Here is a 57671-nt window from a genome sequence, read left to right as displayed (position 1 = left end):
ATGGAAGCGATTATTAAATCCGAAAACGGGTTCTATGAATGCGACAGAAATGTATTTTATTAAAGGGGCAGAGGCGTATAATACTGGAAAAGGTGAAGAGGGACAAGTTGGTATTCAAGTTGTTGATCCTCAAACATTAAAGGTAACCCTTGAACACCCAGTTGCTTCTATTAAACAAAAACTAGCAAGCTCACTATTTATTCCATTAGCTAAAAAGTCGATTGATGATAATAATAAATTAAAAACAGATCCAAAAGAGTTAATTACGAATGGGCCATTCACGTTAAAAGAGTGGAAGCATAACCAAGCTATTACAGTACAAAAAAATAAAGAATTCTATGATAAAAAGGTAACTCTAAAAGAAATTGAGTTTCGTATTATTCCAGACTCTAAAACAGCGTATCAATTATTTAAATCCAAAGAATTAGATTTACTAAGTGGTTTACCACAAGAGATGATCGAAAAAGAAAAAGGAAATAAAGAATATAAGCGTGTTGCAGGGTTCTCTTCTTATATTTATTCGTTTAACGTAGAAAAAGAGCCGTTTACAAATGCGAAGGTACGTAAAGCATTTTCATTAGCGGTTGATCGTAAATTTATCGTTGAAAAATTGTATAAAAATAATGCGCAAGAAGCATATGCATTCGTTCCAGAAGGAGCAAAAACACAAAGTGGCCGTGATTTCCGTAAAGAAAAAGGTGATTACGTTAAATTTGATCCAGCGGAAGCGAAAAAGTTATTAGAAGAAGGCATGAAAGAACAAGGCTGGTCTACATTACCTGAAGTAACATTAAAATTCACTACAGATACACAACATAAAAAAGTGGCAGAAGCAATGCAAGAAATGTTTAAGAAAAATCTTGGCGTAGATATTAAATTAGAAAATAAAGAGTGGAAGAGTTACATCGACACATACAAGCAAAGTGATTTCCAATTAGCTTATATGGGATGGGGCGGCTCTTTATTAGATCCAATTACTAAACTAGATTTATATGCGGGTGATGGTCCAAATAACTATGCAAAATGGCATAATAAAGAATTTGACGCTTTAATAAAAGAAGCAAAAGTTGAACAAAACGAGGATAAGCGTTTTGAATTATTGCATAAAGCGGAAGATATTATGTTTACAGATTCACCATTAATCCCAATTATTTTCCCAAGTGCTTCCTATTTACAAAAATCATCAGTATCCGGTGTCCAATTCATTATTGGTTCTAGTCCAGAATTAAGATACGCAAAAATTAAAAAATAAAGAAGTAGGCAACCGCCTACTTCTTTATTTTATTTCTCTTTTATATTCTTTTTTCGTTCCATCAGAGAAGACAACTTCTAAATCAAATTTTTGATAGTCTTTATCAAGTTTGAATACGTTCACTACTTGATCGATTACTTCTTGGTCAGCAGTATCTTTATCAAATTTTAATTCTTGTAGAAGTGGGCTTAATTTTGTGATAGCCTCGTCTCCTGTTAATTTTACATCTGCTTTATGATCTTCAATTTTTGCTTCCATTTTCTTGTCAGCTGCTACATTTTTATAGTCTGCTTCGTAGTCCTTCTTTGTATCTTGATAGTCTGCCTTTAAATCGAATTCATTGAAGTTTAGTTTTAAATCTGCAGGAGCCTCATTTTTTGCTTCTTCAGTCGTCTTTTTATTAGAAGTTGTGTCTTCTTTGGCAGGAGCTTTACATCCTGTTAATGCAGGTACTAGCATAAGAGCTAATAAAACTGATAGTAGAATTCTCATTATAAATTCCTCCTTATGTAAATTCGTTCTATACAAGTTTTTCCCAAAAACATGTAATTATGTATGTGTTGAAAATAAATTATTATCCTGCAGTCACGAGGGCTAATCCGCAATTTAAATCAAAAACGATTTGTATGTATATGGTAAATTGAAATTGTGAGGGAGGGGCTAAAATGCATGAAGAATATAAAGAGATAATAAAAAAATCAATTGAATATATAGAGAATCACTTACATGAGGAGCTTACAACAGAAAGAGTGGCATCTCACAGTGCCGTATCGATGTACCATTTTCATCGCATCTTTCAAAGATATGTTGGGATGAGTGTAACGGATTATATTCGAAAGAGAAGGTTAACTCATGCTGCGCAAGTTTTAGTGTCAACGGAGAGAGCTGTTATTGATATTGCACTGCAATACGGTTTTTCCTCACAAGAGGCATTTACGAGAGCTTTTAAAAGAATGTTTCAATTGCCACCAAAGAAATATCGAAAGTACTTTCAGTCATTTTATATAGAAAGAGAGGGTGTTTCAATGCAAAAAGGTATACCGAAAGGATGGATCTTAAGTGGGAGTCATCCTGCTGAATATGAGATGGGTTTAGATTATGAAGTTGTCCATCAAGGAAAAGTATCTGCATACATAAAAGCAAAAGAGAATGTTACGCACGGAGGATTTTCAACATTAATGCAAATGTTCAGAGCGGATAAATATGTAGGGAAGAGATTACGTTTTACAGCATTTGTTAAGAGTGAAAATGTAAGAGATTGGGCAGGATTGTGGATGCGAGTAGATGGAAAAGATACAGAACCGCTCGCTATGGATAATATGCAAAATCGCCCCATTAAAAATACGAATAACTGGCAATCGTACTCGGTTGTATTAGATATAAAAGAAGAAGCACTTGGTATTGCATTTGGTGTTTTATTATCAGGAGAAGGTTGTGTGTGGCTAGATAGTATTCGATTTGATGAAGTAGATGAAAAAATTCCTTCAACAGATTTGGCAGAGAACTTTTATGAAACACTTTTAGAAGAGCCGGTGAATCTGCAATTTGAAGAAGTAGAAAAATAAAAAACAAGGAGAAAAGATATGCTCAAATATGTAAAACTAATAAGTATTAGTTTAGTAATATCGTCTTGTATTATGGGAATTAATTATTTAGTTAGCTATCTTTGGTCAGGGCATATACCTTCTTTGACGTGGAGAACATATTTGATGTTTGTGTTTATATTTATGATGAGTTTTGGTTCAATGCAAAAAGAAGGAAAAGAGGATTATTGACAATAGTCTTTTTCGCATTTCTTTCATTAACACAAATGGTTGTAACTGTGCCACATGAAATGCTTTCTAAAACATATCAAACAATCAGTGAATTATTTCCTGCAACATATGCAGCGAATGGCTATTATACAATAATATTTGGAGGAGTTAGTTTAGAGAGAAATATTATTTCATTATTAGTTATTGTATTGGTTACACAATCAGTAGCAGTGATGACTTTAGCTATAAAAGGAATGGTAAAGGGAAGAAGAAGCTCTGTAGTTAAAGAAGTATAAAATAAAAAGGTATCCTCAATGGATACCTTTTTATTAGCACTTATTATTTTGTAACTTCTGTCCACTTGTAGTTAAACTCACCACCGAAGTCAGTTGTTACAAGTCCTTTAATGAAAGAGCGTTGTAAGTAAGAACGGCCTTGTTGGTATAAAGGAGCGACAGCGCCGTCTTGTAATAGAATTTTTTCAGCTTGCTTCATTGCTTCAAAGCGTGCTTTTTCATCGCCAGCTAAATCTGTTTTCACTTTATGAATTAGCTCATCGTACTCTTTGTTAGAGTATTTATCGAAGTTATAAGCACTATCTGTTGTAAATAAATCTAAGAATGTAATTGGATCAGCGAAGTCAGGGCCCCAGCCGTCAATACCAATTTCATAGTCACCACTTAATAGTAGTTTTAGCTGTTGTTTACGTGGTTGTGGTTTTAAATTCACTGTTAATCCATCTAGGTTCTTTTCTAATTCACCTTTTAAATATTCACCAGTCTTTTTAGCTAAAGCATTGTCACTTGTTAATAGTTCGATTGTTACTTTGTCAGTACCAAGTTCTTGTTTTGCTTTTTTCCAGTTTTCTTTCGCTGTTTTCACATCATCCTTGACTAGATTTCCATTTTCTTTACGGAAGTCATTGCCTTCTGGGCTCTTTGCAAATTTCGCAGGAACCATTCCTTCAGCTGGAACAGCGCCGTTATTTAAGATTGTTTCTACGTAAGCTTTTTTATTCATTGCGCCGTTAATAGCAAGGCGTGCATGTTGATTTTTTAATGTTTCATTTTTCTGATTTAATCGTAAGAATTGAATGCCGACTTCAGCGCGTTCTTTGAAGTTTGGATCGCTCTTATATTTATCAACAAACTCTGCAGTTAAAGCAACACGATCAATTTGTCCTGAATCATATAAGTTCACTTCTGTAGACTTATCTTTAACGACATTGAAGTTGATTTCTTCTAATTTTACAGTTTTAGCATCCCAATAGTTAGGATTTTTCTTCAATTGGAAGCTTTGTTCATGTTTCCAGTTATCTAATGTGAAAGCACCGTTATAAATTAAATGATTTGTTTCTAAACCATATTTATCGCCTTGAGACTTTAAGTACTCTTCATTAATTGGTAAGAATGTTGAGAATGTAGTTAAGCTTAAGAAGTAGGGAACAGGACGGTCTAGTTGTACTTCTAAAGTTTTGTCATCGACAGCTTTAATACCTAATTGATCAACCGGTAATTGTTTTTGGTTTATTTGTTTCGCATTCTTTATATCGAAGAATAAGAATGCATATTCAGCTGCTATATCAGGATTTACGGCACGTTGCCAAGCGAAGACGAAGTCCTTTGCTGTAACAGGAGTACCGTTTGACCATTTTGAATCACGGAGATGGAATGTATATTTTGTTTTATCGGGACTAATGTCAACCGACTCAGCGACACCAGGAACCGGTTTATTATCTTCTCCCATTGCATATAGCCCTTCAAAAACATTACGCATTACGTTCATGGATTCCCCATCCGTTGCTTTTGCAACATCCATTGTTGGAATTTCTGAAGCGAATGATAAGTTAATTGCCTGTTTATCAGGTGCTTTATCGTTTGCTTTCGCTCCGCTTGCATTATCTTTATTTCCCCCGCAAGCAGTTAGTAATAGACTTGCCCCTAAAACAGATGCAACAACAGGTACAACTTTTTTCTTCATTGTTCGTTCCTCCCTAAATGTGTTGTTCGTAACGTCATAATGTCCGTGTCTTGAAGTAGCTATAGAAGGAGATAAAACCTATTATAAATATTTGTTTATAGGTAATCAGGTGTTCTATATGTATATACATGTTGAACTATAATCTATCGTTATATGTTTCAACGTAGTAGACATTATATTTTGATGGTTAAATATTTTGTTTCTTTGATTATTTAGAATATTAACACTGAAAAGAACTATATGTCAATAATAAAAATAGATTGTTAATTTCTTAGAATAATATATTAAAAAAGCAGATTCTCATGTGTGAGAGAACCTATTTTTAATATATTTTGCTAAAAAAACAATTAGTGTGGGCTAATAATAAGTGGGGATGAAGAAACCCCCACTTATTAAAGTTTCACTTTATTTTTCAATTTTTGCCCACTTGAAGTTTAATTGAACTGCAAAGTCTACTTGCACAATTCCTTTCACATAAGAACGTTCTAAATAAGATTCGCCTTTTTGGTAAAGAGGAGCGATAACAGAGTCTTTAAATAATATTTTCTCGGATGCTAGTAATGCTTCCCAGCGAGCTTTTTCATCACCAGCTAAAGTTGTTTTCACTTTTGCTATTGTTTCATCGAATTCCTTATTAGAGTAATGATCTAAGTTATAAGGGTTATTCGTTGTAAATAGCTCAAGGAATGTAATTGGATCCGCAAAGTCAGGGCTCCAGCCATCAATTCCGATTTCGTAGTCACCTTTTAATAAAAGCGAAACTTGTTGCTTACGCGGCTGAGGTTTTATATTTACTGTTAATCCATCTAGATTCTTTTCTAGTTGTCCTTTTAAGAATTCACCAGTTTTCTTATCAAGGTCAGCATCACTCGTTAATAATTCTAATGTTATCTTTTCAGAACCAAGCTCTTGTTTAGCTTTTTTCCATAACTCTTGTGCAGATTTTGTATCAACTTTTGTTAAATCGCCGTTTGCAGTACGGAAGTCTTTTCCTTCAGGTCCTTTTGCAAAGTTTTTTGGAACGAGACCAAATGTTGGTGTAGAGCCATCATTTAATAACGTATTTACAAAGGATTTTCTATCAATTGTTTGATCAATTGCTTGGCGTGCAGAAACGTTTTGAAGTACTTTGTTTTGTTGATTCATACGTAAAAATTGTACGCCTACGTTTGGACGTTCTTTAAAGTTAGCATCCTTTTTATATTTATCGACGAAGTCAGATGTTAGTTTTATACGATCTAATTGTTTTGACTCGAATAAATTTACTTCTGTTGATTTTTCTTTTACGACATTAAAATTGATTTCTTCTAGTTTGACAGTATCTTTATCCCAATAGGTAGGGTTCTTCTTAAATTTAAAGCTTTGTTCGTGCTTCCAATCGCTTAGTGTAAAAGCTCCATTGTACAAGATTGTATTATCTTCTAAAGCGTACTTATCACCTTGTACTTTAAAGAATTCCTCATTAATTGGTAGAAATGTTGGGAACGCTGTTAAGCTAATAAAATAAGGAACAGGACGCTCTAATTCTACCTCAAACGTATGGTCATCAACTGCTTTTACACCAAGTTGGTCGGCTGGAAGTTCTTTGTTGTTAATTTTTGTTGCGTTTTTAATATCAAAGAATAAAAATGCATATTCAGAGGCTGTTGCTGGATCTACGGCACGTTGCCAAGCGAACACAAAATCTTTAGCTGTAACAGGAGTGCCGTTTGACCATTTTGAATCTCGCAAATGGAATGTGTATTTCGTTTTATCGCCACTTACTTCATGAGATTTTGCAACACCAGGAACAGGTTTGTTACCTTCACCAAGATTATACAAACCTTCAAATACGTTTCTCATTACTTGACCAGAATCAGTATCTGTAGCACGAGCCGTATCCATTGTTCGTATTTCAGTAGGTGAAGATAAATTTAAAACCTGTTTACTAGGTGCCTCGTCTTTTGCATTTGCTCCACTTGCTTCGTTTTTATAACTACCGCAACCAGTTAATAAAATACTTACTCCTACAACTGATGCAATACCGGGTACAAACTTCTTTTTCATTTGATTTTCCTCCTAAATAATTAAGTTTGGATGATGATGAGGGAAATGAAAAATAAAAAATCCCTCTTTTCATATTGAGAAAGAGGGATTTTTACGTACAAGTTATGCACCCGTATATAAACGAAGTCCCTCATTCTATCTTTCAAGCATAAAGCTTGCAGGAAGTGGCACAGTATTCAAAATGAACCTGTTGCCGAGGTTTCAAAGGGCCAGTCCCTCCACCTCTCTTGATACAATGAGTAAACGAATAAATTTTATTAATTTTTGTGTTTCTTTGATAATTCAAAATCTTACACCTTGAATAATGAAGTGTCAACTAAATGAAATATAGTTTAAATTTTCAGTTTTCTTAAATGAAAAAACCACTGCATATGGCAGTGGTTTTTCTACTAGAAGTTAAAGTTATCTGGATCTGGACCAACGCGACGATCTTCATTTAAAGCTTGAATTGCTTTCATATCATCAGCACTTAATTCAAAGTCGAAGATGTTTGCATTTTCAATAATGCGATGTTCTTTAATTGATTTGGGAATTGTTACAACTTCGTTTTGTAAATCCCAACGTAAAATAATTTGCGCAGTTGATTTATTATATTTTGTCGCAATTTCTTGTAATGTTGGATTATCTAGTAGTTGTCCTTGCATTAATGGTGACCAAGCTTCAAGCTGGATATTATGTTCTTTACAGAATGCATGTAACTCTTCTTGTGCTAAACGTGGGTGGTATTCCACTTGGTTGACCATTGGCTTAATTTCAGCAATTTCAAATACGTCTTGTAAGTGGTGAATGTGGAAATTACTCACACCGATAGCGCGAACACGGCCATCTTTATAAAGTGTTTCTAATGCTTTCCATGATTCAGTATATTTCCCTTTTACAGGCCAATGTACTAAATATAAATCTAAATATTCTAGACCTAATTTCTCTAATGTAGTTTCAAATGCTTGAAGTGTTGTTTCATATCCTTGATCGCTATTCCATACTTTTGAGGTAATAAATAATTCTTCACGTGAAACACCGGATTCACGAATCGCTTGCCCAACGCCTTCTTCATTTTGATAGATTGCTGCAGTATCGATGCTGCGGTAGCCATTTTTAATTGCTGCTTTTACAGAATCAATTACTTCTGAACCATCTTCTACTTTAAAAACACCTAAACCAAACCAAGGCATTTTTACACCGTTATGTAATGTTGTATAGTCTTTTAAACTTGTTAAAATCATATTATTTCCCCCTAGCTTTTTTGTTTGTTGCTTCTACTGCTTTTTGAATTGCCTCTGAAAAATTATATTCGTATAAAGTTTTGAGACCCTCAGCTGTGGAACCACCTGGCGTTGTTACTTGTTCGCGAAGGTTAGCTGGATTTTGCGTTTGTTCAAGCATAGAAGCAGAGCCAGAAATCATTTGAATCACAAGATGTTTTGCGGTTTCTTCATCAACTCCATAACTTTTTGTTGCTTCAATTAAGCTTTCAGCAAAGTAATAAAGGAAGGCTGGTGCACTTCCAGTAACTGCAGTAAGCTGATGAACTTCTTCCTCAGTACAAAGTTGCGAAGTACCAATACCTTTTAAAAGTAGTTGCAAGGTTTCTTGATGTATCTCGTTTACTGATTGTCCCATTGTATATAAGGAGATAGACTTGCCAATTTCAGCAGCTGTATTAGGCATAATCCAAGCAACAGGCGTGCCTTTTGGGAGTCTAGCTTCTAAATAAGATGGTCCAATGCCAGCTGCTACCGTTACGACTAGTTGATTTGATATTAACGGAGATAGCTCAGCTAATAACTCTTCATGAGCAGAAGGTGGCATTGCTAAAACAACCGTATCAACAGATGTAACATGCTGCTTCCAATCTGTTGCAGTAGACACATTATATCGTGCTTGTAATTGTTCTAGCTTTTTTACGTTACTTCGGTTAGAAACGATAATTTCTTCAATGTATTCTTTGCTTGTTTTAAGTAATCCGGAAAATATAGCTTCTGCCATACGACCAGCACCAATAAATAGAATTCGATGTTTAGTGAGCATATCCTTTATTCCTTTCCAGTAGAGATATGTTATAAAAAACGATAACATCTTTAAGAGAATTTTGTAAAAAGAAAAGACTTATCGTAGATGGAATGGATAATGAGAAGGCGGAAATTCATGCTAATATTAGCTGTTATTAATCTCTTTATATGTGTAGCTGGTTTGCTAGAGTGGAAGAGCAATTATAAGGGACAAGAACATACAAATAACTATATCTAGAAAATAATTAGAATTGAAAAACCCCTGAAGCACATATGCTCCAGGGGTTTACTAATAGAATATAAGATTATGCTTTTGTCATACCAAGTAATACAGCGCCGCCAATAATTAAAACACTACCTAGTGCAATAAAGATCAATTGACGTTTTGTTTTCTTTTCACCTAAGAATACAATCGCACCGAATGTTGAGATAACGATTCCAGTTTGAGATAATGGGAAGCTTGTTGCTACTCCGACACGTGGTAGTGAAAGAAGTAAGAATAAGTTTCCAGTTCCCCATAGTAAACCAGATAAAGCATTACGGATTGCATATTTGTTAAATGGTTTATGTTTAGATGTCAGTACAACCGCCCCAACAAACATACCAACTGCTTGTGGTAAAATAGCAGACCAACCATCGATATTATACCAACGAATAATAATTACATATACAAGATAGCCGAAAGTAGAAACAATTAAAGTAAGAAGTCCTTTTTTCAATTGTCCAGGTGGCTGAGCATTTTCTTTATCATCTAATGATGTGAATACAACACCAACTACGATTAATAGGATTGCAATCGTTCCCAGAATAATCGTTGTAGTAGTAGTCCACTCACGGAAAGCGATAACCCCAAAGATAGAAGTTGCAACAAGTTGCATACCAGTAGAAATCGTTACAGTAGTTGAAACACCTAGTTTTTCAACTGTTTTTAATTGGTTTACTTGTCCTAAAGCCCAGAATAAACCTGAAATAAAACCAACAATTAAGATTGTCATTGTTAAAGCTGGTTGAGTAAATACATACATAATTGTTGCGAAGAATAGAGCACCGATTGTCATACCTACCGTTTGGCTATATGCACCACCGCCCATTTTTACGCTTACTAATAAGATGTTTCCCCATGCAATTGCAGGAAGAAGCGCTAATAAAATGTCCATTACAAGACTCCCTTCGGTTTGCTATACCAATATAGTTACATATCGTTCTAACGATCGGTAATGCCCCACTAATAGAGTAGAAGATTACCGATCGCTAAAACAGGATGAAGAATTCACGATATAAATGCGTTTTCATTTCTTCATTTTTTGAAACACCTCCATATAATAACAGGAAATTGCCTATTTTAGAAAGTGAATTCAAATAAAATGTATATTTTAATAAGAGGTAAAATTCAGTTATTTCCCGGTGGTATATTTTATTTCCTAAGAAATAAAGAAGCAGCTTTGAAAAAAGCTGCTTTAAGAGTTAGTAATTCTTTTATTAATAAGTTGAATACATAGTAGAAATACGAGTGACATACCGATAGTAATAACTACAAGTGTCCATGCGAGTTGTATATTACTTGCATCAATAGCCATGTAAATTGCAGTTGGGATTGTCTGTGTTTTACCAGGAATGTTCCCGGCAAACATAAGTGTAGCACCAAACTCACCGAGCGCGCGGACAAAGCTCAAAATCATCCCGCTTAGTAAGGCAGGAAATGCGAGCGGAAGTGTAACGTGCAGAAAAACTTGATATTCACTTGCGCCAAGGTCACGAGCACTTTCTTCAATTTGTACATTTGCGATAGAAAATCCCGTTTTCGCTGATTGGTACATAAGCGGAAATGCAACAACTGTAGAAGCAATGATCGCAGCAGTAGATGTGAACATAATAGACTGCTGAAATAATGATTCAACCCACTTTCCGATCGGGCTGTTGTTTCCAAAGATGATAATGAGAAAGAAGCCGATAACAGTTGGTGGAAGTACCATTGGTAATAAAAATATGGTTTCTAATAGTACTTTATATCGCCATGAGGAGCGAGCTAGTGCTCGCCCGACAATCGTCCCTAAAATTGTAACGAGAATAGTGGCGCATGCAGCTACTCTTAAAGATAGAAAGACAGGCGATAAAATAGCATCAATGCTCATAGTAATTACGACAGGACTGTAAATCCATATTTCTTAAAGATAGATTGTGCATCTTTTGACTGCAAATACTCATAAAATGAAGTCGCCTCTTTCTTATGTTTAGATTCCTTTATAACACCTAAAGGATAGTGGATTGGCTCATGAGAAGTAGCTGCTGCTGTCTCACCAATCTTTACTTTATCCGAAATGAGAGCATCTGTTTTGTATACGATACCAGCATCGACATTCCCTGTTTCTACATATGTTAACACTTGGCGAACATCTTTTGTAAATACGACTTTATTTTGAACATCATTCCAAAGGTTTTCGTGTGTTAGAGAAGCCTTTGCATATTTGCCAGCAGGTACAGATTCAGGTGTACCAAGTGCAATTTTTTTGATTTTCTCATTTTTTAAATCTTGAAATTTTGTAAGAGAACTATCTTTAGGGATGACTAGAACTAGTTCATTTCCAAGAAGATTTTTCCCTTCTTTTTCATTAATGAATCCTTTTTTTACAAGGGTTTGGAATTTATCTTCTGCTGCTGAGAAGAATAAATCAGCAGGTGCACCTTGCTCAATTTGTTGTTGAAGTGCTCCAGAAGCACCGAAGTTAAAAGAAAGTTTGATATTTGGCTCTTTTTCTTTATATTGTTTTTCGATTTCTTTTAATGCATCTTGTAAGCTTGCAGCAGCTGAGATAGTCAGTTCAACTGTTTTATCCTCTTTAGCAGCTGACTTTGTATGCTTTTCCCCACTTGTACAAGCAGCGCTAAATATAAGAAGGAAAGAAAGTATAAGTGCCCCGATGGAACGTAATATAAATTTATTCATAAAAAAATCCCCTTTCATTTTGACACATCTAATTATAACTAAATATAACTAAATATAACTAGTTATAATTGAATATAATTTGAACATATGTCTATTTTTAAAAAATAGGAGAAATATTCTTTTCTTTGTTACAATGAAAGGAGAAAGTGAGGAATCGTCTATGGATCATCATTCCTACACAACGGAAGAAGTAGCAAAGCGATTAAAAGTATCAAAATTAACTGTATACGACTTAATTAAAAAAGGAGAACTTCCTTCTTATAGAGTTGGTAGACAGATGCGCATTGATGCAGCAGATTTAGATCAATATATAAAGCAAATGAAAACAGGGAAAGTACAAGTTAATCCTGTAAAAAACGATGGTAGTAGTATCTTGAACACGTGTATTATTAGTGGTCAAGAACTAACGTTAGATATGTTAGCTAAACGTATAGAAAATCGTTTGCCAAGTTCTAATGTTTTAAGAGCGTATCAAGGTAGCTTAACGAGTTTAGTGAAAATGTATCAAGGAGAAGGAAGTATCGCTAGTTTGCATTTGTTTGATGGTGAAACGGGTACATATAACATTCCTTACGTAAAACGTATTTTAGTAGGACAGCCATGTCTTATGATTAATTTATTGTCCAGAAATGTAGGGTTTTATGTTCAAAAAGGAAATCCGAAGAAAATAAAGACATGGGCTGACATATCCGGGTCCACTATAAAGTTTGTGAATCGAGAAAAGGGTTCTGGTATTAGAGTGTTAGTGGATGAACAATTACGAATCCAAAAATTAAATAAAGCTGATATTAGTGGATATGAATGGGAAGAATCGAATCATCTTGGTGTTGCCACGCAAGTTGCAAATGGAAAAGCTGATGTAGGAGTAGGTTCAGAAAAGTTTTCGCAAATTGTAAATGTGGACTTTATTCCAATCATGAAAGAACAGTATGATTTAGTAATTTTGAAGAATAAAGAAAATGAAGAGCTGATTGAAGTTGTGAAAGACATTCTGCAATCGGAAGAATTTCATAATGAATTAAATGCGATTGGCGGATATGATATTACGAAAACAGGTCAAATTGTATATGAAATAAAGTGAAACTTTAATCAGTGGGGGGGTTCTTCATCCCCCACTGATTATTAGTTGAACCAATCGGACTTTAATGGGCAGCCCGACCCCCACCTAACTTCTTTGCTTTCGCTGAATTTTGAGGTGGGGGTCTTACTGCCCATTAAAGCGGGACAAACTAAAAAGCTGCTTGTCTATAAGACGAGCAGCTTTTTCTATATATAAAGGGGTTTGGGGAAACAAAGTGTTAAATAAGACCTTGAGCAAGTGTATAAATGAAAGCCGTAAGAAGAGTAGCTCCACTTGCAAGTCCGATAAAGTCTGATTTGTTGAAAGTAATGTTGTTCATTATAATCTCTCCTTATTTGTTTAATGTAGTTGCAACAGCTTTTGCATCGACAAGTGCGGATAGCACCATGCCCATTGTATTTAAAAATTTATTTGATTTCATATTGTTCATCATGCGTATCCGCTCCTTTTCGAATTGTTGTTGCCCTGCTTATGTCTTAATTATAGGGAATATGGATACTTGCAACTATCGAATTAGCTTACGAAAGACTTACACTTTTGTAAGAAAAAAAGACATTCATGTAAGAATGTCTTTCACAGCATATTGATATGATGATGGTCTTCAATTGTTTTTAAAAAACTACGCATTGAATTCGTCATATAGCTATCTTTACGGCGTATGAAAACCGTTGAAATACTGCCGTATTTTTCAGGGATGGCATGACAATGTACCTTACCTGCTTTAGAAAGATGATGGACAGCAGACTGTGGTACGAGTGTAATTCCGAGACCGAGTGCAACACTGTTTAATATTGTCTCTAATATATTGAATTCCATAATTCTTTTTGGTAGCAAACCTTCATCTTTAAGCCAACGTTCTAGTTTGGAGCGGTATCCACATCCTTGGTTAAAAACGAGTAGAGGGGTTGTTGTAAATTCTTCTATATGAAAGGCTTTATTTTGTGTTATAAGCATTAATTTCTCTGTACTAACATCGTATTGTTCGATTAGTGGATGTTTAATAGGACCTGATATAAAGGCGCCATCTAATTGATGATCAAGTACTTCTCTAATTAATTCTTCTGTTAGACCTGCTTGTAATGATAAATCGACATTCGGATAACTTTTATAGTAAGAAGATAAAATGGTAGGCAGTGTACTTACTGTTTCGACTGTACCGATTTTTAATATACCAGAAGGTGTTTCGCTATCTAAAAATACTTGTTTTAGTTCGTCGACATCTTGCAAAATTTTACTAACATAAACGAGCATTTTTCTTCCTTCAGCTGTTAAAGTCATTCCTCGTTTATGGCGGTAAAAGAGTGGGGTTTTTAATTCGTTTTCTAGTTGTTTAATACGTGCAGTTACATTTGATTGTACATAATTTAATTCCTTTGCTGCGCTACTTACACTACCCTGATCGGCAACGCTTTTAAAGATTTGTAAGTCTCGTAATTCCATTTTGTAATCCCCCTTGATGTTAACTATCATTATAAATGATAGTTAACATCATTTTGAATCATTTTACGTGATATATTTTTTCTTTTACAATTCTCTTTGTGCAAATAGAAAGAAACGGGGGATTGCGGTGAGAAGAGGTCAAATGATAATAGGGGCTTTGGCGTGTTTAATTGCGAGTATGTCATGGGGAGCGATGTTTCCAGTTGCTGATCATGCACTAGAATACATAGATCCATTTTATTTTTCGCTTATTCGCTATGGAGCAGTGGCGATAATGCTGATTGTATTGTTGTTAGTGAAAGAAGGAAAACAGGCATTTTGTTTAGAGGGAAGAGGAAAGTTACTCGTCTTTTTTGGAACGATGGCATTTACAGTATATAATGTCCTCATATTTTTAGGGCAAATGTTAATGGGTAAGTCGGGTGTAATGGTAGCTTCCATTATGGAAGCACTTATGCCGATGATTTCTATTTGTATTTTATGGGGATATAAGCATATAAAACCGAAGAAGTATATGATAACGAGTATGGTTATTGCTTTTGTAGGAGCTGTGTTTGTTATTACAAAAGGTGACATGAGTTTCTTTGTAACATTGAAAGATAATATGTTCCCATTAGCATTTATATTTATTGGTGTTGTAGGGTGGGTTATTTATACGATGGGTGGTCAAACTTGTAGTGATTGGTCAACATTACGTTATTCTACGTTGACGTGTGTATTCGGTACGACTGTTACAGCGATTATAACGGTAATTATTACGTCGCTTGGATATATTTCAGTTCCGAGTATGGGAACGATTTCTATTGTGAAATATGATTTGTTATTTATGATGACATTGCCAGGTATTGTAGCGCTACTTACTTGGAACTATGGTGTGAAAATTTTATCATCCATTAATGGGATTTTATTTATTAATTTTGTACCAATTACGACTTTAGCTATTATGATGATGCAAGGGTATCAAATCACAATGTTTGATATTATAGGGACTGTACTTGTTATTGCAGCGCTTATTCGCAATAACGTTTGTCAGAGAAAAGAAGAAAATATAAATAAGAGAGTTTTACAAGAAGAACAATTACGTCAAGCTGTTTAATAGGCAAATGGAGGATTTCACATGTTAGAAAGTTTATTGTTTTTCTTCGCCGTCGGAGTTGCCTGTGAGCTTGCAGCAATTAATCGAAATGGTCGTAAAAAGATAAAACAACAAGCTGAGCTAATACAGCTTTTAAAAGAATTGAAAGAAAGAAAAAATTAAAAAGACGACCGGGCATAGACGGTCGTCTTTTTCTATATAAAGGGGAAAGGGGACACAAGGTTATACAAGCATAGCAGCGTAAATAAAAGCAGTAAGAAGAAGAGAGCCGCTAGCTAATCCTAAAAAGTCTAATTTGTTAAAAGTGATGTTATTCATAATGAGTTCTCCTTACTTGTTTAATGTAGAAGCAACAGCTTTTGCGTCGAAAAGAGCTGATAATATCATGCCCATTGTATGTAAGAAATTGTTCATTTTCATATTGTTCATCATATCAATCGACTCCTTTTCGAATAGTTGTTGCCCTGTTTCTGACTTAATTGTATGAAATATAGTGAGAAGTAACTATCGAATTAGCTTACAAGAAAATTACACTTTTGTAAGAATTGAAATTTAACAATTCATACTTAATTTTATTACCAACTCCTAAAACTTAGTGTTATAATCGTTATAAGAATATGATTATACTTCGGATGTTTAGAAAGGAACGAAACCAATGTATAAACCAATTACATTTTTGTTGAAATATATATTTAAAACAGCTGGGAAAGTAGAAGTGCAAGGAAGAGAAAAGTTACCGGAAGGTGGTCCGTATGTTGTTGCGTGTACACATACAAGTTTTATGGATGTATTAATGTTAGCTACAGGGATGTACCCAACTCAAATTCATTACATGGCAAAAAAAGAATTATTTGAAGGGAAATTCAAAAATTGGTTCTTTAAAAATGTAAATGCATTCCCTGTAGATCGCGCGAATCCGGGACCAAGTACACTTAAAATTCCATCACGTTTATTAAAAGAAGGAAAGGTAGTAGGGATTTTTCCGAGTGGAACGAGATCAGCGGAAGATGTTTCATTAAAAGCGGGTGCTGTGACAATTGCGATGCGTTCTAATGTACCTTTAGTGCCGGCAGCTTATGTTGGTCCATCAAGTGTAAAAGAATTAATAAAGGGGAAAAAGGCACAATTGATTTTTGGAGATCCGATTCAAATTGAGGCTGGAGAACAAATAGATCGAAAAACTGCTATGAAAATGATGACAGATCAATTAAATGAGAAGTTTGAGGAGTTAAAAGAAGCTTTGCAATCAAATCAAAAATAAGAAAAGACGACCGGGCATAGACGGTCGTCTTTTTCTATATAAAGGGGAAAGGGGACACAAAGTTATACAAGCGTAGCGGCGTAAATAAAAGCAGTAAGAAGAATCGAGCCACTAGCTAGTCCTAAAAAATCTAATTTGTTAAAAGTGATGTTATTCATAATACATTCTCCTTACTTGTTTAATGTAGAAGCAACAGCTTTTGAGTCGATAAGAGCGGAAAATACCATGCCCATTGTATGTAAGAAATTGTTCGTTTTTATTTTGTTCATCATATTAATCCGCTCCTTTTCGAATAGTTGTTACCTTGTTTCTGACTTAATTGTATGAAATGTTGCGGAAAGTCACTATCGAATTAGCTTACAGAAAAATTACACTTTTGTAAGAGAAACGAATGAAGGTGTAATGATAAGAAGATTTGACATATGTTCATGGGATTCATTAAGTTAAAGATAGAGGTGAGTGTATGACTAATATTAAAGATATCGCAAAGATGGCGGGAGTTTCAGTTACGACTGTTTCGAGAGTGTTGAATGATCACCCATATGTAAGTGAAGAAAAAAGAAAAGCGGTTATAGAGATAGTTGAGAAATTGAATTACTCGCAAAACGCAAATGCTGTTCATTTATCAAAAGGGAAGACGAATATTGTTGGTGTAATTCTACCTTACATTAATCACCCGAGCTTTGATGCAATGGTAGGGGGAATGATGGAGGGAGCGTTAACTCATAATTACAGGGTGCTACTTTGCCAAACGAATTATAATAAAAAAGAAGAAATGAAAAGTTTACATATGTTAAAAACAAAACAATTGGATGGTCTTATTATTTGTTCACGTGCAAATGATTGGGAAACGATAGAACCGTATGCTTCTTACGGCACAATAATTGCTTGTGAAGATAATAATGATATTTCAAACATCTCAAGTGTATATACGAATCATTCAGCGGCCTTTCAATTAGGAATGGATTATTTGATTGAGAAAGGTTATAAAAAAATTGGTTATTGTACGGGAAGAAAATTAGGGCCGAGTAGTCAAAAGCGTTTTGATGTTTATAAACAGCAATTGCAATCTATAGACGAAGAGGTTAATGAAGAATGGATTTTTACAGAATGTTTTACACTAGAAGATGGTGTGAAAGTGGCTCATAAGTTAAAAGAGATGCAGGATCTTCCTGAAGCATTAATAGTAGCAGGCGATGAAGTTGCGATTGGGGTTATGACAGAGGTTGAAAAATTAGGGATTCAAGTTCCTGAGGATTTAGCGATTATTGGCTTTGATAATCAACCTATCTCGCAAGTGTTACAATTGACAACTATTGATCAAAATTTAAAGGAGATAGGGAAAACTGCTTTTGAAATGTTGCATAGAAAAGTGAATGAAGAGAGTTCTGAACAAGAAAAGCTGGAAATTCCATACGAACTTGTGGAACGCTCTACAGTTTAATTTTAACCCGTTATGTGTATAATCGCATAACGGATTATTTTTTTGAAATACCTTTGACAGGAAACGCGTTTCATACTTTATAAAGGAGTTAAACCGGTTTGTAACAATCCATGGATTCTTTTCAAGAATAGTATTTGGAGGGATATGCATGAATGAACTTTTATTAAGTGTGAACAAGTATATAGAGGATAACGAAAAAATGTTAGCCTTTGTAGTAGGGATCTTTGAGAAGGATAATTTTATGTTATGTTACCAACATGGAATTTTTGTTGCCACTACTAGACGTCTCCTTTTTTACGGGAAATTTCCGTACTATCCTTCAACATTTAAAGAGTACCCATATTTGCATATAGATAGCATAGATTTTCATTCGTACTTTGAGTTTACTTATAATCATGAAACGGTTAGAGCTAAGCATATTCAGAAAGGGAATGTGGAGCGATTTGTCCATGTAGTTAGAGCAAATATGAATAATTAATCAACCCTCTGTTTAAACATAATATTTCAATTTTTAAGAGGGAAAATGCGGAATAAAAACCACTTCTAAATCTCTAGGAGATAGTGATACAATGTCAAATGGGGGGAGGGTATGAACTATGGTTAATCAACGTATAAAGGAAATAACACTAATTACAATTGGTTCATTATTATTCGCAATTGGTATTAATTACTTTGCAATTCCAAACCGTTTATCGGAAGGTGGAATTATTGGTTTAACGGTTGTTACGTACTACTTATTTGATTGGTCACCAGGGATTGTGAATTTTGCTATAAATGCAATTTTACTAGCTATTGGTTATAAATTTTTTGATAAGAAAACAATGATTTATACAATTTTAGGGATTGTAGAAACATCTTTGTTTTTATACGTTACAGAACATATTGAGTATCATGTAAATAGTGATACATTATTAGCAGCTTTATTTGCTGGTTTATTTGTGGGTATTGGATTAGGCTGTATGTTCAAAGCCGGAGGTACATCGGGAGGATCAGCAATCTTAGCTCAGTTAGCAAATCAATATTTAGGTTGGAGTGTAGGTAAAGGTGTACTAATTATTGATATTGTTGTAATTGCTGGTTCTGTATTTATAATAGGGCAAGAAAAGGCAATGTATACACTTGTAGCTGTGTTCATTGGAGCGAAGGTGATTGATTTCATTGTAGAAGGAATGGACACAAAAACGGCTGTTACGATTATTTCGAATCAACCAGACTTAATTCGTGAAGCTATTACGAAAAATATGACACGCGGTGTTACTGTATTAGAAGGGCGCGGCGGATATACTGGTAAAAATAAAGAAGTTTTATATGTTGTTATTAATAAACAAGAGCTTGTTAAGTTAAAACAAGTTATTAGTCGGGTAGATGAAGATTCTTTCGTTGTTATACATGATGTACGTGATGTACTTGGCGGTGGCTTTAAAGCAAGCTAAAAGGTGAACGAGCAAATTCGTTCACCTTTTTTAATTCTTACAAAAATGTAAGTGTAATGTAATGAGATTCAATAGTAGATTTTATTCCCCCTTTTTAAAATGGATGTATATATATCCTGCAGAGGAGGAATGTTTATTATGAAGAAAAAAATGATCACTACTATAATAGCGATGATAGTGATAGTAGTAATGTTACTGCCTACGAAACTTGGACCGGTTATCGATAAATATAATCCATTTTATAAGACGAAAGAATACTATACGGTTGTGAATACAATTGGTCAGCATATTGGTGATGAGTGGTATGAATATGAATTTATTGCATTCGATGAACGTGGTAGAGAGCAGAAAATAAAGAAAACGGTTAAGCATATGTTAAAGAGAGATGAAGCATTAAAGGTTTTTGCAAAAGGACGTTACGGTGAATCGATTGAAGAGATTGAGGTTGCAAATATTCCTATAAATGCGAAGAGCAAACTTTTAACGATGAGATAGTAAAATATACCCCCAGCTATTTTTTGTCGAAAATAAAAATACTGGGTAAGGGTATTTTTAAGATTAACAAAAAAGCCTTAGTCCATATAGACTAAGGCTTTTTTATTATATAAAGAGGAAGGGGGTACATTGTAGTAGCATGGGTGAAAGGTATAAGAAGAGTAGCTACTAGCAATGTAATTTGGTTATGTGAGTGTTCTTCTTATTTGGCTTACTTCCTAACTTTATTGTACGAAATATAAGTAAGGGGAACTATCGAATTACATTACACATAACTTACAAACATGTAAGCCTTCTGTAATGTAATTCGATAGTTAAAAGATAGTAATTTTCATATAGTGTAACTAGAAAGTCTCAATGTATTACTTTCTGTTTGTAATGAAGAATGAAAAACCAACTAATTTTTAATAATCCTCATCTGAATAAAGATGGGGATCCTTTTTTAAACCTTACAACATTGTAAGGTTTACGTAAGTTAATTCGATAGTAAATTTGTCATATTTTTTGCATAATAGATACAGATAGAAAAATAATTAGGGATCTAGTAAGAAGGGAGAAGAATGGGATGCGTAAAGAAGAAGTAGTGAAGTTACCAATTAAAGATTTCTGTAGCTACTTTACTGTTGCCGTAGTGTGTATTGGATTATTTGATATCATAACAAACTTAATTGTTAAATAATATAGATGCTAAAACAAGAAAGGAAGTCCTTTCTTGTTTTTTTTATGGGGGCATAAAGATGAAATGGATTGATAGTCATATACATGTTGATCAATATAAGGATGAAGAGAAGAGCAGATTACTGAAAGAGGTGGAAAATAGTAATGAAATAAAGGGGCTTATTGCAGTATCTATGAATTATCAATCTTGTAAGGAAACGTTATCTTTAGCGAAGAAGTATCCCTTTATATATCCAGCGATAGGGTTTCATCCAGAGCAACAGATTCATAAAGAAGAGTGTGAACAGATTTATCAACTTATTGAACAGAACGCAGAGGAAATTGTTGCGATTGGTGAAGTAGGTTTGCCCTATTATTTGAGAAAAGAAGATGAAAGAATTGCTGCAGATCCATACATAGCTGTATTGAAAAAATTTATAGAACTAGCTAGTAAGTATAATTTGCCGATTGTATTACACGCAGTTTATGAAGATGCTGACATTGTATGTGATTTGCTAGAGAAATATAAAGTTTCACGTGCACACTTCCATTGGTTTAAAGGAAGCGATGAAACAATGAAACGGATGATGAGAAATGGTTATTATATTTCGATTACACCGGATGTTTTACATAAGGAGAAGATTAGAAAAATCGTTTCGTATTATCCGCTTGAATATATGATGGTAGAAACAGATGGACCGTGGGAATTTCAAGAGGGTGTTATAACGCATCCAAGAATGATTCGAGAGGTATTAAAGGAAATTAGTTCTATAAAAAACATATCCATTGATAAGGTCGCAGAAACAATATATGAAAATACAAGTCGATTTTATTTGAAAGGATAGGAGAATTATAATTTTCATAATGTAACGGAAAAAGTAAAAGTTGAATTTATTTAATAAAATGCCACGGTTTGATATATGAAAAAAACCACCGAGCGTTCCGCTCGGTGGTTTTGTATTAGGATTCTAATTTTTTCGCACGTTTTAATAATAAAAGAAAGACAATGATAACGAACCCCAGTATAAGGAAGAAGCCATATTGCTTTATATAATCAATTATGTCATTCGCACTGGTTGGTTTTTCAACGTGAATGCCGTCTTTATTCGTCGTAATATGAATATCTTTCATTTTTACTTCATTCTTTTCCTTTTGTAAATCAATCCATTCTATATTTGGAATACTTTCTAGATCCTTTAATACTTCTTTTAATGGTTTCACACCTAAGTAAGGATGATAGAATGCACCAATAACTCCATCTGATAATTTAGAAACAGATAGAGCACGTTCTTTCATTTTAGCAATAGTTTGTGGCGTATCTTCTTCAATAAATCCGACTGTTTCAGGCAATAGTTTCATTCCATGTAAAAATGACGGAGTACTTGTATAATATGGTGAGTGCATGGATTTCCAAGTTGTATCATTTAACTGTAGTTGTCCTACATAAGTTGAAAAGTACCTTGATAATATTTCATATCCTTTTTGAGACATCGTGTAATGAGGTGCTTCAAAGGCAACAGGATATAGTTTAGCATCTACAAGTTCTTGAATTCCTTTTTCGATATGATCTTTCGTATATTTTTCCTCGAATTCTTCCCCTTTTTTTACATATTGGTTATATGCCTCTATATTTGGAAAGTCATCTTTTGTCTTCGGTTTTTCATGCTTCGGTTGGCGAATTGGTTGATCTGTTTTTACATCCCAAAATTCAAAGCCCTCACCTGTTTCACTGTCATAAAATTGGTGAGTATAACCATGCATAATAATTGCTGCACCATCATCTTGCATAGAGCGTAAAAGATCAACTAGTTCTGGTCTATCTTTTAAATGTATTATCTTTCCTGTATCTGGATCTTTATATACCGGAATAACAGTAATCATGTAAGGTATCTTTTTCTCTTTTAGTAATTCAGCAATTTCTTTCAATTGATTTATATCTGCTGCTGGGTGAACATCCTCAAGGCGTAAATAAGCTTCAACTTTATTTTTCGTTGGTTTTTGGCCGAAATAAGAAAATAACATTTCACCGACGTAATGAGACATCCAGTCAAAGAGGTTAGGTGTTGCAACATAATAAGATGTTTCATGCTGAACAATTAGTGGATTAGTGTTATTTGAGCTTAAGGCGTTAGCAAGCAAAGTTCCATTCGTATCAAATAATTGAATTAATCGTTCCTCTTCTAAGGTATTTTTTAGCTTCTTGTCTGGATATTCAATTTTATTAACTCGTATATCATCACTCTTCAAAGTAATGAAAGAAAAACGCTTAGATAATTGCTCAACATTTTGTCCTAATACTAATATAGGGCCGGAGAAGTTTTCTAGAAATTGTTTCGTTTCATCAGAAAACGCTTCTTTTGTTTCACCGATATAAACAATATGTGTATAGGAGGATACGTTATTAATTGAAGTTGCTTCTTTTAATTTTTTTACGGTTATATCATTTGTAAAATGTCCTAATTGAGTATTAAGGATTTGGACATTATTTGAAACTTTATCGTCTTGTGTACTATACAAAACAAGTACTTTTGGTTTTGATGATGTTTGTGCAGAGGTGTAGGTAGGGATGAGTAGTAAAATGCTGAACAAGAGTGTTAGGCATTTTTTCATTTTGTACGCTCCTATTCTATATATAGAGTTCAGTTTACAATTATATACAATAAATGCGTTATAGTCTATGAAAGTTACATTTTTGCCCGTATTTACCAGCTGTTTTTTCACAAAATCGGTCTAAAGCATGATGATAATATGTATAGTTATTTGCTATGATAAAAGAGTAATAGAATGTAGGTAATTGTAAAGGGAAGGCTGAAAGGGGACAAATTTCAGCGGAGAAAGAGGTAGAGGTAGTGAAGAAATTCTTTGTAGGATTTTTAGTTGTTCTTGGAGTATATTTATATTTCCAAGGAAAGTCTGAAGGAATGGATAAGCTAGTGAATGGAACAAGCTATGTTGATTCAGAAGAAGCAAAACAGATGAAACAAATCATTATAGAGGAAGCGAAGAAAGTAAATCTTCCAGAATGGATACCTCTTGCAATTGCCGAGCATGAAAGTCGATTAAATCCAAGAAGTGTTGGAGATAATGGAACTTCATTCGGATTGTTTCAACTACACCGCGGCGGCGGGCTTGCACCAGAACATTTAACTGATGATGAGCTGAAAGATCCACGTACAAATGCGCAAATTGCAATGCCGCATTTAATGAAAGGATATAAGCGTGGGGTGCAAAAAGGTTTGACTGATTTTGCATTACTGAAATATATAGCGAATACATCTGGATGGCCAGGGAATTTAGGGCCAGAGTGGACGGATAATAACATGAAGTATAACATCGGATTAGAAGATGTGTACTATCGAAATAAAGGTGTAATAAAAGAGTAGGTTTTCTATACCTACTCTGTTTTTTTATGAATAATTTCATTCTTTTCTTTCGTGAAATACTGCGTGAGTTGTATTTTCACCTCTTCTAGTTTTGTAGAAACTTGCGGTATTTTATATCCTACATACAATGGTGAAACGACAAATCTAGGTACAACTTTACAAATAATTTTTCCATTTAAGTAATAGAAGAATAAGTTATAACTACTGCATCCTTTATGGAAATCTGTCAGTATGTAACGTACAGTTTGCTGAATGTAATTTGCCATTTCATCTATATATGAAATATTATCAATGATTATATTGAATTCAGTGAAGCCAATAATGGGACGCTCTGAAATATTAAGCTCAATGCGTTCATTTTTTTGAACAATTAACCCTTGGAAATTTTCTTCTTCAATATTTTCAAGATAATCTACATATTTCATTCCGATAATTTGCATGTGTGCATGATGCAAACTTCCACCTGAAAATGGACCGTGATTTTTATATAAAATCACAGATGCGAACTCTTCGTTCTTCTGTAAGTGTAACCAATGTTGAATAGAAAATTGCAGTAATTTTCTCATATGTTCTTTTGTATATGTTGCGATATGATCTTCGCAATTATCGGTTTCGATTAACACTGTTTGAAATGTATCTTGTAATGTAGGAAATTTATTTTTTAACCAAATAATAGAACCATCAGTTGCTAAAATATCCGTTAATTGTTCTTTATCGCAAAATGGACATGCAGCGCTTCTATTCCGAATACTTTCTGGTTTTTGTTTACCGATATCGTTTAAAAAATATAGTTGTTGTGTATCCATTTGTATATATGCCCCTTTAAAATATGTGTAAAAATCCCGCTTAATACATTCGGGAAAAGGAGAAGGAAATCCTCTAAAGGAATAGGGGAAAAATAAAAGACAAGATATCCTCATTACGATAGGGTACCTTGTCTTTTATTTTTTCTCTAATAGCGTGTATGGATAATATAGAACATTTTCATTATTTTTCTTTTTTCTCTTTTTTATTGTGTATAAGGTAATTGCTGTGCTTGCAATTATAATAATGGCTTTCTTCATATTCATATACCCCTTTTTATTGTTGGTTTAATTCTTGGCTAACTGCTTTTGCATCGACTAAAGCGTGTAAAATCATTTTCACCATGTTCATCATATTTCTTCACTCCTTTTTATAGTTCATTTAGTTCTTTTACAACTGCTTGTCCGTTCACTAATACCTCAAAGATTGCTTTTACGATTTCTTTTATCATGTTTGTTTCCTCCTTTTGTTTGTCTCGCTTGTTTACATCTTTATTGTATAGGGAGGCATCTTTTTGTACTATCGCTTTCCATTACGTGAACATAACAGTTTTGTAAGATTTGATGTCACTTATTGAAATGTTTAGTCTATCTTCATTATTTTCAGAAAAATGACTATTCAAACATGAAATTGGAAAGTATAATAAAGAAGTAAGTATTAAATTCCGTACGAAAGGGGTGAATGAGATGAAACGTTCTTTAGCTGCGCGTGCCAAATTTTTAGATTTTATCTATTTTTGTCGTGCGATTTTTCATGATGTAGTTGTTAACGGGATACGTATGCCCTTTTTTAACAATTGCATAGTGACTATTGAACGATAGAAATCTCTTCACCCATTTTTAATAAACGTGTGAAAAGGGAGCTATTTGGCTTCCTTTTTCTATGCCGAAAACCATGGGGAATGTTTCTTTCTCATGGTTTTTTATATTGAAAGGAGTACGGAAAATGACTATTTGTAGTGTAAATAATGTAACGAAATCTTTTGGTGGAAACATCATATTTGAAAATATATCGCTTGAAATAAAGAATGGTGAACGTGTTGGGTTAGTTGGTCGTAACGGTAGTGGGAAGACAACAATCTTTGGGCTTCTGACGGGAATGGAGAGTTTGGATGCAGGAGCCATCCATATGAAGAAAGGTACACGTATTGGTCATGTCGCACAAATTCCGAAGTTTGATGAGTTCATGACTGTATATGATGTATTGAGTTCCGCTTTTAAAGTAGAAAAGGAATTAGAAAAAGAAATGCATGCTCTAGAAAAAAATATGGCGGAGGAGCAGGAACAATCTTCTTTGCAAAAGCTAATGGAGAGGTACGGAATAATTCAAGAAAAATTTGCATTTCTCGGTGGTTATGAAATAGAGGCAAATATAATGAAGGTAGCAAATGGCTTACAAGTAACAGACTTATTTCCAAGAGTATTTACGGAATTAAGTGGAGGAGAACAGACGAAAGTAAGCCTTGCATATATGCTATTGCAGAAACCAGATTTACTTCTATTAGATGAACCAACAAATCATTTAGATTTGTTTGCAGTTGAATGGTTAGAGAAATTTTTAAAAGAATATAATGGAACAGTTATGGTTATTTCACACGATCGCTATTTCCTTGATGAAGTTGTAACGAAAATTTTTGATCTGGAAGATGGAGAGATTCACGTGTACCATACGAATTATTCTCAGTTCGTTGAGGAGAAGGAAGAAAGATTACTTCAAGAGTTTCAAGCTTATCAAGAGCAGCAAAAGAAAATAAAGAAAATGAAAGAAGCAATTAAGCGCCTACGTGAATGGGCAAATCAAGCGAATCCTCCGAATGAAGGATTGCATAAAAGAGCGAGGAATATGGAACGTGCGTTAGAGCGTATAGAGAAATTAAAGAGGCCGATTTTAGAAAGAAAACAGATGGGTCTTCAGTTTGAAGGGCAAGAGAGAAGCGGAAAAGATGTTGTTGTAATGAAAGAAGTGAGTAAAGGTTTTGCTGGCCGATCTTTATTTGAACAAGCGAATTTACATGTTCGTTTTCAAGAGCGTGCTGCTATCGTTGGTCGTAATGGTACAGGAAAGACTACATTATTAAAACTACTATTAGAAGAAATAAATCCAGACGTTGGTGAAATTCGAATTGGTAGTAGTGTCAAAATTGGTTATTTATCACAACATGCATATGAAAATATGAAGAGTAATGTATTGGAAGCATTCAGAGAGAATGTGGCTGTAACAGAGGGAGAAGCAAGACATATATTAGCTAAGTTTTTGTTTTATGGTCCAGCAGTATTTAAGAAAGTAACGCAACTTAGTGGTGGAGAAAAAATGAGATTAAGACTTGCGCAACTTATGTATCAAGACATCAATTTTCTAATTTTAGATGAGCCGACAAACCATCTTGATATTGAATCAAGGGAAGTTTTAGAGGAAGCCCTTGAGCAATATAACGGAACGATTTTAGCTGTTTCACACGATCGATATTTTTTAAATAAGTTATTTGAAAAGACGTACTGGATTGATAGATGCAAATTATTTGAGTTCGCAGGAAACTATGCATGGGCTCGTCAAAAGTGGGAAGAAAAGCTTGAGGAGGAAGTAATAAAGCATAAGCACCATGGAAGAAAAAGTGTTGAAGCAATCTCTATAAAAAAGAAAGATTCTAGAAGTTTTGCGGAGATTGAAAACGAGTTAATGCATATAGAAGAAGATATATATGCATTAGAAAGTGAAATGGAATATGTAGCTGATGTTGAAAGACTTGAAAAATTATATGAGGAAAAAACGAAGAAAGAGTTGTTACGAGCAGATTTATATAATGAATTAGAGAATATGGTGGAGTAATGAGTAGAAAGCCACTTCCTTTCAGTTTTGCTGGAGGAAGTGGCTTTTTTCATAATGATATTTTGCTTTAAAGGTTAAATGAAGCGATGTGTTTCACGTGAAACAGTAACTTAGATAAATCCATTTTCCTTAATTTGCATAGTTTGTGAAACATATGAAAATGATAAGCTGAAAAATAAATGTCATTAGTGGTTTTTCGATAGGAGTAATTACAAAAACAAAGGCTAATTATTTCCCGAGAGATAAAGTGAAACTTTAATCAGAGGGGGTCTTACTGCCCGGCAAATAGCGGAATAAATATGTGTAACAGAGACTAGTGAATGAAAACAAAAAGAGAGCAAAGTTACAGCTTTACGCGCTGAACTCTGCTCTCTTTTTGCGTGGCATCTTCTCTCGTTGAAATTATAATAGCGATCCCGAGCATGATAAAAAAAGCTAAAAAGAGGACGAACTTTGGGAAGAACGGGAATAGTAATAGCGCTCCGACTATCATAATTGTTAATAATACGTAGTGCAGGACGTATTGGAATAGGTTGTCCATATTTTCGCCCCCTTTTTTGTAATTGGTTATTAGTATTCTATGTTTCATGCTGAAGGAATAGAAGTAGATTTTTAAGTTTTAATACGAATTATAGCTGAGTTTTCTTAAAGTATAAATGTAGAGTGATAATTTTGGAAAAATTCTCAAAATATTTATTTAGAAAGAATTGACAAAACATAATGAACGATATAAGCTAATAACCATAAAGTATATCGGAAAGGTCGGAATAAGATTGTTACCCCTCAAAAACATCTATTTTTTTACGATTAAAACCGACTTTTCCGATTGGCTATAAATGTTGCTGTGGGAGGCATACATAAGGTAATTCGTTCAGAGGGTATAATCATAAAAAGTTAGGGTGGGGACAATGAAGAAAAAGACAAAAAAATGGGCTGGTGTATTTTCGGTATTAATAAGTAGTTCGCTTGTGTTGTCTGCTTGTGGGGGACAGGAGGACGCGGCTTCTACAGAGCCGGTGAAAAAGCAGGATTTAAAGGACGCTAAGATTGAAACAATTCCAGCTACAGATAAAAAGAAAAGTCCAGAGAAAGCAAATCAGCGAACAGATACTTTTATCACAGCCATTTCTAAGCCGGGGGGAGTTTTCCTTCCATATTTCCAAGAAAATGGTTGGGATGGAAATGTAACGTCTGTTATTTTTGCGTCACTAGTAACAACAGACAAACAAAGTAAGCCTATTCCGGACCTTGCAGAAAAATGGGATATTTCTGCTGATCAGTTAACATATACATTCCATTTACGTAAAAATTTAAAATTTAGTGATGGTTCGCCTTTAACAGCGGATGATGTAGCATTTACATTGACGCTACTTCATGATAAAGCGTATGAAGGTGGATTGGATATTGCTCAGTATGCTATTAAAGGTGGAAAAGAATATAAAGAAGGAAAAGCAACTTCTATTGAAGGAATTCAAGTTATTGATCCACAGACAATTAAAATTACAACTGAAAAAGTTAATTCACAGGCACTAACTACTTTAGGTGGACCGGTATTATCAAAGGCTTATTATGGAAAAGATTATAAACAAAATACAAGTTTGGATTATTTAAAAGCGTTATATGGGCAACCAATTGCAGCGGGTCCATATAAATTTGAAAAATATGTTCCTGGTCAAGAGGTACGCTTTGTTGCCAACGAACATTATTATGCAGGTAAACCTAAAATTAAAAACTTTATTTATAAAATCACATCAGGTGATACTGGATTCCAATTATTCCAAACAGGTGAACTGGACTATAGTGGATTTAGAGCAAATCCTGAGAATATAGACCAATTAAAAGGATTAGAGTTTGCAAATATTAATCTTGAATCATCAAGTGATATTGCTTATATCTATGTAAATAATAAGAAATCATATTTGAAAGATAAGAAGGTACGTCAAGCACTTACTTATGGATTAGATCGTAAGAAGTATGTGGATACAGCTCTACAAGGATATGGTTCTGTTGCTAACGTGCCAATTGCTCCAGTTTCATGGGCATATACAGAAGAAGGTATTAATAAGTATCCGCACGATGTAGAAAAGGCTAAAAAACTATTGGATGAGGCTGGTTGGAAAGTAGGTTCTGACGGAGTTCGTGAAAAAGATGGTCAAAAGTTAAAATTAACATACTACGCATCAAATACAGGTAAAACAAATGATATCTTTATTCCAATTGCAAAAGAAAGTTACAAAGAAATCGGTGTTGAATTAAATCCAGAGTTGATGGACTTTAATACGATGCTTTCAAAAGTAGGAAAGGGTGACTATGATTTAGCGGCAGTTTCAACACCAGGTATTAGTGATCCAAGTGAAGTTGTAAGTGATTATTTATCAACTAATCCAAAAAGTGATACAGGTTATAGTAATCCGAAAGTAGATGAATTGATTGTAAAAGGCATAGAGACGACAGATATTGAAAAGCGTAAAGCTGTTTATAAAGAACTGTATAAAGAGTTAAGTGATGATCCACCAGTTATTCTATTAAACTATCGTAAACTACTTTATGCTCATAATGCACGTATAAAAGGAATTGATCCGGAAAAGTATGATAGCATTAGCTCTAACTTACCAGTGTTATCCATTGAACAATAAGGGTTGACCTAAATAATAGAAGACGTTTTTTCATACAGCAAAAGAATAGCTGCTGTTTTGAAAAAATGTTCTTCTATTTTTAAGTAAATAGGATTGGGGAGACAAAAGGTGAAAACATATATCATTCGTAGGTTTCTACAAATGATTCCTACATTGTTTGGTACGTCTATTATTATCTTTTTTTTATTTGCACTCTTACCGGGTGATTATATCGATTCAAATCCAAAATTAACACCAGAGAGAGCTCAAGAATTAAGAGAGTTGTACGGTTTAAATAAACCGATTATTGAAAGGTATTTTCATTGGTTAGTTAATGCATTACACGGCGATTTTGGATTCTCATTACAATATCAAGAACCAGTGACATCATTACTTAATAAGTTCATTTGGAATACATTTATTGTTGCAGTTACAGCTTTATTCTTTACTTGGATTATCGCTCTTATTATTGGTGTTGTTTCAGCGACAAAACAGCATTCATGGTTTGATAGACTCGTAACAATTGGTGTTTTTGCCGCAATGTCATTTCCATCATTTTTTATAGGTCTATTTTTGATTAAATTATTAGCGGTCGATTTAAATTTATTACCAATTGGTGGCATGATTGATATTGGAAGTAACTCGACGGGTATTACATACATATTAGAAGTATTACGTCATATGATCCTGCCGGTATTTATTTTAACGCTTCTTGGTGTAGGGTCATTAACAAGATACTTTAGAACGGGAATGCTGGATGTTGTAAGACAAGATTATATTCGTACTGCACGTGCAAAAGGTTTAAAAGAAAGAACAGTTATTTATAAACATGCATTAAAAAATGCAATTTTGCCAGCAATTACATTACTCGCTTTTGAATTGCCAGGTTTATTCTCAGGGGCTATTATTATTGAACAGATTTTTAATTGGCCAGGGATTGGGAGTATTCAGTTAGAAGCATTAAACTTCCGTGATTATACGGTATTAATGGCATTTACGATGTTTCTTTCATGTTTAACAATTATGGCAAATTTCTTTGCGGACATTGTGTATGCGCTTGTTGATCCACGAATTCGACTGAAGTAGGGGGGGAAAGATATGGAGACTATTACAACAACAATAAAGAAAAAGGAAGAAAAGAAACAAAGAAATGAATCATCACCGTGGCGCCAAGCGTATAGAAAGATAAAGAAAAATAAGATGGCGTTGTTCGGATTATACGTTTTAATATTTATGTTTTTATTTAGTTTTATTGGTCCATTCTTTTCACCGTATGCTGAGGGGAAAGTGCAAGTAACACAAATTAATAAACCACCCAGCCTGTCGCATTGGCTCGGAACAGACCAGTTGGGACGAGATATTTTAACTAGACTTATGCAAGCAGGCCGTATTTCATTAACAATTGGCCTAGCATCGATGTTACTATCCGTTATATTGGGTGCCCTGTTAGGAGCCATTGCTGGCTTTTATCGAGGAATTGTAGATCATCTAATTATGCGTGTTGCAGATGTGTTAATGTCTATTCCAGGATTACCGCTACTTATTATAATGGGAGCAATTTTATCAGAATGGAAATTACCATCAGAATACCGGTTATATGTTGTAATGATTATTTTAAGTTTAGTAGGTTGGCCAGGACTTGCCCGTCTTGTGAGGGGGCAAATTTTAACATTGCGGGAACAAGCATTTATGCAAGCGGCGGACGTATTAGGATTAAAGGATTCTCGGAAAATTATTCATCATTTAATCCCTAACGTCTTTCCATTACTTATTGTTGTAGCAACTTTGGGTGTGGCTGGATCTATTTTAAGTGAATCCGCACTAAGTTACTTAGGTCTCGGAGTCGTTCCACCTACACCATCATGGGGGAACATGATTAGCGCAGCTAACTCATTAATCGATTTCCAAAAGCGTCCATGGTTATGGATTCCGCCTGGTTTTGCAATCTTTATAACAGTTGTATCAATTAATTTACTTGGTGATGCACTTCGTGATGCATTAGATCCAAAGATGAGACGGTAGGTGAGGAGATATGAGTAAAGCGGTAGTAGAGCTGAAAGATTTACAAACACACTTTCAGACAGAAGAAGGGACAGTAAAAGCTGTGAATCATGTTAGTTTTTCTGTTCGAGAAGGTGAAACTGTTTGTGTTGTAGGTGAATCTGGTTGTGGAAAAAGTGTAACGGCGTTATCTATTATGGGACTTATTGCTGAATCAGGCAGTGTAGTAGGTGGAGATATTTTATATGAAGGAAAAAGTCTTTTAGGAATGAAAGAGAAAGAGCTTCGTAGTTTACGAGGGAATGATATTGCGATGATTTTCCAAGAACCGATGACATCGCTAAACCCCGTCTTCACTGTAGGAGAGCAAATTGTAGAAACGTTAAGGGAGCATGAATTACTTAGTAAAAATGAAGCATATAAGAAGGCAATTGAGTTAATTCGTAAAGTTGGCATAGCCCGCGCTGATGAAATCGTCCATTCTTATCCGCATGAACTGAGCGGCGGGATGTTACAACGTATTATGATTGCTGTTGCACTTAGTTGTAATCCTAAGTTATTAATTGCGGATGAACCAACAACAGCTCTTGATGTTACTATTCAGGCTCAAATATTGGATCTACTAAGACAAGTGAAAGAAGAATTTAAAACGTCGATTTTATTAATTACACATGACTTAGGTGTCGTAGCGGAAATGGCTGATTATGTTGTCGTTATGTATGGCGGGAAAGTTATTGAAGAAGCCCCAGTACTAGAGATATTCCAAAATCCAAAACATCCTTATACGAAAGGATTATTGAAATCAAAACCAGTAATGGGAAAACGAATAGATAAACTATATTCTATTCCAGGGCAAGTTCCGAATTTAGTTGGTTTAGGTGAGTTTTGCTACTTTAGTGGGCGTTGTGAGCATTGTATGGAAATATGTGGAAAAGAAGCCCCAAATCTAAATGTAAATGATGAAAATCATAAAGTAGCTTGCTGGCTATATGAGGAGCGTGCGGAACAATGAGTGAACCATTATTAGAGGTGAAAAATCTAAAGACATATTTTCCAATTAAGGGTGGCGTATTTAGTAGAACAATTGGGCATGTAAAAGCGGTTGATGGAGTAAGTTTTACTATTAATAAAGGTGAAGTGTTTGGTCTCGTTGGCGAATCAGGGAGCGGAAAAACAACAATAGGAAAAACAATTTTACGCCTCGTTCAAAAAACGGAGGGAGAAGTGAAGTTTAAAGGGAAAGATGTTCATTCTTTATCCAAGGATGAATTAAGAAAACATCGCCCTAATATGCAGCTCGTTTTCCAAGATCCATTTAGCTCATTAAATCCGAGAATGAGAATTGGAGAAGCGCTTGGAGAGCCAATGTTGGCCCACGGATTAGCGACGAAAGAAAATGTTCGTGAAAAGGTAATTGAAGTATTGGAGTTATGTGGGTTAGCTCCTTATCATATTGACCGGTATCCCCATGAGTTTTCTGGTGGACAACGTCAGCGTATCGTAATCGCAAGAGCTATGGTATTAAATCCGGAATTTATTGTAGCTGATGAACCTGTGGCGGCACTAGATGTATCTATCCAAGCACAAATTATTAATTTATTTAGTGAGTTACAAGAGAAAAAGGGATTATCTTATTTATTCATTTCGCATGATTTAAGTGTAGTAGAACATTTATGTACGAAAATCGGAATTATGTATTTAGGTACGATTGTGGAGACAGCACCGCGTGATGAGTTATTTACCAATCCGCTACATCCTTATACGAAAGCATTGTTATCAGCTGTTCCAATACCAGATCCAACAGTGAAGCGAGAGCGAATTATACTAGAAGGGGATATTCCAAGTCCAGCAAATCCACCTTCGGGCTGTCGTTTTCATACACGTTGCCCATTTGCGACGGATGTTTGTAAAAAAATAGTACCAGAATTCCGTAATGTTGGTGCAGAGCATTTTGTTGCTTGTCATCACGTATAAAAAAGGACTCTTTCAAATTGAAAGAGTCCTTTTTTATTTACTAGATGAAGTTTGTTTCAATACAAATTGCTCGATTGCGTGAGCAACACCATGTTCATTGTTTGTTAGTGTTACAACATCACATAGCTTTTTTACATCTTCTTCAGCGTTGCCCATTGCAACAGATAAGCCTGCTACTTCTAACATCGGTACATCATTAAAATTATCACCAATAGCAACTGTATCTTCAATAGGGATATTAAAATGAGCTGCCATCTGCTGTATCCCGTTTCCTTTATGTCCATTCTTATCCATAATTTCTAAGTTAGTAGGAGCTGATGCTGTAACCATAATATCAGCATCTTCTTGTAATATACTTAATAGTTGTGCGCGATGCGCTGCATTAAACGTTAAAATGAAGAATTTAGATATTTCTAGTTCTTGGTTATTTACAACATCTTCTATTTTTTTGAAATCAGTAATTAGGTTCGATTTCTTTTGCTTTTCTGTAATTCGTTCAAGTTCCTCTAATGTAACATCAAGCGCATGCTTATTTTCTTCGAATGCTTGCATCACTTGATCTTGCCATGTATATGGAGAATAAACTCCTTTATTCGTATATAGCTTATATGGGAAACCTTCAGATTCTAGTAATTTTGCAAGTTTGTACACTTTGTCGTTTTGTATACAACGCGAGTTAATTACTTTTCCATCCACATAAACAATAGCCCCATTGCTTGCTCCGACTGGAAGAGATAATTTATATTCTTCCAATAGCTTTAAAGCATCCTCTTTCGCACGACCAGAACAGATCATTACAATATGACCAGCTTCTTGTGCAGTTTGGATTGCTTGTAGGTTTTCTTTGGAGATTTCAAGATTAGATGATAGTAGTGTACCATCCATATCTAATGCGATTAATTTCAAAATGACCACCTCTTTGTTTTCATTATACATAGTTATATAGAGGAAACATATAAACTTATCTTGGAAAGACGGTATTTTATCTCATATTAAAAGTAAGTAAAAGATTAGATAGGTTTAGTGTCACTAAATAAACGATTTATAACAAAAATAGAGAGGAATATGACTACATTTCACTTTATGACTGTAATGTTACACGAATGTTACAAACGTGAACTTAGTGAAAAACGCATTAAATAAAGGTTTTTGAGGGTTATTATAAAAAAACGTAAAAAAAGTGTAATAAATTTTACGTAATTATATTGCAACGTAATAATAGTTATGTTACATTAATGTTACAAACGTTACGTTATCAAAATTAATGTAACGTTAACATAAAAACTATGAAATAAACATTTCTTAGAAATTACATATAGATAACTTATAAAAAGGGAGGATAAATGATATGAAAGAGCAAGTATTACAAGTAACAAAAGGTGACTTCGTAGGATCAGCAAGTGGAGCGGTAGTATTAACAGCGTTAATCGTATTTCTATCAAGCGTATTAGTATAATAGAAGCTTTGTAACAAAAGAAAAAAAGAAGGGAGAATGAAAGATATGAAAGAGCAAGTATTACAAGTAACAAAAGGTGACTTCGTAGGATCAGCAAGTGGAGCAGTAGTATTAACAGCGTTAATCGTATTTCTATCAAGCGTATTAGTATAATAGAAGCTTTGTAACAAAAGAAAAAGAAGGGAGAATGAAAGATATGAAAGAGCAAGTATTACAAGTAACAAAAGGTGACTTCGTAGGATCAGCAAGTGGAGCGGTAGTATTAACAGCATTAATCGTATTTTTATCAAGTGTATTAGTATAATAGAAGTTTTAAATCAAGCAAAAAAGGAAGGAGAATGAGGGATATGAACAGTGAACAAGTGTTTCAAGTAACAAAAACAGATTTATTAGGATCCTTAGGTGGAGCAGTAATATTAACATCATTTATTCTATTCCTTGCAAATGTATTAGTATGAGATATATAAATACAATCATTCAAAAAAAATAAAGACTCTAACGTATTAGTAAGTAGTTAATATGTTGGAGTCTTTTTTATATTCTTCTTATATCCCCTCAAGTATTAAAGTTACCTCATTATCCAGCATTCATGGCTAATTAAACGCTGCGGTTGAAACTTGATTCAACGAATAATCAAAAATCCACTGAATAAAATCCCGCTTTATTTCAAAGAGAAAAAAGTCGAATTTTATATGTAAGAAAAAAAGAGGAATTTGACAGAAAAGATAGAAAATTTTAAAGGTCAGAATTTGTTAGCTTGCTAACTAATTTCTATTAATTAATGTTGGAAGCGTTTTCGGTTGGTTTTAAGTATGGACCATTTAATCTATTTACAGGGGGATGAAGATATTATGAAACAAAAATCTATGGATACGCTAGCTGCACAAATGGAGGACTTTTTTCCAGTACGTGATGTAGATCATTTGGAATTTTACGTAGGGAATGCGAAGCAATCGAGTTATTATCTTGCGAGAGCGTTCGGATTCAAAATTGTGGCTTACTCTGGATTAGAAACTGGAAACCGTGAAAAGGTATCTTATGTTCTTGTGCAAAAAAATATGCGTTTCGTTGTGTCTGGAGCTTTAAGTAGTGAAAATCGTATTGCAGAGTTTGTAAAGACTCATGGTGATGGCGTGAAGGATGTGGCACTACTTGTTGATGATGTTGATAAAGCATACTCAGAAGCAGTGAAACGTGGTGCCGTCGCAATTGCTCCACCGCAGGAATTAACAGATGAGGACGGTACATTGAAAAAAGCAGTTATTGGTACGTATGGTGATACAATTCATACGCTTGTAGAGCGTAAAAATTATAAAGGGGCATTTATGCCAGGATTCCAAAAGGTAGAATTTAATATTCCATTTGAAGAGTCTGGTTTAATTGCTGTTGATCATGTAGTTGGTAATGTTGAAAAAATGGAAGAGTGGGTTAGTTATTACGAGAATGTTATGGGCTTTAAACAAATGATTCATTTTGATGATGACGATATTAGTACAGAGTATTCGGCGTTAATGTCGAAAGTTATGACGAATGGAAGTCGTATTAAGTTTCCTATTAACGAACCAGCAGATGGAAAGAGAAAGTCACAAATTCAAGAGTATCTAGAATTCTATAATGGAGCTGGTGTACAACATCTTGCTTTATTAACAAGTGATATTGTTAAAACAGTTGAAGCGCTTCGTGCAAATGGGGTGGAGTTTTTAGATACACCTGATACTTATTATGATGAGTTAACTGCACGAGTTGGAAAAATCGATGAAGAAATTGATAAGTTAAAAGAATTAAAGATCTTAGTAGATCGTGATGATGAAGGTTACTTACTACAAATCTTTACGAAACCAATTGTAGATCGCCCGACTTTATTTATTGAAATCATTCAACGTAAAGGTTCTCGTGGATTTGGTGAAGGAAACTTTAAAGCGTTATTCGAATCAATTGAAAGAGAACAAGAGCGTCGCGGAAACTTATAAGATTTATATCCACCAGCAAAAGTCCCTTTGCTGGTGGAAATTTCATTTTTATAAGGAGGAATCAGGATGAAATTTGTTACATTTCGTCTTCCTTCAAAAGAACTACGGGCTGGATGGCTTGAAGGTGACAAAGTAATAGATATGAATCTTGCTAGTGAAGGGAAAATCCCTTCTTCTATGATTGCTTTTTTAGAGAAAGCGGATGAGTATGTAGAAGTAGTGCGGAATATTAAGAATCCAAATAAGGGTATATATGCTTTAGAAGAAGTACAATTGACAGCTGCTCTTCCTAATCCGAGTAGTATTCGAGATTTTTACGCATTTGAACAACATGTAAAAACAGCTCGCGGACGAAGAGGATTAGATGTTGTGCCTGAATGGTATGATATTCCGGTTTTTTATTTTACTAATCATCGTGCTGTAATTGGTTCCAGTGATTTTGTAATTGGTCCGAAAAAGTCTAAAAAGCTTGATTATGAGTTGGAGATTGCTTGCGTAATAGGAAGAGAAGGGCGAAATATTTCTCGTGAGCAAGCAGAGGAATATATTTTTGGTTATTGTATTATGAACGACTGGAGTGCGAGAGACTTACAAGCAACAGAAATGAAAGTAGGTCTCGGTCCAGCGAAAGGAAAAGACTTTGCAACTTCTTTAGGAGCACATCTTGTTACGAAAGAGGAATTAGACGTTTATCGTAATGGTGATCGATATAATTTAGAAATGACTGCTCATGTAAATGGAAAACTATTATCAAAAGGAAACTTCCAAGATATTTACTATACATTTGCTGAAATGATTGAACGTGCTTCAGAGGACGTTACGTTATATCCAGGAGATGTGATTGGTTCTGGGACAGTAGGAACAGGATGTATTTTAGAACTGGGTACAGAAGAGTGGCTACAAGATGGAGATGTTGTAGAACTGTCGATTACTGGTTTAGGTACACTACGTAATACGATCAAAAAAGAAAAGGAAGCGGGTGATGGGCATGTTTTATCGTCACATGGGAGAACTACCTCATAAACGACATGTACAATTTCGTAAAAAAGATGGATCGCTTTATCGTGAACAGGTAATGGGAACAAAAGGTTTTTCTGGTACGCAGTCTATTTTGTATCATCATTATATGCCGACAGAAGTAGGTCATTCTGCATTATCGCATTCTTGTCAGTTGCAGTATGAAGAGGATGTTGCTCTTTCTCATCGCCACTTTCGAACGAAAGAAAGTAAAAAAAGTGGTGATGCAATAAGTGGACGGAATTTCATACTTGGAAATGAAGATTTATTAATTGGAGTAGTGAGTCCAACAGAAAAAATGGATTATTTCTATCGTAATGGTGATGGCGACGAAATGTTATTTGTTCATTATGGAACAGGGAAAATTGAAACGATGTTTGGAACGATTCACTATAGAAAAGGCGACTATGTAACGATTCCAATTGGAACGATTTATCGTGTTATTCCAGATGAAGGAGAGACTAAGTTTCTTGTTGTAGAGGCGAATAGCCAAATTACAACGCCGCGTCGTTATCGAAATGAATACGGACAATTGTTAGAGCATAGTCCGTTTTGTGAAAGAGATCTTCGTGGTCCAGAAAAATTAGAGACATATGATGAAAAAGGCGAGTTTGTCGTAATGACAAAATCAAGAGGCTATATGCATAAACATGTTTTAGGACACCACCCGTTAGATGTTGTGGGATGGGATGGCTATTTATATCCGTGGGTATTTAATGTAGAGGATTTTGAACCAATTACAGGGCGCATTCATCAGCCACCGCCAGTACATCAAACATTTGAAGGACATAATTTTGTTATTTGCTCTTTCGTACCACGTTTATACGATTATCATCCAGAGTCAATTCCGGCACCATATTATCATAGTAATGTTAATAGTGATGAAGTTCTTTACTATGTAGAAGGAAACTTTATGAGTCGCAAAGGTGTGGAAGAAGGTTCTATTACACTTCATCCGAGCGGGATTCCCCATGGACCGCATCCGGGGAAAACAGAGGCAAGTATAGGGAAGAAAGAGACGCTTGAATTAGCTGTTATGATAGACACATTCCGTCCGCTTCGTATTGTAAAACAAGCACATGAAACAGAAGATGAAAAGTATATGTATAGCTGGATTGAACAAGGTTCATATACTGTGAAATAAGTAAAAAAGGCATGCTCTCAATAAGGGGGCATGCCTTTTTTACGGAATCGACATGTATAATAATACCAAAAAAATAATGGAAAGATATATAGAAAGAATAATAAGGATTGTGCATATTCAGAAGAATTTCTACTTGTTTCGACAAAAGTATTGACTAGGAAAAGCGTAATGAGTAAAATAAAAAAGCGAATTAAAAATTTTCAGAAAATTTAAAACTTGGAGGGGTGAAAGATGAAGCAAATTTTTCAAAAGAAGCCAATTGCAAAGTTAATGCAAGAAAGTAAGCAAAAAACGTTAGCAAGAACATTGGGCGCGCTAGATTTAACTATGCTTGGAATCGGAGCAATTGTTGGAACTGGTATTTTTGTTCTAACGGGTGTTGTGGCAGCGAAACATTCTGGGCCAGCTATTATATTATCATTTGCGATTGCCGCTCTAGCTTGTGCCTTTGCTGCATTTTGTTATGCTGAATTTGCTTCTTCAGTTCCTGTCTCGGGCAGTGTGTATACGTATACATACGCGACGATGGGGGAAGTATTCGCATTTTTAATTGGCTGGGACTTAATGCTGGAATATTTACTTGCTACATCTGCTGTAGCGAACGGTTGGTCTGCATATTTTCAATCTTTATTAAAGGGGTTTGGAATTCATATTCCGACTATTCTCTCCTCGGCTCCTGGTACAGGTAAGGGTGGAATAATTGATCTACCTGCAGTTCTAATTATTTTAGTGATGACAGTTCTTTTATCTAGGGGTGTTCGTGAAAGTGCACGAGTAAATAACATTATGGTATTTATTAAAATAGCAGTTGTTCTTATTTTTATCTTTGCTGGTTTTAATTATGTGAAACCTGAAAACTGGACGCCTTTTATGCCATTTGGTTTAGATGGTGTAATGGCTGGAGCGGCTACAGTATTCTTCGCATTTATAGGATTTGATGCAGTTTCAACAGCGGCAGAAGAAGTGAAACGTCCGCAACGTGATTTACCAATTGGTATTATTGCATCGTTATTAATTTGTACAGTTCTTTATATCGTTGTTTCGCTTATTTTGACAGGAATTGTTCCATACGGACAGCTAAATATATCAGATCCAGTTGCTTTTGCACTTCAATTTATTGGACAAGATGGTTTAGCGGGGGTAATTTCAGTAGGAGCAATTACAGGAATTACAACAGTAATGCTAGTTATGATGTATGGGCAAGTTCGTGTTTCTTATGCGATGAGCCGAGATGGTTTACTACCGAAGCGTCTTGCTAAAGTTCATCCAAAATTTAAAACGCCATTTTTAAATACATGGACAACGGGGATTATTGCGGCACTGATTTCAGGATTAATAGATTTAAATGTTTTAGCACATCTTGTAAATATGGGGACATTGTCAGCATTTGCACTCGTAGCTGTTGCGGTAATCGTAATGAGAAGAACTCATCCAGACTTACCAAGGGCATTTAAGGCTCCGCTTGTACCATTTTTACCAGCATTAACAGTGATTTTCTGTTTATACTTAATGCTTCAATTATCGGGGACAGCATGGATTAGTTTTGGGATATGGATGGTTATTGGTATAGCGGTTTACTTCTTATATAGCCGAAAACATAGTGCTTTAAATAATAGTAAAAAAGAAGAAGATGTTGCGAATTTATAAGCGAAAAAATCCATTCTAATTCTGTTAGAATGGATTTTTTTATTTGAAAATTTACATTTTTCTGAACTTATTATAAGATAATTGTTGGCTAACTAAAGGGGTGAAATGATGAAAAATACGTGGCGTGAGTTAAGGGAGATGGACCGTAACGTATGGATTCGATTTATTGGAGAGACGTTAAATGGAATTGCAATGATGATGTTAATGCCTTTTTTTGCATTATATTTAAAAGATAAGGTAGATTCGTTGTTGGAAGTTGGGGTTATTATGGCGCTTTCTCCAATTGCTGCAAGTTTTGGATCACTTATAGGAGGGAGAATTGCTGACATATATGGAAGAAAGCCTATTATGATATTTTCTATGGCAAGTAATGCATTATTAATGCTCGGTTTTCTATTTATAGAAGGATTTATTCCATATGCAATTTTATCTATTTTTTTAGGGTTGAGTAATTCTTTATTTCATCCAGCTGCATCAGCTATGGTCGCGGATGTAACGGCACCAGAAAAAAGAACAGAGGCATATGGTTTATTACGAATGGGACACAATATAGGTGCTGCGATTGGTCCGATAATGGGAGCATCAGTAGTTGTGTTGTCAAAGAACCTTGTGTTTATTATTGCCTCTTCTACAATGCTATTTTATGCGTTACTTGTATTACTTCTTATTCAAGAGACGATGCCAAAAAGGACAGATAAGGAAGAACATAAAGAAAAGGAAGCTGGGGCAGTTTGGAAAATTGTAATGCGAGATAAGGCATTAATGATTTACTTATTAGCAGGCATTATCATTTCGATGGGGTTTTCTCAAACCGAAGGCATGTTGCCACTACATTTTGATAATGAAATGAAGCATATTTTTGGAACGAATAATCCATATCCATATTTAATGGCGTTAAACGGACTATTAGTTGTTTTATTCCAATTTCAAATTTCAAAATGGGCTACGGATAAACCAGTCGGGAAGACGATGTTATATGGTGCATGTTTATTCGGGATTGGATTATTTTTTATAGGGTGGTTACCGAAGTGGTTTGGAGAATTTAATACAAATGCTACAATTATTTTAATAATACTACTGTTCGTTTATGCTATATATACGTTAGGTGAGATGATTATGTCGCCTGTACAGATGACATTTGTAGCAAATTTGGCCCCTGAGCATTTGAGAGGGACTTATATGGGAGCTGCAAGTTTGCAGTGGATTACAGGAAGCGCATTTGGTCCACTTTTGGGCGGTTTTTTATTAGATCGATTACTTGGTCACTTTCTATTTACAATTTTAGCTGTAGGATGTGTAGTTGCAGGTATTGTATATGTTTCTTTAGATCGCCTTGTGGAGCAAAGGCAAAAAGACACACTAACCAAACAATCTTCTTAGTGAATAGGTGACATACACAAAAAAGGGGATTTCTACATATTTTAGGTACATAACTAGATTAGATTGCCATTTTATTTTGTGTAGTTATATAGAAAATGAAATGAAAAACCAATAAGTGATGTTATTTAATTATTTATGGAAGTTACATTTTATTTCAAATAGGAACTACCTATTTTTATAAAAAGTGCTAAAATAGAAAAATGAAAACAATTGGTTAGGGTGATTTCATTGACGAAAATTAAATTAGGTTTATTATATGGTGGAAAATCAGCTGAGCATCAAGTTTCGCTACAGACGGCTCTTGCTGCTATTAAAGCGTTAAATCAAGATAAATTCGAGATTCATCCAATTTATATTACAGAACAAGGTCAATGGATACGCGGTGAGCGTATTGAAGGCGAAGTAACAGATGTTGAAGCTTTAAAAATGAGCGGTGCAGAAAATGCGATTTCTCCGTTATCATTAAGTACAGAAATTATCCCATCTGCAGCTTCTGAGGAGAACGCTATTGACGTTATTTTCCCATTACTACATGGACCAAACGGTGAAGATGGAACGGTTCAAGGACTATTAGAATTAATGAATATCCCTTATGTAGGAAATGGTGTTCTAGCATCATCTGCTGGTATGGATAAAGTTGTTATGAAAAACATCTTTGCAGAGGCTGGTTTAAAACAAGCAAAATATGCATCCTTCATTCGTAGTGCATGGGAAAAAAATCGTGAGGAAGCTTATTCTAAAGTAGAAGATAAGTTAGGATATCCTTGCTTCGTAAAACCAGCGAACCTTGGTTCAAGTGTTGGTATTAATAAGTGTAAAAATCGTGAAGAACTTGAGGATGCATTTGTAGAGGCATTCCAATTTGATCGCAAAATTATTGTAGAAGAAAATATTGTAGGTCGTGAAGTAGAAGTTGGGGTACTAGGTAATGATGAGCCGAAATGTTCAGTTGTAGGTGAAATCGTTCCGAAAAAGGACTTCTATGATTATAAGTCGAAATATATCGATGGTGATACGGCGCTAATTATTCCAGCTGAAATGACAGAAGAAGAATCTAATGTAATTAAGCGTGATGCGATTATTGCATTCCAATCATTAGACGGTGCAGGTTTAACGCGAGCTGATTTCTTCTTAACGAAAGATGGAGAAGTGTATATTAACGAAGTAAACACAATGCCAGGATTTACACCGTTCAGTATGTTCCCTCTATTATGGCAACATACTGGGTTACCGTATCCAGAATTAATCGAAGAGCTAATTCGTTTAGCGATTGAACGTCACGAAGAAAAACAAAAAATTAAATATACAATCTAACAAAAAAGGAGGAAGCACTATTCATAGGAATAGTGCTTCCTCTATGTAAGGAGCGTTTATATATGATAAAGCGAATGTTAAAGCAAGTGGAACAGATGGTAAATGGTACTGAATTAGCAGAGCAATATGAGGGAATTACTATTCAAGGCGTGTCTATTGATACGAGAAAAATTGAAAAAGGAAACTTGTATGTTCCGATTCAAGGGGAGCGCTTCGATGGGCATGCTTTTGTAGATAAAGCTGTTGAAAATGGAGCTGTGGCTACATTATGGATGAAAGATGTAGCGAATCCACCTGAGAATCTTCCGGTTATTTTTGTAGAAGACACGCTATCGGCATTGCAAATGTTAGCGAAAAACTATCGCGATCAATTGGATGTTAAAGTTGTAGGTGTAACGGGTAGTAACGGTAAAACATCTACGAAAGATATTGTAACAAGTCTTCTTGCGACTAAATTCAAAGTGCAAAAAACAGAAGGGAACTTCAATAACCATATCGGATTACCTCTTACCATTTTAAACTTAGAAGAAAATACAGAAGTAGCAGTATTAGAGATGGGTATGTCAAGCCGAGGCGAAATTGAATTCTTATCTAAGTTAGCTCGTCCTAATGCAGCTATCATTACAAATATTGGTGAGGCACATTTAATGGATTTAGGATCTCGTGAGGCAATTGCTGAGGCGAAATTAGAAATTGTTACAGGATTACAAGAAGGTGGCGTGTTCGTATATAACGGAGATGAGCCTTTATTAACGAATCGTGTTCCTGGAATGAATTTAGCAGCAGAAACGGTTACGTTTGGTGATGCAAGAGCAAACGATTATTATCCAACGACTGTAACATTACAAGCAACTGGGACACATTTCAAAATGAATAGAGATGAAAATATTTCATTCTACTTACCGGTGTTAGGAAAACATAATGTGTATAATACACTTGCTTCAATGGCAATTGCGAAACATTTTGGTGTAACGTGGGAAGAGATGAAAGAAGGTTTAGTAACACTTCAAATGACGGGCATGCGTATGGAAATTGTGAAAACAAATAGTGGTTTAACAATTATCAACGATGCTTATAATGCAAGCCCGACGGCTATGGAAGCAGCATTCCATTTAATGAATGGTTTAGATGGTTTTGCTAAAAAAATCGTTGTGCTCGGTGATATGTTAGAACTTGGAGATCAAGAAGTACAGTTCCATTATGAGGTAGGAAAATTAATTGATCCAGCAAAAATCTCACATGTATTCACATACGGTAGATTAGGGGCTCAAATTGCTGAAGGAGCGAAAATTAATTTCCCTAATGAACGTGTAAAGGCGTATGATAATAAAGAAGAGTTAGTAAAAGATTTACAAGCAGTAGTCGATGTGAAAGATGTTGTATTAATAAAAGCATCTCGCGGTATGAAATTAGAAGAAGTAATTACGATGTTGAAATAATTGGTGTATATAAATAGGGATGATAGTTACGAAAATAGAAGAAACTTATAATAAGCGCTTACAGTAAATATAAAAAAATAAAAGTGAAGAAAAAAACTCTGAATATGAAAATAAGGTAACAGTTGGGTTTGCTTTTTACACATACAAAACTTATAATTGATAAAGTGTAATAACGTTTAGAAGTATTTTCGTGAAGAATATACGCCCGTTTATATACGTGAGCATTCAGGAAAAGGGCTTTTCCGCAAATTCGGAAAACGCCTTTTTTTAAATGATAAGTATAGGATAGAAAAGGAGAAGTAACATTGACAACATTTCGAGAATTAGGATTAAGTGATTCTTTACTGCAATCTGTTGAAAGTATGGGCTTTGAAGAGGCTACACCAATTCAAGCTGAAACAATTCCACATGCATTGCAAGGTAAAGATATTATTGGGCAAGCGCAAACAGGTACAGGGAAAACAGCAGCATTCGGATTACCACTATTAGATAAAGTGGATACACATAAAGAATCGGTTCAAGGTATTGTTATCGCGCCAACGCGTGAATTAGCAATTCAAGTTGGAGAAGAATTATACAAAATTGGTAAGCATAAACGCGTTCGTATTTTACCAATTTATGGTGGTCAAGATATTAACCGCCAAATTCGTGCTCTAAAAAAACACCCACACATTATTGTTGGTACGCCGGGTCGTATTTTAGATCATATTAACCGTAAAACACTTCGTCTGCAAAACGTAGAGACAGTTGTTCTTGACGAAGCGGATGAAATGTTAAACATGGGCTTCATTGAAGACATTGAAGCAATTTTAACAGATGTGCCAGAAACACATCAAACATTACTATTCTCAGCGACAATGCCGGATCCAATCCGCCGTATTGCTGAGCGTTTCATGACTGAGCCTCAACACATTAAAGTAAAAGCAAAAGAAGTAACAATGCCAAACATTCAGCAGTTCTATTTAGAAGTGCAAGAAAAGAAAAAGTTTGACGTGTTAACACGCTTATTAGATATTCAATCTCCAGAGCTTGCAATCGTATTCGGTCGTACAAAGCGTCGTGTTGATGAATTATCAGAAGCATTAAACTTACGTGGTTATGCTGCAGAAGGTATTCACGGTGATTTAACTCAGGCGAAACGTATGTCTGTATTACGTAAATTTAAAGAAGGTTCTATTGAAGTTCTTGTTGCAACAGACGTTGCTGCACGTGGTCTTGATATTTCAGGCGTAACGCACGTATATAACTTCGATATTCCACAAGATCCAGAATCATACGTTCACCGTATCGGTCGTACTGGTCGTGCAGGTAAAAAAGGTATTGCAATGCTATTTGTAACACCACGTGAATCAGGACAATTAAAAAATATCGAGCGTACAACAAAACGTAAAATGGACCGTATGGATGCACCGACACTTGACGAGGCATTAGAAGGTCAACAACGTTTAATCGCTGAAAAGCTTCAAAGCACAATTGAAAATGAAAACTTAGCATACTACAAGCGTATTGCAGAAGAAATGTTAGAAGAAAATGACTCTGTAACAGTAGTAGCTGCTGCTTTAAAAATGATGACTAAAGAGCCGGATACAACTCCGATCGCTTTAACATCAGAACCACCTGTTGTTTCAAGAGGCGGCGGTTCTAAAAAACGCGGCGGTAACGGAGGCGGATACCGTGATGGTAACCGTAATCGTAGTCGTGATGCACGCGGCGGTGGCGATGGACGTAATCGTGACCGTAACCGTGATGGACGTAATCGTGACGGAAACCGTGATCGCAATCGTGATGGTAACCGCGATCGTAATCGTGATGGTGGTAGTCGTGGTCGTAGAGGTGAAGGCCAAGGTCGCCCTGGTTCTTCAAATGGACGCGGCGAAAGAAAACATCATAGCCGTCCACAAGCTTAATAAAAAAGAGAATGCCCTTTGCGGGCATTCTCTTTTTTTATTTCTATAATTGTGCATACTACATAATAGTTATGATAGAAAAGGGGCTGTTATATGCTTGTAAGGCTTGGTTACGTTGCGATGAGTGTACATTTGAAGAATGCATCTCCATCTCAAACGATGACGTATGCACAGTTTCAGAAATTAGATGATCGTGATGCTGCAATTCGTAAGCTTGAAAGAATTGCTAATTCCAATTTAGAAAATTGTTTACGTTTATTAAAGCATAATAAAGGACATGACATATCTTTCTTTCGGCTCAGTTCAAAGCTCATTCCTTTAGCGAATCATGAGGAATTGCTAGAGTGGAACTATATTCGTCCGTTAAAAGAAAATTTAAAAAAACTAGGTGAATATGCAGTTCATATGAATATGAGAATTGATTTCCATCCAGATCATTTTGTTGTACTAAATTCACCTGAGGAGAGTGTTTTTAAACAATCTGTAAAAACATTGCAGATGCACAAAAAATTATTAAAAGGCATGGGGATTGAACATAAGCAACGATGTGTACTGCATGTTGGAGGAGGATATAAAGATAAAGAACTTGCATTAGAGCGCTTTATAGAGAATTGGTCGAATGTCCCAAGGGGTATTCAAGAAATGATTATATTAGAAAATGATGATACAACCTTTACGTTAGAGGAAACATTATATTTAGGAGAAAAATTAGATATTCCCGTCGTATTTGACTTGCATCACCATATGATGAATAATGAGCAAGAAGATTGGTATGAAGATTGGGCACGTGTTGTTCATACGTGGGAAACGTCTTTGTTGCCGATTAAAATGCATATCTCTAGCCCTAGAGAGGGAAAAGATCCAAGAGCTCATGCAGATTATATTAATGTAGACGCATTTTTATCTTTTTTAAGAAGGATAAAGGGAAGTGTTCCGCAAATTGATTGTATGATTGAGGCGAAGATGAAGGATGAGTCTTTATTTCAATTAATGAGAGATTTAAGTGAACAAGTAGATGTAGAAATTATCGATGGTGCAAGCTTTTATATTAAATAAGCTTTGCACCATCGTTTTTTTTTGTTAAAAAAGGGGTTAAAATGCCACCGGTTATTAAACCTGTTAAATGACTGATCGGATTGGCAGAAGGGTTAAAGAAAGTAAATAGCAGTAATAGAAGTATCATAATTGAGAAAATGGCAATTTCTTTTGGTTTTGAAGAGCGGTATCGATTGTACAATAAAAATAACTGTGCACCTAATAGTCCGAAAATACCACCTGATGCACCTGCGTGAATATATTCAAGCGGCATAATAATATAAGAAGAAATATTTCCAGAAATTCCAGAGAGAAAAAATAGAATAAAAAAAGAAAAGTGTCCGAGTTGCTTTTCGATAGAAGAACCAAGAGCAAACAAAAAAATACTATTAGAAAGAAAATGTTGTAAGTCTACGTGTACGAGAAGAGAAGTTATGACACGCCACCATTCTCCTTTCGCGATATATTCATTAGAGGCTGCCAGTGGTAAGAGAAAAAAGTCGCCTAATATCATCATGACTAAATGAATAAGCAGTAAGGTAAGAATAGTCGGTTGTAAAGAAATATGAGTGGATCTTATTAGCATACGGTTACTATCACCCCTTTTGCATCAGAAAGATTCTCTGTTATTCTTATCAATATGAAAGAAGAAAGTTAAATAGAAGAAGGGGATTTTGAAATGATTATAGGGATTGGTATCGATATTATTGAATTAAATCGTATTGAAAAAATGCTAGATGGAAAGCTTAAATTTATGGAACGTATTTTAACGGAAAATGAACGTAATGTTGCTATGGAGCTGAAAGGAAGTCGCCTTACAGAGTTTGTAGCTGGAAGGTTTGCAGCGAAAGAGGCGTATTCAAAAGCTGTAGGTACTGGTATCGGAAAAGAAGTGAGTTTTTTAGATATTGAAGTGAAAAATGATGAAAGAGGTAAGCCAATTCTGATTACAAGTACAGAGCATATTGTTCATTTATCAATTAGTCATAGTAAGGAATTTGCTGTTGCTCAAGTTGTTTTAGAAAGCTCGTCACGCTAGTCTGCATATTTTATATCTTTGTCTCATATATTTGAGGTAGCGATAAGGAAGGTACATCTTCCATTCATTTATAGGGGCAAAGGGGCTGAATTGATGAAAAGGCGTCTGTTTTTAGTTCTTGTCGGTTTATTGACCGTTTTTGTGTTGGCGGGTTGTATGGAAAAGAAGCAAGATGATGTCGTGAGAGATTTAGAATCAAAAGTAAAAGGGATGAAAAGTTATCAAGCTGAGGCAAAATTATCTATTAAAACAGGCAATGAGCCTCAAGAGTATAACGTAGAGATTTGGCATAAGGAACCGTCTTTTTATCGTGTGAATTTAAAAAATGCAAAAAAAGATCAGAGCCAAATTATTTTGAGAAATGAAGAAGGTGTATTTGTATTAACGCCAGCACTTAATAAGAGCTTCCGTTTTCAAAGTGATTGGCCGCAAAATAGTAGCCAGGCTTATTTATATGAATCACTTGTAAGAGATATTTTGCAGGACAAGAAAAACCTTACTTTTGAGAAAACAGATAAGTATTATATTTTTAAAACAAAAACAAACTATCAACATCAAAATATGTTGCCGAGACAAGAGATTACATTGAATAAGAGCGACTTGACTCCAGTTTCAGTGAAGTTAATGGATAATGATCAAAATGTTCTTGTGAAAGTAGATTTCTCTAAAGTGAAATTCGATGCGAAATTTGATAAAGGTGCATTTGATACGAAACAAAATATGTCTAGAGCGCAGGTAGATGTTCAAACAACAGCGAAAGAAGACAAACCGTTTGCTATTTTGTATCCACTTGATACACCACAAGGTATGACTCTGCAAGATGAAAAAGAGTTGAAGACAGACAGTGGCAAGCGTGCGATACTCACATACACTGGAAATAAGAAATCCTTTACTTTAATACAAGAAAAGGCAAAAGTTGCAGAGGCATCATCAGCGGTAAGTGTAAGTGGAGAACCAGTTGATCTTGGGTTTACGATTGGTGCATTAACAAAAGACTCTGTAACGTGGTCGCATAACGGAGTAGAATATATGCTCGTGTCTAAAGGTTTAGAGCCGAAGGAGCTGTTAATGGTTGCTCGTTCAGTTACAGCGAAGCAGGTGAAGTAAACTTCTTAGACGTGGTGATATATGTGCACCACGTCTTTTCTTAGTTTGAAGGTGGATTTCATAAAAGAAGCATATAAAAGAATAAGCTTCGCATATCGTGTATAAGGAAGTGTATTTATGGAAGAAGCACCATTTTACCGTGACACTTGGGTGGAAGTGGATTTAGATGCCATTTATAACAACGTTACACATATTAAAGAGTTCATCCCAAGTAATGTAGAGATTTTTGCTGTAGTTAAAGCAAACGCATATGGGCACGATTATGTACCGGTGGCTAAAACGGCATTAGAAGCAGGTGCAACAAGGTTAGCTGTTGCTTTTTTAGATGAGGCTTTAGTGCTTCGGAGGGCTGGTATTACTGAGCCGATTTTAGTGTTAGGTCCCTCGCCGCCGCGTGATGTAAATGTAGCTGCTGAAAATGATGTAGCGCTAACTGTTTTTCAAAAAGAATGGGTGGACGAAGCAATTAAACTTTGGGATGGTTCATCTGTAATGAAATTCCATATTAACTTTGATAGTGGTATGGGGAGAATTGGAATACGTGAAAGAAAAGAGCTAAAAGAATTTTTAAAGAGTTTAGAGGGTGCACCGTTTTTAGAGTTAGAAGGAGTATACACGCATTTTGCAACGGCAGATGAGGTTGAGACTTCGTATTTTGATAAGCAATATAACACGTTCTTAGAGCAGTTAAGTTGGTTGAAAGAATTCGGAGTGGATCCTAAGTTTGTTCATACAGCTAATAGTGCTGCGACGTTACGTTTTCAAGGGATTACATTTAATGCAGTGCGAATTGGGATTGCAATGTATGGATTATCTCCTTCTGTAGAAATACGTCCTTTTTTACCATTTGAATTAGAACCGGCGCTATCACTTCATACGAAAGTCGCTCATATTAAACAGGTAATTAAAGGTGATGGAATTAGTTATAATGTCACCTACCGAACGAAAACTGAAGAATGGATTGCGACTGTAGCGATTGGCTATGCAGATGGGTGGCTTAGAAGGTTACAAGGATTTGAAGTGCTTATAAATGGTAAAAGGGTACCGATTGTAGGGCGAGTAACAATGGATCAGTTCATGATTCATCTTCCTTGTGAAGTGCCACTTGGTACGAAAGTTACGCTTATTGGAAGGCAAGGAGATGAGTATATTAGCGCTACAGAGGTTGCGGAATACTCAGGGACTATTAATTATGAAATTATTGCAACGATCAGTTTCCGTGTGCCAAGAATATTTATACGGAATGGTAAGGTTGTAGAGATAATTAATTACTTGAACAATATATAGAAGGTAGTATGATTGCTTCTTGTCATTGGGGTGACTGTTCATTGCTGGATAATAAGCTCTTTTTGATGAGAAGCTTTTTACTTATAATCATTTTTTATATAAGTTGCACGTAAGTTTTGAAGAGGAGTTCTATTGTTTTTAGTGAGTTATGAGATAAAAAATTTAAGAAGATGAATGTTTTGTTTGTGAATTGGAAAACATAAGCAAGGAATAAGGAAGTCTTTGCAACAGGCTCCATACAATGGTATTATTACAATAGGTGTCATATATATATTTGGGTGTGTAGTTGACGGTGGAGGTGTATTTTTGTGTCCGAATCAAGTGTAACTACTGAAATCGTGGTTCGGTTGCCAAAGCAAATGGTAACGGAATTGGACGGAATTGGAAAACAAGAGAATAAGAATCGCCATGAACTAATTTGCCAGGCAACACAATTGTTATTGCGTCAACATAAGACGAAGAAACGCTACCAACATGAATCAATGCGACGTGGGTACATTGAAATGGGAAAAATTAATCTTGGTATTGCATCTGAAGCTTTCTTAGCAGAGTATGAAGCAGCTCATACAGTAGAACGCTTAGTTAGCGGGGGGTAATATTTTGATTGTAAAACGCGGCGACGTGTATTTTGCAGACCTTTCCCCAGTTGTTGGTTCTGAGCAAGGAGGCGTTCGTCCGGTTCTTGTCATTCAAAATGACATCGGAAATCGTTTTAGTCCAACGGTGATTGTAGCGGCTATTACTGCACAGATTCAAAAAGCGAAATTACCCACTCATGTGGAAATTGATGCGAAAAAGTATGGTTTTGAGAGAGATTCTGTTATTTTACTTGAGCAGATTCGAACAATCGATAAGCAACGCTTAACGGACAAAATCACTCATTTGGATGAAGTGATGATGAGTCGTGTAGATGAAGCGTTACAAATTAGTTTAGGACTAATAGATTTTTAAATCGGCAGTTTAAGTTGCTCTCTTTGAAGGGCAACTTTTTTTATTATAGAGGAGGTTACGGTTGTATATGGAAATGGTAGATAATCGACAAGCGTTAATGAAAATGTTAGTGAAAGAATTAGGCTTTACCGAAAAGCAAGTTCGTCATGTTATTCAATTAACAGAAGAAGGTAACACAGTTCCATTTATTGCTCGTTACCGAAAAGAATGGACAGGCTCTTTAGATGAGGTGCAAATTCGTACGATTTTAGAGAGATGGCAATATATGATGCAACTTGAAGATAGGAAGGAAGAAGTTCTTCGTCTTATTGATGAGAAGGGGAAACTGACAGAAGAGCTACGACAGCAAATTGTTAAAGCTACAAAGTTGCAAGAAGTAGAAGATCTATATCGTCCATATAAAGAGAAAAGAAGAACGAAAGCGACAATTGCTAAAGAAAAAGGATTAGAACCATTAGCTGAATGGTTATTGTTATATAAGAAAGAAGATCCGGCTAAAAAGGCAGTGGAATTTATTAATGTAGAGAAAGAAGTGCAATCTGCAGAAGAAGCTTTACAAGGTGCACAAGACATTATTGCAGAAATGGTTTCAGATGAAGCTGCGTATCGTAGTTGGATTCGAAATGTTACTTTTAGAAAAGGTGTTATGTCTTCGTCCGTGAAAGATGAAGAAAAAGATGAAAAGAATATATATGAAATGTATTACAGTTATGAAGAACCATTGCAAAAAGTAGTACCACATCGTGTATTAGCAATGAATCGTGGCGAGAAAGAAGATATATTGAGAGTTGCTGTTGTTCCGCCAGTAGATGAGATAGTAACTTTCTTAAATAAGAAAGTAATTCGTGATAACGATTCGAAAAGTGCACATTATGTACAATTAGCGATTGAAGATGGTTATAAACGATTAATTCAATCTTCAATCGAAAGAGAGATTCGTAAAGAATTAACAGAAACAGCTGAAGAACAAGCAATACATATTTTCTCTGAGAACTTACGTAACTTATTATTACAACCTCCGATGAAAGGGAAAGTCGTGCTAGCGGTAGATCCGGCATATAGAACTGGTTGTAAATTGTCTGTAGTAGATGATACGGGGAAAGTACTACATATCGATGTTATTTATCCGCATCCACCTGTTCGTAAATATGATGATGCAAAAACGAAAGTTCTTTCTATTATAGATAAATATCAAGTTGAAATGATTGCAATTGGTAATGGGACAGCATCTAGAGAAACAGAAGAGTTTATAGTAGATGTATTACAAAGTGTGAACCGAGATGTCTTTTATATTATTGTAAATGAAGCGGGTGCTAGTGTATATTCAGCTTCTGATTTAGCCCGTGAGGAATTCCCAAATTTACAAGTTGAAGAGAGAAGTGCCGTTTCTATTGGGAGACGTCTGCAAGATCCACTTGCTGAACTTGTGAAAATTGATCCTAAATCAGTTGGGGTTGGACAATACCAACATGATGTATCTCAAAAGAGACTGAATGAATCATTAACATTTGTAGTAGAAACAGCTGTTAACCAAGTTGGGGTTAATGTAAATACGGCTTCGGTTGCATTGTTACAATATGTTTCAGGTTTATCGAAAACTGTTGCGAAAAATATTGTGGCAAAGAGAGAAGAAGATGGGAAATTCACGAAGCGCACGGAATTAAAGAAAATCCCACGTTTAGGTGCAAAGACGTATGAACAATGTATAGGTTTCTTACGTATACTAGAAGGAGCGAATCCATTAGATCGAACAGGTATTCATCCAGAGCAATATAAAAATGTTGAATTATTATTGAAGAGTCTAGGGTTATCGATAGATGACGTAGGACAACCGCAATTACAAAAGAGATTGGAAGAAGTAGAGATTTCTAAGTTATCTCAAGAAACAGGAGTTGGGGAGCCGACGTTAGTTGATATTATAGATGCGCTTATTAGTCCAGAACGCGATATGAGGGATGAGTTGCCTAAACCACTTCTGAAAAAAGGGATTTTGAAATTAGAAGATTTAAAACGTGGTATGGAATTAGAAGGAACAGTTCGTAACGTTGTTGATTTTGGTGCTTTTGTTGATGTTGGCGTAAAGCAAGATGGTTTAGTACATATTTCTAAACTTAGCAAACAGTTTGTAAAGCATCCGCTAGATGTTGTATCAGTAGGGCAAATTGTAAAAGTATGGGTAGATGATATTGATACAAAAAAAGGACGCGTTGCACTATCTATGTTGCCGATTGAATAGTAAGAGAAGAGAGCAGATGAAACTGCTCTTTTTTTATGGAATAAAAAGTGTAATGGATTATGAGCTTTGATGTATTTTGCTATAATAAAACCAGCATTCATTTAATAACTTAATTTGATACCGGTTTTTTTCGAAATATGCACGTTGCATTTGTTTTTTTAGCCACGTAGGCATAGGAATCCCTCCTTGTTTAATCCTGCTCTCAAAAATCTAAAATGCTATTGATGAGAGGTTGGTGAGTGGATTTCTATTCATGTTTTGTTTTTAGAAACCACGCTTCTTACATGAGGATGGGTATATGTACTATTTAATATATGTATAAGAAGGGAGAAAAGTGTAAAAATATTTTTTTGTTTAGGAGGAATGAGAGTGGATGAGCAAGAAATTCAGCGACTAGTGGAAGAAGTGTCACTACAATACTTTGAGATGCCGTTCTTACATAAAGCAGTGTTTAATAATAGATTACGTACAACTGGTGGGCGTTATTTATTGAAGAGTCATAATATCGAATTGAATTATCGATATTACGAAGTGTATGGTGAAGAAGAGTTAGTCGGGATTATTAAACATGAGCTTTGTCATTATCACTTACATATTGCAGGAAGAGGGTATAAGCACAGGGACAGGGATTTTCGTGAGTTGTTAAAGAAAGTTGATGCACCACGTTTTTGTAAACGAATGATTAATGAAGAGAAGGAAAAAAAGATTTATAAGTATGAATGTATGGAGTGTTCACTTCAATATGTAAGAAGGCGTCAAATAAATACAAAAAGATATGTCTGTGGAAAGTGTAAAGGGAAACTCAAACCGATATCGAAAACATCTTGACAGTAAAAACGCAATCCAGTATATTATAAACATGTCACGTTTGAACAAGATGTTGTTAAAAACTTCTTGACTTACAGAGAGAATTTTTATAAGATACAAATTGTCTTCATTATTCCGCAGTAGCTCAGTGGTAGAGCTATCGGCTGTTAACCGATCGGTCGTAGGTTCGAGTCCTACCTGCGGAGCCATACAGAGAAGTACCCAAGTGGCTCAAGGGGCTCCCCTGCTAAGGGAGTAGATCGCTAACGCGGTGCGAGGGTTCGAATCCCTTCTTCTCTGCCATACATATTGGCCCGTTGGTCAAGTGGTTAAGACACCGCCCTTTCACGGCGGTAACACGGGTTCGAATCCCGTACGGGTCACCACTTCGGAGGATTAGCTCAGCTGGGAGAGCACCTGCCTTACAAGCAGGGGGTCGGCGGTTCGATCCCGTCATCCTCCACCATATAATTTTATATGAATAGTATTGTCGCGGGGTGGAGCAGCACGGTAGCTCGTCGGGCTCATAACCCGAAGGTCGCAGGTTCAAATCCTGTCCCCGCAACCAAATGGTCCCGTGGTGTAGTGGTTAACATGCCTGCCTGTCACGCAGGAGATCGCCGGTTCGACCCCGGTCGGGACCGCCATTTTAACTTCTGCTATATAGCAGTTGTTTTTTATTGGATATTATGTTACAATAACATTTGTCTTTGAAAAGAAGATAATTATTTCGATGGGCTATAGCCAAGCGGTAAGGCAACGGACTTTGACTCCGTCATGCGCTGGTTCGAATCCAGCTAGCCCAGCCATTTACGAGCCATTAGCTCAGTTGGTAGAGCATCTGACTTTTAATCAGAGGGTCGAAGGTTCGAGTCCTTCATGGCTCACTTTTGTTTTTTCCGCGCGGTCGTGGCGGAACGGCAGACGCGCTAGGTTGAGGGCCTAGTGGGGGAAACCCCGTGGAGGTTCAAGTCCTCTCGGCCGCATCAAAAAAATCTTAAAAAAGTACTTGCATTTGAAAATGTAGTATGATAAGATAATTGAGTCGCCAAATTACAACGACGAAAAAACATCATGAATAAGCGCCCGTAGCTCAATTGGATAGAGCGTTTGACTACGGATCAAGAGGTTAGGGGTTCGACTCCTCTCGGGCGCGCCAATTACGGGAAGTGGCTCAGCTTGGTAGAGCACCTGGTTTGGGACCAGGGGGTCGCAGGTTCAAATCCTGTCTTCCCGACCACGCGGGTGTAGTTTAGTGGTAAAACAAGAGCCTTCCAAGCTCTGGTCGAGAGTTCGATTCTCTTCACCCGCTTTTAGTTCTTTGAAAACTGAACGAAACAAACAACGTGAAACGTCAATTTTTATTTTAGATGCTAGACAAACTAACTTTATTGGAGAGTTTGATCCTGGCTCAGGATGAACGCTGGCGGCGTGCCTAAT

At 35.4% G+C, this 57671-nt stretch carries 60 protein-coding genes, 12 tRNA genes and 1 riboswitch (1 of these 73 running past the window's edge); of the genes, 53 read left to right on the top strand and 19 right to left on the bottom strand.

Annotation, left to right across the window (positions count from 1 at the left end; genetic code table 11):
• A protein-coding gene (locus GBN91_RS25490) for a peptide ABC transporter substrate-binding protein (RefSeq protein ID WP_016124191.1) crosses the window boundary here: on the top strand, positions 1-1252 show its 3' portion. Its footprint begins 359 nt before the window's first position; only the last 1252 of its 1611 coding nucleotides appear in the window; its start codon lies off the left edge, out of view; its stop codon occupies positions 1250-1252.
• Positions 1253-1276: 24 nt separating this feature from the next.
• Here the strand turns inward: GBN91_RS25490 and GBN91_RS25485 are convergent, their stop codons facing one another.
• Positions 1277-1744 carry a YusW family protein gene (locus tag GBN91_RS25485; protein WP_001221551.1) on the bottom strand — a complete coding sequence of 156 codons (468 nt, stop codon included), beginning with the start codon at positions 1742-1744 and terminating at the stop codon, positions 1277-1279.
• Positions 1745-1917: 173 nt separating this feature from the next.
• On the opposite strand from GBN91_RS25485, the gene GBN91_RS25480 reads away from it, so the two are divergent.
• Genes GBN91_RS25480 through GBN91_RS25470 form a run of 3 tightly spaced genes read left to right on the top strand, consistent with a single transcriptional unit; the run spans position 1918 to position 3302 of the window.
• Positions 1918-2817 carry a helix-turn-helix transcriptional regulator gene (locus tag GBN91_RS25480; protein WP_016124192.1) on the top strand — a complete coding sequence of 300 codons (900 nt, stop codon included), beginning with the start codon at positions 1918-1920 and terminating at the stop codon, positions 2815-2817.
• Positions 2818-2835: 18 nt separating this feature from the next.
• Entirely contained in the window at positions 2836-3027 is a 192-nt protein-coding gene (locus GBN91_RS25475; protein WP_000922547.1) for a hypothetical protein, read from the top strand.
• On the top strand, positions 3024-3302 hold the full coding sequence (locus tag GBN91_RS25470) for a hypothetical protein (protein WP_000156944.1): 279 nt from the start codon (positions 3024-3026) through the stop codon (positions 3300-3302). The genes GBN91_RS25475 and GBN91_RS25470 overlap by 4 nt, the downstream gene beginning before the upstream one ends.
• A 43-nt stretch (positions 3303-3345) precedes the next feature.
• Here the strand turns inward: GBN91_RS25470 and GBN91_RS25465 are convergent, their stop codons facing one another.
• The 7 genes from GBN91_RS25465 to modA all read right to left on the bottom strand — a co-directional run bounded on the left by GBN91_RS25465 (position 3346) and on the right by modA (position 11985).
• Positions 3346-4986, bottom strand: coding sequence for a peptide ABC transporter substrate-binding protein (locus GBN91_RS25465; RefSeq protein WP_152122616.1), 1641 nt, complete (start codon positions 4984-4986; stop codon positions 3346-3348).
• A 405-nt stretch (positions 4987-5391) separates the two neighbouring features.
• Positions 5392-7032, bottom strand: a complete 1641-nt coding sequence (locus GBN91_RS25460) for a peptide ABC transporter substrate-binding protein (RefSeq protein ID WP_152122614.1) — start codon at positions 7030-7032, stop codon at positions 5392-5394.
• A gap of 132 nt (positions 7033-7164) precedes the next feature.
• A riboswitch (SAM riboswitch) is annotated at positions 7165-7269 on the bottom strand.
• 152 nt (positions 7270-7421) lie between these two features.
• On the bottom strand, positions 7422-8255 hold the full coding sequence (locus tag GBN91_RS25455; RefSeq protein ID WP_000604203.1) for an aldo/keto reductase: 834 nt from the start codon (positions 8253-8255) through the stop codon (positions 7422-7424).
• Between the two features lies 1 nt (position 8256).
• The gene (proC, locus tag GBN91_RS25450) at positions 8257-9060 is read right to left on the bottom strand and encodes a pyrroline-5-carboxylate reductase (RefSeq protein ID WP_025710364.1); all 804 of its coding nucleotides are present in this window, start codon (positions 9058-9060) and stop codon (positions 8257-8259) included.
• A 286-nt stretch (positions 9061-9346) separates the two neighbouring features.
• Entirely contained in the window at positions 9347-10198 is an 852-nt protein-coding gene (locus GBN91_RS25445; RefSeq protein ID WP_000353544.1) for a GRP family sugar transporter, read from the bottom strand.
• A 300-nt stretch (positions 10199-10498) separates the two neighbouring features.
• The gene (gene modB, locus GBN91_RS25440; RefSeq protein ID WP_152122612.1) at positions 10499-11173 is read right to left on the bottom strand and encodes a molybdate ABC transporter permease subunit; all 675 of its coding nucleotides are present in this window, start codon (positions 11171-11173) and stop codon (positions 10499-10501) included.
• A 5-nt stretch (positions 11174-11178) separates the two neighbouring features.
• Positions 11179-11985, bottom strand: a complete 807-nt coding sequence (modA, locus tag GBN91_RS25435) for a molybdate ABC transporter substrate-binding protein (RefSeq protein WP_001031840.1) — start codon at positions 11983-11985, stop codon at positions 11179-11181.
• 160 nt (positions 11986-12145) lie between these two features.
• Between modA and GBN91_RS25430 the strand changes: the two genes are divergently transcribed.
• The gene (locus tag GBN91_RS25430) at positions 12146-13066 is read left to right on the top strand and encodes a substrate-binding domain-containing protein (RefSeq protein WP_012593135.1); all 921 of its coding nucleotides are present in this window, start codon (positions 12146-12148) and stop codon (positions 13064-13066) included.
• Positions 13067-13283: 217 nt separating this feature from the next.
• Here GBN91_RS25430 and GBN91_RS25425 read toward each other — a convergent pair whose 3' ends face one another.
• Entirely contained in the window at positions 13284-13385 is a 102-nt protein-coding gene (locus tag GBN91_RS25425) for a DUF3948 family protein (protein ID WP_001060017.1), read from the bottom strand.
• A 254-nt stretch (positions 13386-13639) separates the two neighbouring features.
• Complete coding sequence (locus GBN91_RS25420; protein ID WP_000423031.1) at positions 13640-14506, bottom strand: LysR family transcriptional regulator; 867 nt, start codon at positions 14504-14506, stop codon at positions 13640-13642.
• A 127-nt stretch (positions 14507-14633) separates the two neighbouring features.
• Here GBN91_RS25420 and GBN91_RS25415 point away from each other — a divergent pair, with 127 nt between their 5' ends.
• Positions 14634-15602 carry a DMT family transporter gene (locus tag GBN91_RS25415; protein WP_016124196.1) on the top strand — a complete coding sequence of 323 codons (969 nt, stop codon included), beginning with the start codon at positions 14634-14636 and terminating at the stop codon, positions 15600-15602.
• Positions 15603-15623: 21 nt separating this feature from the next.
• Positions 15624-15764, top strand: coding sequence for a YrzO family protein (locus GBN91_RS25410; protein WP_000894065.1), 141 nt, complete (start codon positions 15624-15626; stop codon positions 15762-15764).
• 60 nt (positions 15765-15824) lie between these two features.
• Here GBN91_RS25410 and GBN91_RS25405 read toward each other — a convergent pair whose 3' ends face one another.
• Entirely contained in the window at positions 15825-15920 is a 96-nt protein-coding gene (locus GBN91_RS25405; protein ID WP_064774791.1) for a DUF3948 family protein, read from the bottom strand.
• Positions 15921-16257: 337 nt separating this feature from the next.
• Between GBN91_RS25405 and GBN91_RS25400 the strand changes: the two genes are divergently transcribed.
• Positions 16258-16863: a lysophospholipid acyltransferase family protein gene (locus GBN91_RS25400; protein WP_000277778.1), complete on the top strand. Its 606-nt coding sequence runs from the start codon at positions 16258-16260 to the stop codon at positions 16861-16863.
• 62 nt (positions 16864-16925) lie between these two features.
• Here the strand turns inward: GBN91_RS25400 and GBN91_RS25395 are convergent, their stop codons facing one another.
• Positions 16926-17021, bottom strand: coding sequence for a DUF3948 family protein (locus GBN91_RS25395; RefSeq protein WP_001059999.1), 96 nt, complete (start codon positions 17019-17021; stop codon positions 16926-16928).
• Between the two features lie 305 nt (positions 17022-17326).
• On the opposite strand from GBN91_RS25395, the gene GBN91_RS25390 reads away from it, so the two are divergent.
• The 5 genes from GBN91_RS25390 to GBN91_RS25370 all read left to right on the top strand — a co-directional run bounded on the left by GBN91_RS25390 (position 17327) and on the right by GBN91_RS25370 (position 21737).
• Positions 17327-18307 (top strand): LacI family DNA-binding transcriptional regulator, encoded by a 981-nt coding sequence (locus GBN91_RS25390; protein ID WP_006919721.1) that lies wholly within the window; start codon positions 17327-17329, stop codon positions 18305-18307.
• Between the two features lie 148 nt (positions 18308-18455).
• Positions 18456-18785, top strand: coding sequence for a PH domain-containing protein (locus GBN91_RS25385; RefSeq protein ID WP_001004230.1), 330 nt, complete (start codon positions 18456-18458; stop codon positions 18783-18785).
• 118 nt (positions 18786-18903) lie between these two features.
• Complete coding sequence (locus tag GBN91_RS25380; protein WP_000248038.1) at positions 18904-19740, top strand: YitT family protein; 837 nt, start codon at positions 18904-18906, stop codon at positions 19738-19740.
• A gap of 138 nt (positions 19741-19878) precedes the next feature.
• Positions 19879-20235: a YxeA family protein gene (locus tag GBN91_RS25375; RefSeq protein ID WP_000728422.1), complete on the top strand. Its 357-nt coding sequence runs from the start codon at positions 19879-19881 to the stop codon at positions 20233-20235.
• A 737-nt stretch (positions 20236-20972) separates the two neighbouring features.
• The gene (locus GBN91_RS25370) at positions 20973-21737 is read left to right on the top strand and encodes a TatD family hydrolase (protein WP_016124200.1); all 765 of its coding nucleotides are present in this window, start codon (positions 20973-20975) and stop codon (positions 21735-21737) included.
• A gap of 115 nt (positions 21738-21852) precedes the next feature.
• Here the strand turns inward: GBN91_RS25370 and GBN91_RS25365 are convergent, their stop codons facing one another.
• On the bottom strand, positions 21853-23502 hold the full coding sequence (locus GBN91_RS25365; RefSeq protein WP_152122610.1) for a DUF2334 domain-containing protein: 1650 nt from the start codon (positions 23500-23502) through the stop codon (positions 21853-21855).
• 239 nt (positions 23503-23741) lie between these two features.
• Between GBN91_RS25365 and GBN91_RS25360 the strand changes: the two genes are divergently transcribed.
• Positions 23742-24275 (top strand): transglycosylase SLT domain-containing protein, encoded by a 534-nt coding sequence (locus GBN91_RS25360; protein WP_000713249.1) that lies wholly within the window; start codon positions 23742-23744, stop codon positions 24273-24275.
• 11 nt (positions 24276-24286) lie between these two features.
• Here GBN91_RS25360 and GBN91_RS25355 read toward each other — a convergent pair whose 3' ends face one another.
• Together GBN91_RS25355 and GBN91_RS25350 are read right to left on the bottom strand one after the other, a co-directional pair.
• Positions 24287-25081, bottom strand: a complete 795-nt coding sequence (locus tag GBN91_RS25355; protein WP_025710407.1) for a DUF4931 domain-containing protein — start codon at positions 25079-25081, stop codon at positions 24287-24289.
• Positions 25082-25216: 135 nt separating this feature from the next.
• Positions 25217-25345 carry a hypothetical protein gene (locus tag GBN91_RS25350; RefSeq protein ID WP_002023099.1) on the bottom strand — a complete coding sequence of 43 codons (129 nt, stop codon included), beginning with the start codon at positions 25343-25345 and terminating at the stop codon, positions 25217-25219.
• A 420-nt stretch (positions 25346-25765) separates the two neighbouring features.
• Here GBN91_RS25350 and GBN91_RS29355 point away from each other — a divergent pair, with 420 nt between their 5' ends.
• Together GBN91_RS29355 and abc-f are read left to right on the top strand one after the other, a co-directional pair.
• A complete protein-coding gene (locus GBN91_RS29355) occupies positions 25766-25900 on the top strand; it encodes an RAxF-45 family protein (protein ID WP_000830643.1) in 135 nt (44 codons plus the stop codon).
• A gap of 124 nt (positions 25901-26024) precedes the next feature.
• Complete coding sequence (abc-f, locus tag GBN91_RS25345) at positions 26025-27905, top strand: ribosomal protection-like ABC-F family protein (protein ID WP_000150889.1); 1881 nt, start codon at positions 26025-26027, stop codon at positions 27903-27905.
• 343 nt (positions 27906-28248) lie between these two features.
• Here abc-f and GBN91_RS25335 read toward each other — a convergent pair whose 3' ends face one another.
• A complete protein-coding gene (locus tag GBN91_RS25335) occupies positions 28249-28446 on the bottom strand; it encodes a hypothetical protein (RefSeq protein ID WP_000369254.1) in 198 nt (65 codons plus the stop codon).
• Between the two features lie 367 nt (positions 28447-28813).
• On the opposite strand from GBN91_RS25335, the gene GBN91_RS25330 reads away from it, so the two are divergent.
• From GBN91_RS25330 to GBN91_RS25310, 5 genes are all read left to right on the top strand, one after another.
• Positions 28814-30541, top strand: a complete 1728-nt coding sequence (locus GBN91_RS25330) for an ABC transporter substrate-binding protein (RefSeq protein ID WP_152122608.1) — start codon at positions 28814-28816, stop codon at positions 30539-30541.
• Between the two features lie 108 nt (positions 30542-30649).
• Positions 30650-31606 carry an ABC transporter permease gene (locus GBN91_RS25325; RefSeq protein ID WP_152122606.1) on the top strand — a complete coding sequence of 319 codons (957 nt, stop codon included), beginning with the start codon at positions 30650-30652 and terminating at the stop codon, positions 31604-31606.
• Positions 31607-31618: 12 nt separating this feature from the next.
• On the top strand, positions 31619-32542 hold the full coding sequence (opp4C, locus tag GBN91_RS25320; protein ID WP_152122604.1) for an oligopeptide ABC transporter permease: 924 nt from the start codon (positions 31619-31621) through the stop codon (positions 32540-32542).
• 10 nt (positions 32543-32552) lie between these two features.
• The gene (locus tag GBN91_RS25315) at positions 32553-33533 is read left to right on the top strand and encodes an ABC transporter ATP-binding protein (RefSeq protein ID WP_061113659.1); all 981 of its coding nucleotides are present in this window, start codon (positions 32553-32555) and stop codon (positions 33531-33533) included.
• Entirely contained in the window at positions 33530-34495 is a 966-nt protein-coding gene (locus GBN91_RS25310; protein ID WP_001294518.1) for an ABC transporter ATP-binding protein, read from the top strand. Before GBN91_RS25315 ends, GBN91_RS25310 begins: the two co-directional genes overlap by 4 nt.
• Positions 34496-34528: 33 nt before the next feature.
• Here the strand turns inward: GBN91_RS25310 and GBN91_RS25305 are convergent, their stop codons facing one another.
• On the bottom strand, positions 34529-35401 hold the full coding sequence (locus GBN91_RS25305; RefSeq protein WP_000766421.1) for a Cof-type HAD-IIB family hydrolase: 873 nt from the start codon (positions 35399-35401) through the stop codon (positions 34529-34531).
• Between the two features lie 442 nt (positions 35402-35843).
• Between GBN91_RS25305 and GBN91_RS25300 the strand changes: the two genes are divergently transcribed.
• The 13 genes from GBN91_RS25300 to uvsE all read left to right on the top strand — a co-directional run bounded on the left by GBN91_RS25300 (position 35844) and on the right by uvsE (position 48825).
• Positions 35844-35951 carry a DUF3948 family protein gene (locus GBN91_RS25300; protein ID WP_000664237.1) on the top strand — a complete coding sequence of 36 codons (108 nt, stop codon included), beginning with the start codon at positions 35844-35846 and terminating at the stop codon, positions 35949-35951.
• A 36-nt stretch (positions 35952-35987) separates the two neighbouring features.
• On the top strand, positions 35988-36104 hold the full coding sequence (locus GBN91_RS25295) for a DUF3948 family protein (RefSeq protein WP_000654250.1): 117 nt from the start codon (positions 35988-35990) through the stop codon (positions 36102-36104).
• A 43-nt stretch (positions 36105-36147) separates the two neighbouring features.
• Entirely contained in the window at positions 36148-36255 is a 108-nt protein-coding gene (locus tag GBN91_RS25290; protein WP_000664237.1) for a DUF3948 family protein, read from the top strand.
• Positions 36256-36298: 43 nt separating this feature from the next.
• Positions 36299-36409 (top strand): DUF3948 family protein, encoded by a 111-nt coding sequence (locus tag GBN91_RS25285; RefSeq protein WP_001083690.1) that lies wholly within the window; start codon positions 36299-36301, stop codon positions 36407-36409.
• A 393-nt stretch (positions 36410-36802) separates the two neighbouring features.
• The gene (gene hppD / locus GBN91_RS25280; protein ID WP_000810922.1) at positions 36803-37921 is read left to right on the top strand and encodes a 4-hydroxyphenylpyruvate dioxygenase; all 1119 of its coding nucleotides are present in this window, start codon (positions 36803-36805) and stop codon (positions 37919-37921) included.
• Between the two features lie 66 nt (positions 37922-37987).
• Complete coding sequence (locus GBN91_RS25275; RefSeq protein WP_000674004.1) at positions 37988-38944, top strand: fumarylacetoacetate hydrolase family protein; 957 nt, start codon at positions 37988-37990, stop codon at positions 38942-38944.
• The gene (locus GBN91_RS25270) at positions 38910-40082 is read left to right on the top strand and encodes a homogentisate 1,2-dioxygenase (RefSeq protein ID WP_013141710.1); all 1173 of its coding nucleotides are present in this window, start codon (positions 38910-38912) and stop codon (positions 40080-40082) included. The genes GBN91_RS25275 and GBN91_RS25270 overlap by 35 nt, the downstream gene beginning before the upstream one ends.
• Positions 40083-40313: 231 nt before the next feature.
• Positions 40314-41729, top strand: a complete 1416-nt coding sequence (bcaP, locus tag GBN91_RS25265; RefSeq protein WP_000809361.1) for a branched-chain amino acid transporter BcaP — start codon at positions 40314-40316, stop codon at positions 41727-41729.
• A 108-nt stretch (positions 41730-41837) separates the two neighbouring features.
• A complete protein-coding gene (locus tag GBN91_RS25260; protein WP_049108565.1) occupies positions 41838-43109 on the top strand; it encodes an MDR family MFS transporter in 1272 nt (423 codons plus the stop codon).
• 228 nt (positions 43110-43337) lie between these two features.
• Positions 43338-44423, top strand: a complete 1086-nt coding sequence (locus tag GBN91_RS25255) for a D-alanine--D-alanine ligase (protein WP_016124207.1) — start codon at positions 43338-43340, stop codon at positions 44421-44423.
• A 62-nt stretch (positions 44424-44485) separates the two neighbouring features.
• Positions 44486-45862: a UDP-N-acetylmuramoyl-tripeptide--D-alanyl-D-alanine ligase gene (gene murF / locus GBN91_RS25250; protein ID WP_000595957.1), complete on the top strand. Its 1377-nt coding sequence runs from the start codon at positions 44486-44488 to the stop codon at positions 45860-45862.
• 305 nt (positions 45863-46167) lie between these two features.
• Positions 46168-47769: a degradosome RNA helicase CshA gene (gene cshA, locus GBN91_RS25245; protein ID WP_000206585.1), complete on the top strand. Its 1602-nt coding sequence runs from the start codon at positions 46168-46170 to the stop codon at positions 47767-47769.
• 93 nt (positions 47770-47862) lie between these two features.
• On the top strand, positions 47863-48825 hold the full coding sequence (uvsE, locus tag GBN91_RS25240; protein ID WP_000961166.1) for a UV DNA damage repair endonuclease UvsE: 963 nt from the start codon (positions 47863-47865) through the stop codon (positions 48823-48825).
• Here uvsE and GBN91_RS25235 read toward each other — a convergent pair.
• Positions 48818-49390 carry a rhomboid family intramembrane serine protease gene (locus GBN91_RS25235; protein ID WP_000908523.1) on the bottom strand — a complete coding sequence of 191 codons (573 nt, stop codon included), beginning with the start codon at positions 49388-49390 and terminating at the stop codon, positions 48818-48820. The two genes, uvsE and GBN91_RS25235, sit on opposite strands and share 8 nt — an antisense overlap.
• A gap of 93 nt (positions 49391-49483) precedes the next feature.
• On the opposite strand from GBN91_RS25235, the gene acpS reads away from it, so the two are divergent.
• The 6 genes from acpS (at position 49484) to GBN91_RS25205 (ending at position 55424) form a co-directional block, all read left to right on the top strand.
• Positions 49484-49843 (top strand): holo-ACP synthase, encoded by a 360-nt coding sequence (gene acpS / locus GBN91_RS25230; protein ID WP_000583415.1) that lies wholly within the window; start codon positions 49484-49486, stop codon positions 49841-49843.
• Between the two features lie 156 nt (positions 49844-49999).
• Positions 50000-50950 carry a LolA family protein gene (locus tag GBN91_RS25225; protein WP_002004297.1) on the top strand — a complete coding sequence of 317 codons (951 nt, stop codon included), beginning with the start codon at positions 50000-50002 and terminating at the stop codon, positions 50948-50950.
• Positions 50951-51067: 117 nt separating this feature from the next.
• Complete coding sequence (gene alr, locus GBN91_RS25220) at positions 51068-52237, top strand: alanine racemase (RefSeq protein ID WP_000390615.1); 1170 nt, start codon at positions 51068-51070, stop codon at positions 52235-52237.
• Positions 52238-52545: 308 nt separating this feature from the next.
• The gene (locus GBN91_RS25215; RefSeq protein ID WP_000004570.1) at positions 52546-52833 is read left to right on the top strand and encodes an antitoxin EndoAI; all 288 of its coding nucleotides are present in this window, start codon (positions 52546-52548) and stop codon (positions 52831-52833) included.
• 4 nt (positions 52834-52837) lie between these two features.
• The gene (gene ndoA, locus GBN91_RS25210; protein ID WP_000635965.1) at positions 52838-53188 is read left to right on the top strand and encodes a type II toxin-antitoxin system endoribonuclease NdoA; all 351 of its coding nucleotides are present in this window, start codon (positions 52838-52840) and stop codon (positions 53186-53188) included.
• Between the two features lie 67 nt (positions 53189-53255).
• Positions 53256-55424: a Tex family protein gene (locus GBN91_RS25205; protein ID WP_000426236.1), complete on the top strand. Its 2169-nt coding sequence runs from the start codon at positions 53256-53258 to the stop codon at positions 55422-55424.
• Positions 55425-55481: 57 nt separating this feature from the next.
• Here the strand turns inward: GBN91_RS25205 and cmpA are convergent, their stop codons facing one another.
• Positions 55482-55598 carry a cortex morphogenetic protein CmpA gene (gene cmpA / locus GBN91_RS25200; protein ID WP_001143642.1) on the bottom strand — a complete coding sequence of 39 codons (117 nt, stop codon included), beginning with the start codon at positions 55596-55598 and terminating at the stop codon, positions 55482-55484.
• A 195-nt stretch (positions 55599-55793) separates the two neighbouring features.
• On the opposite strand from cmpA, the gene GBN91_RS25195 reads away from it, so the two are divergent.
• The 13 genes from GBN91_RS25195 (at position 55794) to GBN91_RS25135 (ending at position 57543) form a co-directional block, all read left to right on the top strand.
• Positions 55794-56252, top strand: coding sequence for a SprT family protein (locus GBN91_RS25195; protein WP_000344237.1), 459 nt, complete (start codon positions 55794-55796; stop codon positions 56250-56252).
• A gap of 113 nt (positions 56253-56365) precedes the next feature.
• Positions 56366-56440 (top strand) — tRNA-Asn (locus GBN91_RS25190).
• 3 nt (positions 56441-56443) lie between these two features.
• A tRNA-Ser gene (locus GBN91_RS25185) sits at positions 56444-56534 on the top strand.
• 8 nt (positions 56535-56542) lie between these two features.
• Positions 56543-56617 (top strand) — tRNA-Glu (locus GBN91_RS25180).
• A gap of 4 nt (positions 56618-56621) precedes the next feature.
• Positions 56622-56697 (top strand) — tRNA-Val (locus GBN91_RS25175).
• Positions 56698-56722: 25 nt separating this feature from the next.
• A tRNA-Met gene (locus GBN91_RS25170) sits at positions 56723-56799 on the top strand.
• Between the two features lie 3 nt (positions 56800-56802).
• Positions 56803-56878, top strand: a tRNA-Asp gene (locus tag GBN91_RS25165).
• Between the two features lie 87 nt (positions 56879-56965).
• Positions 56966-57040 (top strand) — tRNA-Gln (locus GBN91_RS25160).
• A gap of 5 nt (positions 57041-57045) precedes the next feature.
• Positions 57046-57118: transfer RNA gene (locus tag GBN91_RS25155), tRNA-Lys, on the top strand.
• A 16-nt stretch (positions 57119-57134) separates the two neighbouring features.
• Positions 57135-57217 (top strand) — tRNA-Leu (locus GBN91_RS25150).
• Between the two features lie 96 nt (positions 57218-57313).
• Positions 57314-57390 (top strand) — tRNA-Arg (locus GBN91_RS25145).
• 4 nt (positions 57391-57394) lie between these two features.
• Positions 57395-57471 (top strand) — tRNA-Pro (locus GBN91_RS25140).
• Between the two features lies 1 nt (position 57472).
• A tRNA-Gly gene (locus GBN91_RS25135) sits at positions 57473-57543 on the top strand.
• Positions 57544-57671: the final 128 nt, after the last annotated feature.

The sequence above is a fragment of the Bacillus sp. B1-WWTP-T-0.5-Post-4 genome (genome assembly GCF_009183795.1).
GTDB lineage: Bacteria > Bacillota > Bacilli > Bacillales > Bacillaceae_G > Bacillus_A > Bacillus_A cereus.
This window is presented reverse-complemented; position numbering and strand designations above follow the sequence as displayed.

Coding starts and splice junctions, on each gene's coding strand:
- GBN91_RS25485 (WP_001221551.1), bottom strand. CDS start 1,744: ATGAGAATTCTACTATCAGTTTTATTAGCTCTTATGCTAGTACCTGCA.
- GBN91_RS25480 (WP_016124192.1), top strand. CDS start 1,918: ATGCATGAAGAATATAAAGAGATAATAAAAAAATCAATTGAATATATA.
- GBN91_RS25475 (WP_000922547.1), top strand. CDS start 2,836: ATGCTCAAATATGTAAAACTAATAAGTATTAGTTTAGTAATATCGTCT.
- GBN91_RS25465 (WP_152122616.1), bottom strand. CDS start 4,986: ATGAAGAAAAAAGTTGTACCTGTTGTTGCATCTGTTTTAGGGGCAAGT.
- GBN91_RS25460 (WP_152122614.1), bottom strand. CDS start 7,032: ATGAAAAAGAAGTTTGTACCCGGTATTGCATCAGTTGTAGGAGTAAGT.
- GBN91_RS25455 (WP_000604203.1), bottom strand. CDS start 8,255: ATGATTTTAACAAGTTTAAAAGACTATACAACATTACATAACGGTGTA.
- proC (WP_025710364.1), bottom strand. CDS start 9,060: ATGCTCACTAAACATCGAATTCTATTTATTGGTGCTGGTCGTATGGCA.
- GBN91_RS25445 (WP_000353544.1), bottom strand. CDS start 10,198: ATGGACATTTTATTAGCGCTTCTTCCTGCAATTGCATGGGGAAACATC.
- modB (WP_152122612.1), bottom strand. CDS start 11,173: ATGAGCATTGATGCTATTTTATCGCCTGTCTTTCTATCTTTAAGAGTA.
- modA (WP_001031840.1), bottom strand. CDS start 11,985: ATGAATAAATTTATATTACGTTCCATCGGGGCACTTATACTTTCTTTC.
- GBN91_RS25430 (WP_012593135.1), top strand. CDS start 12,146: ATGGATCATCATTCCTACACAACGGAAGAAGTAGCAAAGCGATTAAAA.
- GBN91_RS25425 (WP_001060017.1), bottom strand. CDS start 13,385: ATGAACAACATTACTTTCAACAAATCAGACTTTATCGGACTTGCAAGT.
- GBN91_RS25420 (WP_000423031.1), bottom strand. CDS start 14,506: ATGGAATTACGAGACTTACAAATCTTTAAAAGCGTTGCCGATCAGGGT.
- GBN91_RS25410 (WP_000894065.1), top strand. CDS start 15,624: ATGTTAGAAAGTTTATTGTTTTTCTTCGCCGTCGGAGTTGCCTGTGAG.
- GBN91_RS25405 (WP_064774791.1), bottom strand. CDS start 15,920: ATGAATAACATCACTTTTAACAAATTAGACTTTTTAGGATTAGCTAGC.
- GBN91_RS25400 (WP_000277778.1), top strand. CDS start 16,258: ATGTATAAACCAATTACATTTTTGTTGAAATATATATTTAAAACAGCT.
- GBN91_RS25395 (WP_001059999.1), bottom strand. CDS start 17,021: ATGAATAACATCACTTTTAACAAATTAGATTTTTTAGGACTAGCTAGT.
- GBN91_RS25390 (WP_006919721.1), top strand. CDS start 17,327: ATGACTAATATTAAAGATATCGCAAAGATGGCGGGAGTTTCAGTTACG.
- GBN91_RS25385 (WP_001004230.1), top strand. CDS start 18,456: ATGAATGAACTTTTATTAAGTGTGAACAAGTATATAGAGGATAACGAA.
- GBN91_RS25380 (WP_000248038.1), top strand. CDS start 18,904: ATGGTTAATCAACGTATAAAGGAAATAACACTAATTACAATTGGTTCA.
- GBN91_RS25375 (WP_000728422.1), top strand. CDS start 19,879: ATGAAGAAAAAAATGATCACTACTATAATAGCGATGATAGTGATAGTA.
- GBN91_RS25370 (WP_016124200.1), top strand. CDS start 20,973: ATGAAATGGATTGATAGTCATATACATGTTGATCAATATAAGGATGAA.
- GBN91_RS25365 (WP_152122610.1), bottom strand. CDS start 23,502: ATGAAAAAATGCCTAACACTCTTGTTCAGCATTTTACTACTCATCCCT.
- GBN91_RS25355 (WP_025710407.1), bottom strand. CDS start 25,081: ATGGATACACAACAACTATATTTTTTAAACGATATCGGTAAACAAAAA.
- GBN91_RS25350 (WP_002023099.1), bottom strand. CDS start 25,345: ATGAATATGAAGAAAGCCATTATTATAATTGCAAGCACAGCAATTACC.
- GBN91_RS29355 (WP_000830643.1), top strand. CDS start 25,766: ATGAAACGTTCTTTAGCTGCGCGTGCCAAATTTTTAGATTTTATCTAT.
- abc-f (WP_000150889.1), top strand. CDS start 26,025: ATGACTATTTGTAGTGTAAATAATGTAACGAAATCTTTTGGTGGAAAC.
- GBN91_RS25335 (WP_000369254.1), bottom strand. CDS start 28,446: ATGGACAACCTATTCCAATACGTCCTGCACTACGTATTATTAACAATT.
- GBN91_RS25330 (WP_152122608.1), top strand. CDS start 28,814: ATGAAGAAAAAGACAAAAAAATGGGCTGGTGTATTTTCGGTATTAATA.
- opp4C (WP_152122604.1), top strand. CDS start 31,619: ATGGAGACTATTACAACAACAATAAAGAAAAAGGAAGAAAAGAAACAA.
- GBN91_RS25315 (WP_061113659.1), top strand. CDS start 32,553: ATGAGTAAAGCGGTAGTAGAGCTGAAAGATTTACAAACACACTTTCAG.
- GBN91_RS25310 (WP_001294518.1), top strand. CDS start 33,530: ATGAGTGAACCATTATTAGAGGTGAAAAATCTAAAGACATATTTTCCA.
- GBN91_RS25300 (WP_000664237.1), top strand. CDS start 35,844: ATGAAAGAGCAAGTATTACAAGTAACAAAAGGTGACTTCGTAGGATCA.
- GBN91_RS25295 (WP_000654250.1), top strand. CDS start 35,988: ATGAAAGATATGAAAGAGCAAGTATTACAAGTAACAAAAGGTGACTTC.
- GBN91_RS25290 (WP_000664237.1), top strand. CDS start 36,148: ATGAAAGAGCAAGTATTACAAGTAACAAAAGGTGACTTCGTAGGATCA.
- GBN91_RS25285 (WP_001083690.1), top strand. CDS start 36,299: ATGAACAGTGAACAAGTGTTTCAAGTAACAAAAACAGATTTATTAGGA.
- hppD (WP_000810922.1), top strand. CDS start 36,803: ATGAAACAAAAATCTATGGATACGCTAGCTGCACAAATGGAGGACTTT.
- GBN91_RS25275 (WP_000674004.1), top strand. CDS start 37,988: ATGAAATTTGTTACATTTCGTCTTCCTTCAAAAGAACTACGGGCTGGA.
- GBN91_RS25270 (WP_013141710.1), top strand. CDS start 38,910: ATGTTTTATCGTCACATGGGAGAACTACCTCATAAACGACATGTACAA.
- bcaP (WP_000809361.1), top strand. CDS start 40,314: ATGAAGCAAATTTTTCAAAAGAAGCCAATTGCAAAGTTAATGCAAGAA.
- GBN91_RS25260 (WP_049108565.1), top strand. CDS start 41,838: ATGAAAAATACGTGGCGTGAGTTAAGGGAGATGGACCGTAACGTATGG.
- murF (WP_000595957.1), top strand. CDS start 44,486: ATGATAAAGCGAATGTTAAAGCAAGTGGAACAGATGGTAAATGGTACT.
- uvsE (WP_000961166.1), top strand. CDS start 47,863: ATGCTTGTAAGGCTTGGTTACGTTGCGATGAGTGTACATTTGAAGAAT.
- GBN91_RS25235 (WP_000908523.1), bottom strand. CDS start 49,390: ATGCTAATAAGATCCACTCATATTTCTTTACAACCGACTATTCTTACC.
- acpS (WP_000583415.1), top strand. CDS start 49,484: ATGATTATAGGGATTGGTATCGATATTATTGAATTAAATCGTATTGAA.
- GBN91_RS25225 (WP_002004297.1), top strand. CDS start 50,000: ATGGAAAAGAAGCAAGATGATGTCGTGAGAGATTTAGAATCAAAAGTA.
- alr (WP_000390615.1), top strand. CDS start 51,068: ATGGAAGAAGCACCATTTTACCGTGACACTTGGGTGGAAGTGGATTTA.
- GBN91_RS25205 (WP_000426236.1), top strand. CDS start 53,256: ATGGAAATGGTAGATAATCGACAAGCGTTAATGAAAATGTTAGTGAAA.
- cmpA (WP_001143642.1), bottom strand. CDS start 55,598: ATGCCTACGTGGCTAAAAAAACAAATGCAACGTGCATATTTCGAAAAA.